General features: G+C 70.8%; 53 protein-coding genes, 7 tRNA genes and 1 pseudogene (2 of these 61 only partly in view). 45 read left to right on the forward strand and 16 right to left on the reverse strand.

Annotation, left to right across the window (positions count from 1 at the left end; genetic code table 11):
- Positions 1-375 carry the 3' portion of a sigma-70 family RNA polymerase sigma factor gene (locus ACFYO2_RS22075; RefSeq protein WP_388351554.1) on the forward strand. 132 nt of this gene lie to the left of the window's left edge, so 375 of the gene's 507 nt are visible here — the last part of the coding sequence; its start codon lies off the left edge, out of view; it ends in the stop codon at positions 373-375.
- Positions 376-420: 45 nt separating this feature from the next.
- Complete coding sequence (locus tag ACFYO2_RS22080; RefSeq protein ID WP_388351557.1) at positions 421-918, forward strand: GNAT family N-acetyltransferase; 498 nt, start codon at positions 421-423, stop codon at positions 916-918.
- A 68-nt stretch (positions 919-986) separates the two neighbouring features.
- Here the strand turns inward: ACFYO2_RS22080 and ACFYO2_RS22085 are convergent, their stop codons facing one another.
- Entirely contained in the window at positions 987-1,436 is a 450-nt protein-coding gene (locus ACFYO2_RS22085; protein ID WP_388351560.1) for a hypothetical protein, read from the reverse strand.
- Positions 1,417-1,776: a hypothetical protein gene (locus ACFYO2_RS22090; RefSeq protein WP_388351563.1), complete on the reverse strand. Its 360-nt coding sequence runs from the start codon at positions 1,774-1,776 to the stop codon at positions 1,417-1,419. The genes ACFYO2_RS22085 and ACFYO2_RS22090 overlap by 20 nt, the downstream gene beginning before the upstream one ends.
- Before the next feature lie 69 nt (positions 1,777-1,845).
- Between ACFYO2_RS22090 and ACFYO2_RS22095 the strand changes: the two genes are divergently transcribed.
- From ACFYO2_RS22095 to ACFYO2_RS22135, 9 genes are all read left to right on the forward strand, one after another.
- Positions 1,846-2,496 carry an HAD family hydrolase gene (locus tag ACFYO2_RS22095; RefSeq protein ID WP_388351566.1) on the forward strand — a complete coding sequence of 217 codons (651 nt, stop codon included), beginning with the start codon at positions 1,846-1,848 and terminating at the stop codon, positions 2,494-2,496.
- A gap of 313 nt (positions 2,497-2,809) precedes the next feature.
- Positions 2,810-3,910 carry a methionine ABC transporter ATP-binding protein gene (locus ACFYO2_RS22100; RefSeq protein WP_388351569.1) on the forward strand — a complete coding sequence of 367 codons (1,101 nt, stop codon included), beginning with the start codon at positions 2,810-2,812 and terminating at the stop codon, positions 3,908-3,910.
- Positions 3,907-4,653: a methionine ABC transporter permease gene (locus tag ACFYO2_RS22105; RefSeq protein WP_388351572.1), complete on the forward strand. Its 747-nt coding sequence runs from the start codon at positions 3,907-3,909 to the stop codon at positions 4,651-4,653. Before ACFYO2_RS22100 ends, ACFYO2_RS22105 begins: the two co-directional genes overlap by 4 nt.
- A gap of 87 nt (positions 4,654-4,740) precedes the next feature.
- Entirely contained in the window at positions 4,741-5,568 is an 828-nt protein-coding gene (locus ACFYO2_RS22110) for a MetQ/NlpA family ABC transporter substrate-binding protein (RefSeq protein ID WP_388351575.1), read from the forward strand.
- 156 nt (positions 5,569-5,724) lie between these two features.
- Positions 5,725-6,363: a GNAT family N-acetyltransferase gene (locus tag ACFYO2_RS22115; RefSeq protein WP_388351578.1), complete on the forward strand. Its 639-nt coding sequence runs from the start codon at positions 5,725-5,727 to the stop codon at positions 6,361-6,363.
- Between the two features lie 103 nt (positions 6,364-6,466).
- The gene (gene cbiE / locus ACFYO2_RS22120) at positions 6,467-7,687 is read left to right on the forward strand and encodes a precorrin-6y C5,15-methyltransferase (decarboxylating) subunit CbiE (protein WP_388351581.1); all 1,221 of its coding nucleotides are present in this window, start codon (positions 6,467-6,469) and stop codon (positions 7,685-7,687) included.
- A 379-nt stretch (positions 7,688-8,066) separates the two neighbouring features.
- Positions 8,067-12,158, forward strand: a complete 4,092-nt coding sequence (gene cobT, locus ACFYO2_RS22125; RefSeq protein ID WP_388351584.1) for a nicotinate-nucleotide--dimethylbenzimidazole phosphoribosyltransferase — start codon at positions 8,067-8,069, stop codon at positions 12,156-12,158.
- A 242-nt stretch (positions 12,159-12,400) separates the two neighbouring features.
- Positions 12,401-13,633: a uroporphyrinogen-III C-methyltransferase gene (cobA, locus tag ACFYO2_RS22130; protein WP_388351586.1), complete on the forward strand. Its 1,233-nt coding sequence runs from the start codon at positions 12,401-12,403 to the stop codon at positions 13,631-13,633.
- Between the two features lie 63 nt (positions 13,634-13,696).
- Positions 13,697-14,515 (forward strand): TrmH family RNA methyltransferase, encoded by an 819-nt coding sequence (locus ACFYO2_RS22135; RefSeq protein WP_388351589.1) that lies wholly within the window; start codon positions 13,697-13,699, stop codon positions 14,513-14,515.
- A 28-nt stretch (positions 14,516-14,543) separates the two neighbouring features.
- Here ACFYO2_RS22135 and ACFYO2_RS22140 read toward each other — a convergent pair whose 3' ends face one another.
- Positions 14,544-15,959, reverse strand: coding sequence for a serine/threonine-protein kinase (locus ACFYO2_RS22140; protein WP_388352005.1), 1,416 nt, complete (start codon positions 15,957-15,959; stop codon positions 14,544-14,546).
- A gap of 196 nt (positions 15,960-16,155) precedes the next feature.
- On the opposite strand from ACFYO2_RS22140, the gene ACFYO2_RS22145 reads away from it, so the two are divergent.
- The 4 genes from ACFYO2_RS22145 to ACFYO2_RS22160 all read left to right on the forward strand — a co-directional run bounded on the left by ACFYO2_RS22145 (position 16,156) and on the right by ACFYO2_RS22160 (position 18,977).
- Positions 16,156-16,431, forward strand: coding sequence for a hypothetical protein (locus ACFYO2_RS22145; protein WP_388351592.1), 276 nt, complete (start codon positions 16,156-16,158; stop codon positions 16,429-16,431).
- Positions 16,432-16,628: 197 nt separating this feature from the next.
- Positions 16,629-16,826 carry a hypothetical protein gene (locus ACFYO2_RS22150; RefSeq protein ID WP_053748661.1) on the forward strand — a complete coding sequence of 66 codons (198 nt, stop codon included), beginning with the start codon at positions 16,629-16,631 and terminating at the stop codon, positions 16,824-16,826.
- 781 nt (positions 16,827-17,607) lie between these two features.
- A complete protein-coding gene (locus ACFYO2_RS22155; RefSeq protein WP_388351595.1) occupies positions 17,608-18,567 on the forward strand; it encodes a phosphotransferase in 960 nt (319 codons plus the stop codon).
- 95 nt (positions 18,568-18,662) lie between these two features.
- On the forward strand, positions 18,663-18,977 hold the full coding sequence (locus ACFYO2_RS22160; protein WP_388351596.1) for a zf-TFIIB domain-containing protein: 315 nt from the start codon (positions 18,663-18,665) through the stop codon (positions 18,975-18,977).
- Positions 18,978-19,032: 55 nt separating this feature from the next.
- Here the strand turns inward: ACFYO2_RS22160 and ACFYO2_RS22165 are convergent.
- The 5 genes from ACFYO2_RS22165 to ACFYO2_RS22185 form a co-directional block, all read right to left on the reverse strand.
- Positions 19,033-19,104: transfer RNA gene (locus tag ACFYO2_RS22165), tRNA-Val, on the reverse strand.
- A 34-nt stretch (positions 19,105-19,138) separates the two neighbouring features.
- Positions 19,139-19,210, reverse strand: a tRNA-Val gene (locus ACFYO2_RS22170).
- Between the two features lie 35 nt (positions 19,211-19,245).
- Positions 19,246-19,317 (reverse strand) — tRNA-Val (locus ACFYO2_RS22175).
- 1 nt (position 19,318) lies between these two features.
- Positions 19,319-19,392 (reverse strand) — tRNA-Cys (locus tag ACFYO2_RS22180).
- Positions 19,393-19,429: 37 nt separating this feature from the next.
- A tRNA-Gly gene (locus tag ACFYO2_RS22185) sits at positions 19,430-19,502 on the reverse strand.
- A gap of 177 nt (positions 19,503-19,679) precedes the next feature.
- Here ACFYO2_RS22185 and ACFYO2_RS22190 point away from each other — a divergent pair.
- From ACFYO2_RS22190 to ACFYO2_RS22200, 3 genes and pseudogenes are all read left to right on the forward strand, one after another.
- A pseudogene (locus tag ACFYO2_RS22190) lies at positions 19,680-20,720 on the forward strand (chorismate-binding protein); the annotation flags it as partial.
- Positions 20,721-20,876: 156 nt separating this feature from the next.
- On the forward strand, positions 20,877-21,623 hold the full coding sequence (locus ACFYO2_RS22195; protein ID WP_388352008.1) for an aminotransferase class IV: 747 nt from the start codon (positions 20,877-20,879) through the stop codon (positions 21,621-21,623).
- A gap of 53 nt (positions 21,624-21,676) precedes the next feature.
- Positions 21,677-22,501: a GNAT family N-acetyltransferase gene (locus ACFYO2_RS22200; protein ID WP_388351597.1), complete on the forward strand. Its 825-nt coding sequence runs from the start codon at positions 21,677-21,679 to the stop codon at positions 22,499-22,501.
- A gap of 45 nt (positions 22,502-22,546) precedes the next feature.
- Here ACFYO2_RS22200 and ACFYO2_RS22205 read toward each other — a convergent pair whose 3' ends face one another.
- Positions 22,547-23,068: a DsbA family protein gene (locus ACFYO2_RS22205; RefSeq protein WP_388351600.1), complete on the reverse strand. Its 522-nt coding sequence runs from the start codon at positions 23,066-23,068 to the stop codon at positions 22,547-22,549.
- 462 nt (positions 23,069-23,530) lie between these two features.
- On the opposite strand from ACFYO2_RS22205, the gene ACFYO2_RS22210 reads away from it, so the two are divergent.
- Together ACFYO2_RS22210 and ACFYO2_RS22215 are read left to right on the forward strand one after the other, a co-directional pair.
- The gene (locus ACFYO2_RS22210) at positions 23,531-23,980 is read left to right on the forward strand and encodes a hypothetical protein (RefSeq protein WP_388351602.1); all 450 of its coding nucleotides are present in this window, start codon (positions 23,531-23,533) and stop codon (positions 23,978-23,980) included.
- Between the two features lie 154 nt (positions 23,981-24,134).
- Positions 24,135-24,287 carry a hypothetical protein gene (locus ACFYO2_RS22215; RefSeq protein WP_020138043.1) on the forward strand — a complete coding sequence of 51 codons (153 nt, stop codon included), beginning with the start codon at positions 24,135-24,137 and terminating at the stop codon, positions 24,285-24,287.
- A 105-nt stretch (positions 24,288-24,392) separates the two neighbouring features.
- On the opposite strand, the gene ACFYO2_RS22220 is transcribed toward ACFYO2_RS22215, so the two are convergent.
- Positions 24,393-24,953, reverse strand: a complete 561-nt coding sequence (locus tag ACFYO2_RS22220) for a CGNR zinc finger domain-containing protein (RefSeq protein WP_388351603.1) — start codon at positions 24,951-24,953, stop codon at positions 24,393-24,395.
- Between the two features lie 218 nt (positions 24,954-25,171).
- Entirely contained in the window at positions 25,172-25,585 is a 414-nt protein-coding gene (locus ACFYO2_RS22225) for an SsgA family sporulation/cell division regulator (RefSeq protein ID WP_004002642.1), read from the reverse strand.
- Positions 25,586-25,776: 191 nt separating this feature from the next.
- On the opposite strand from ACFYO2_RS22225, the gene ACFYO2_RS22230 reads away from it, so the two are divergent.
- The 7 genes from ACFYO2_RS22230 to ACFYO2_RS22260 all read left to right on the forward strand — a co-directional run bounded on the left by ACFYO2_RS22230 (position 25,777) and on the right by ACFYO2_RS22260 (position 33,328).
- Positions 25,777-26,229, forward strand: a complete 453-nt coding sequence (locus ACFYO2_RS22230; protein ID WP_388351606.1) for a TIGR02611 family protein — start codon at positions 25,777-25,779, stop codon at positions 26,227-26,229.
- Positions 26,230-26,307: 78 nt separating this feature from the next.
- Positions 26,308-26,379 (forward strand) — tRNA-Val (locus ACFYO2_RS22235).
- A gap of 361 nt (positions 26,380-26,740) precedes the next feature.
- A complete protein-coding gene (locus tag ACFYO2_RS22240; protein ID WP_388351609.1) occupies positions 26,741-28,030 on the forward strand; it encodes an extracellular solute-binding protein in 1,290 nt (429 codons plus the stop codon).
- A 14-nt stretch (positions 28,031-28,044) separates the two neighbouring features.
- Entirely contained in the window at positions 28,045-29,001 is a 957-nt protein-coding gene (locus ACFYO2_RS22245; protein WP_388351612.1) for a carbohydrate ABC transporter permease, read from the forward strand.
- Complete coding sequence (locus tag ACFYO2_RS22250) at positions 28,998-29,870, forward strand: carbohydrate ABC transporter permease (protein ID WP_388351614.1); 873 nt, start codon at positions 28,998-29,000, stop codon at positions 29,868-29,870. Before ACFYO2_RS22245 ends, ACFYO2_RS22250 begins: the two co-directional genes overlap by 4 nt.
- A 24-nt stretch (positions 29,871-29,894) precedes the next feature.
- Positions 29,895-30,494 (forward strand): hypothetical protein, encoded by a 600-nt coding sequence (locus ACFYO2_RS22255; RefSeq protein ID WP_388351617.1) that lies wholly within the window; start codon positions 29,895-29,897, stop codon positions 30,492-30,494.
- Between the two features lie 98 nt (positions 30,495-30,592).
- Positions 30,593-33,328: a Tat pathway signal sequence domain protein gene (locus ACFYO2_RS22260; RefSeq protein ID WP_388351620.1), complete on the forward strand. Its 2,736-nt coding sequence runs from the start codon at positions 30,593-30,595 to the stop codon at positions 33,326-33,328.
- 7 nt (positions 33,329-33,335) lie between these two features.
- On the opposite strand, the gene ACFYO2_RS22265 is transcribed toward ACFYO2_RS22260, so the two are convergent.
- Positions 33,336-35,735 carry an SCO7613 C-terminal domain-containing membrane protein gene (locus ACFYO2_RS22265; RefSeq protein WP_388351623.1) on the reverse strand — a complete coding sequence of 800 codons (2,400 nt, stop codon included), beginning with the start codon at positions 35,733-35,735 and terminating at the stop codon, positions 33,336-33,338.
- A 102-nt stretch (positions 35,736-35,837) separates the two neighbouring features.
- Between ACFYO2_RS22265 and ACFYO2_RS22270 the strand changes: the two genes are divergently transcribed.
- Positions 35,838-36,284 (forward strand): SRPBCC family protein, encoded by a 447-nt coding sequence (locus ACFYO2_RS22270; protein ID WP_388351626.1) that lies wholly within the window; start codon positions 35,838-35,840, stop codon positions 36,282-36,284.
- Between the two features lie 39 nt (positions 36,285-36,323).
- Positions 36,324-36,395 (forward strand) — tRNA-Val (locus ACFYO2_RS22275).
- Between the two features lie 47 nt (positions 36,396-36,442).
- Here ACFYO2_RS22275 and ACFYO2_RS22280 read toward each other — a convergent pair.
- A complete protein-coding gene (locus ACFYO2_RS22280; protein ID WP_388351628.1) occupies positions 36,443-37,171 on the reverse strand; it encodes a 3'-5' exonuclease in 729 nt (242 codons plus the stop codon).
- Between the two features lie 193 nt (positions 37,172-37,364).
- Between ACFYO2_RS22280 and ACFYO2_RS22285 the strand changes: the two genes are divergently transcribed.
- The 3 genes from ACFYO2_RS22285 (at position 37,365) to thrS (ending at position 41,232) form a co-directional block, all read left to right on the forward strand.
- Positions 37,365-37,931 carry a DUF4365 domain-containing protein gene (locus tag ACFYO2_RS22285; protein WP_388351631.1) on the forward strand — a complete coding sequence of 189 codons (567 nt, stop codon included), beginning with the start codon at positions 37,365-37,367 and terminating at the stop codon, positions 37,929-37,931.
- The gene (locus tag ACFYO2_RS22290) at positions 37,928-39,163 is read left to right on the forward strand and encodes a hypothetical protein (RefSeq protein WP_388351633.1); all 1,236 of its coding nucleotides are present in this window, start codon (positions 37,928-37,930) and stop codon (positions 39,161-39,163) included. The genes ACFYO2_RS22285 and ACFYO2_RS22290 overlap by 4 nt, the downstream gene beginning before the upstream one ends.
- Positions 39,164-39,255: 92 nt before the next feature.
- Positions 39,256-41,232, forward strand: a complete 1,977-nt coding sequence (thrS, locus tag ACFYO2_RS22295; RefSeq protein WP_388351636.1) for a threonine--tRNA ligase — start codon at positions 39,256-39,258, stop codon at positions 41,230-41,232.
- Between the two features lie 31 nt (positions 41,233-41,263).
- Here thrS and ACFYO2_RS22300 read toward each other — a convergent pair whose 3' ends face one another.
- The gene (locus ACFYO2_RS22300; RefSeq protein ID WP_388351639.1) at positions 41,264-41,920 is read right to left on the reverse strand and encodes a potassium channel family protein; all 657 of its coding nucleotides are present in this window, start codon (positions 41,918-41,920) and stop codon (positions 41,264-41,266) included.
- A 66-nt stretch (positions 41,921-41,986) separates the two neighbouring features.
- Here ACFYO2_RS22300 and ACFYO2_RS22305 point away from each other — a divergent pair, with 66 nt between their 5' ends.
- Positions 41,987-42,565 carry an HIT family protein gene (locus ACFYO2_RS22305; RefSeq protein ID WP_388351642.1) on the forward strand — a complete coding sequence of 193 codons (579 nt, stop codon included), beginning with the start codon at positions 41,987-41,989 and terminating at the stop codon, positions 42,563-42,565.
- Between the two features lie 108 nt (positions 42,566-42,673).
- Here the strand turns inward: ACFYO2_RS22305 and ACFYO2_RS22310 are convergent, their stop codons facing one another.
- Entirely contained in the window at positions 42,674-44,335 is a 1,662-nt protein-coding gene (locus ACFYO2_RS22310; protein WP_388351645.1) for a hypothetical protein, read from the reverse strand.
- Between the two features lie 212 nt (positions 44,336-44,547).
- Complete coding sequence (locus ACFYO2_RS22315; protein WP_388351648.1) at positions 44,548-46,746, reverse strand: elongation factor G-like protein EF-G2; 2,199 nt, start codon at positions 46,744-46,746, stop codon at positions 44,548-44,550.
- 285 nt (positions 46,747-47,031) lie between these two features.
- Here ACFYO2_RS22315 and pgsA point away from each other — a divergent pair, with 285 nt between their 5' ends.
- The 12 genes from pgsA to secD all read left to right on the forward strand — a co-directional run.
- Complete coding sequence (pgsA, locus tag ACFYO2_RS22320; RefSeq protein WP_388352010.1) at positions 47,032-47,763, forward strand: phosphatidylinositol phosphate synthase; 732 nt, start codon at positions 47,032-47,034, stop codon at positions 47,761-47,763.
- Positions 47,760-48,680: a phosphatidylinositol mannoside acyltransferase gene (locus ACFYO2_RS22325; protein WP_388351651.1), complete on the forward strand. Its 921-nt coding sequence runs from the start codon at positions 47,760-47,762 to the stop codon at positions 48,678-48,680. The genes pgsA and ACFYO2_RS22325 overlap by 4 nt, the downstream gene beginning before the upstream one ends.
- Entirely contained in the window at positions 48,677-49,846 is a 1,170-nt protein-coding gene (locus tag ACFYO2_RS22330) for a glycosyltransferase family 4 protein (RefSeq protein WP_388351654.1), read from the forward strand. Before ACFYO2_RS22325 ends, ACFYO2_RS22330 begins: the two co-directional genes overlap by 4 nt.
- 180 nt (positions 49,847-50,026) lie before the next feature.
- Complete coding sequence (locus ACFYO2_RS22335) at positions 50,027-50,569, forward strand: hypothetical protein (RefSeq protein WP_388351657.1); 543 nt, start codon at positions 50,027-50,029, stop codon at positions 50,567-50,569.
- Positions 50,570-50,703: 134 nt separating this feature from the next.
- Positions 50,704-51,615, forward strand: a complete 912-nt coding sequence (pdxS, locus tag ACFYO2_RS22340) for a pyridoxal 5'-phosphate synthase lyase subunit PdxS (protein WP_388351660.1) — start codon at positions 50,704-50,706, stop codon at positions 51,613-51,615.
- Between the two features lie 25 nt (positions 51,616-51,640).
- Positions 51,641-52,249 carry a pyridoxal 5'-phosphate synthase glutaminase subunit PdxT gene (pdxT, locus tag ACFYO2_RS22345; protein ID WP_388351663.1) on the forward strand — a complete coding sequence of 203 codons (609 nt, stop codon included), beginning with the start codon at positions 51,641-51,643 and terminating at the stop codon, positions 52,247-52,249.
- 48 nt (positions 52,250-52,297) lie between these two features.
- The gene (locus ACFYO2_RS22350) at positions 52,298-53,050 is read left to right on the forward strand and encodes a YebC/PmpR family DNA-binding transcriptional regulator (protein ID WP_388351666.1); all 753 of its coding nucleotides are present in this window, start codon (positions 52,298-52,300) and stop codon (positions 53,048-53,050) included.
- A gap of 125 nt (positions 53,051-53,175) precedes the next feature.
- Positions 53,176-53,706 carry a crossover junction endodeoxyribonuclease RuvC gene (gene ruvC, locus ACFYO2_RS22355; protein WP_388351669.1) on the forward strand — a complete coding sequence of 177 codons (531 nt, stop codon included), beginning with the start codon at positions 53,176-53,178 and terminating at the stop codon, positions 53,704-53,706.
- A complete protein-coding gene (gene ruvA / locus ACFYO2_RS22360; protein ID WP_388351671.1) occupies positions 53,703-54,308 on the forward strand; it encodes a Holliday junction branch migration protein RuvA in 606 nt (201 codons plus the stop codon). The genes ruvC and ruvA overlap by 4 nt, the downstream gene beginning before the upstream one ends.
- A 32-nt stretch (positions 54,309-54,340) precedes the next feature.
- On the forward strand, positions 54,341-55,411 hold the full coding sequence (ruvB, locus tag ACFYO2_RS22365; RefSeq protein ID WP_388351674.1) for a Holliday junction branch migration DNA helicase RuvB: 1,071 nt from the start codon (positions 54,341-54,343) through the stop codon (positions 55,409-55,411).
- Between the two features lie 164 nt (positions 55,412-55,575).
- Positions 55,576-56,100 carry a preprotein translocase subunit YajC gene (gene yajC, locus ACFYO2_RS22370; RefSeq protein ID WP_388351676.1) on the forward strand — a complete coding sequence of 175 codons (525 nt, stop codon included), beginning with the start codon at positions 55,576-55,578 and terminating at the stop codon, positions 56,098-56,100.
- 132 nt (positions 56,101-56,232) lie between these two features.
- A protein-coding gene (gene secD / locus ACFYO2_RS22375; protein WP_388351678.1) for a protein translocase subunit SecD crosses the window boundary here: on the forward strand, positions 56,233-56,315 show its beginning. The gene runs 1,690 nt beyond the window's last position; 83 of the gene's 1,773 nt are visible here — the first part of the coding sequence; the start codon lies at positions 56,233-56,235; its stop codon lies off the right edge, out of view.

Genomic DNA, 56,315 nt, shown 5'->3' on the forward strand with positions numbered 1-56,315 from the left:
ACCCAGGGCCCGCCCCTCGACCCGCATGGCTGGCTCCGCCGGGCCGTCCGTGCCGAGTCCCGCCGTACCCGCCGTACGACCCGACTCGAACGGCCGTACGGCGTCGAACCGGCCGACGACGCCGACCACACCCCCGAACACCTCGCCCTCGCCTCGGCCCGCCGCCGCGCCCTGCGCGACGCCGTACGCCGCCTGCCCGGCCGCTGCCCCCGCCTGATGGAGGCCCTGCTGTCGCCCAGGGACCTCACATACCGGGAAATCGCGGGGGAGTTGGGTATGTCACAGGGCAGTCTTGGACCGGAACGTTCCAGATGTCTGGGATGTCTGCGCCGATTGCTCACGCCGGAGGTTGCGGCCCGCGGAGCGCGGGGATAGGAGTGAGGGACAACAGGCGATCAGGTGAGCGGGAGGCGTGCGCACATGGGCATGAGCGTGACCATCTCTGCGGCGACCGAGCAGGACGCGGAGCAGATCTTCAGGCTGCAGTACCTGTGCTTCCAGAGGGAGGCCGCTCTGTACGGCAACTACCGCATCGACCCGCTCGTCCAGAGCCTGGACTCCGTTCGCGAGGAGGTCGTCTCCGACTGTGTCTTCGTGGCCCGGCTGGGCGAGGAGGTCGTCGGCTCGGTGCGCGGCGCGGTGACCGAGGACGGCTCTGCCGCCATCGGCAAGCTCTGCGTCCACCCCCGCCTCCAGGGCCACGGAATCGGCGCGAGGCTGTTGCGCGCGGCCGAGTCGGCGCTGGCCGAGGAACGCGGCGCCAAGAAGTTCCGCCTCCACACGGGCCACCGCAGCGAGGGCAACCTGCGCCTGTACCGTCGGGTGGGATACGAGACGGTGGGCACGTCGAGGGGCGCGGACGGGGTAGAGATGATCGTCTTGGAGAAGCTGGCGGGAACTTATGCAGCCACGGCGTGATCAGGGCTTTTAAGGGATGCGGGGAACTGCGCGACAAGCCACAAGGGGCCTGCGGCCGCCTGAATACCTCAGGCGGCATCCCTGTGTCGCGCAGCCTTGCGCAACCAGTACATCGCGGACAACGGCAACAGCACCGGGATGAACAAGTACCCCATCCCGAAGTCCGACCACACCGTCGCGTCGGGAAACGCGGACGGCTCGACCAGCGTCCACGTGCCGACGCCCAACACACCCACCAGCTCGGCGCCACAACACACCAACGCCGCCTTACGGGCCGTCTCCCCGCCCCGCACCAGCGAGTACGTGATGAACCCGTAGACGAGCCCCGCCACGGCGGACAGCGAATACGCGAGCGGCGCCCGGTCGAAATCGGTGGAGATCTGCACGACCGAGCGCGACACCGCCCCGACGACCATCACGCCGTACAGCCAGACCAGCAGCATGCCCGGCCCGCTGATCAACCGCTGTCGCGTGGGCTTCTCCTCCGTCACGGCCACCTCAGCCTCCCCAGATGTCATAGAGACGCACTTCGAGCACCGCCAGCACCACACCGCCGGCGGCGACCGTCACCGAGCCCCACCGCGTCCGCTCGGCCAGCGACATGAATCCCGCCGCCGGGATGCACGCGAACGCACCCAGCAGATACGCCACGAAGATCGTCGTTCCCTGGTCCGGCTTCTCGCCCCGCGTCAACTGCACGATCCCGACCACCAGCTGGATCAGGGCCAGCACGGACACCACGGCCATCCCCATGAAGTGCCAGTCCTTGGTCGGCTGATCGCGGTACGCGGCCCAGCCGCACCACGCGGCGAGCAGAAGTGCGGCGACGCCGGTCACGAGCGTCAGGGCATCAAGCATGCCGCGACCCTATTACGGGCCAAAAGGCCCGATGCGGCCGACCCCGGAGTGCACCGTAGGGTCGAAGGCATGAAGATCCACGCACAAGCCCTCCTGTTCGACAACGACGGCACCCTCGTATCCTCCCTCGCCTCGGTGGACCGCTGCTGGACGCAGTGGGCCGTGGAGTACGGGATCACCGTCGAGGAGTTCGCGCGGGTCGAACTGCACGGCCGGCCGGCCGCCGAGATAGCCGCCGACCTGCTGCCCGCGCACCTGGTCCCCGAGGCCGTCGCGCGGATCGAGAAGCTGGAGGTGGAGGACGTGCCCAACGGTGGCGTCAAGCTGCTGCCCGGCACCCGGGCCTTCCTAGACGCGCTGCCGGCCGACCGCTGGGCCGTCGTCACCTCCGCCACCCGGCGCCTGGCCGAGGCCCGCCTCGACGCCGTCGGCATCCTGCCCAAGACGCTGATCGCCGCGGATGACATCACACGCGGCAAGCCCGACCCCGAGCCCTATCTGCTCGCCGCCCGCGAACTGGGCGTCGACCCGGCCCACTGCGTCGTCTTCGAGGACGCCCCGGCAGGTCTCCAGGCCGGCCGCGCCGCCGGAATGACCACCGTGGCATTGACCACAACCCACCAGGTCCACGAGCTGGTCGCCGACCTCGTGGTGACGGACCTGTCGGCCTTGTCCGCGCTGGTCACCGACCGGGGAGTCGAGATCTCGGCACGCGGCTGACGGGCGTCCGCCGCTGTCCAGCATCCGGACAGCGGTGCTTTGTCAGGACCGTGGGTCTGGTTTACTGATCACATGACCACGACGAGCTGCCGCACCCTTGCGACCGAGGCGACCCTGACGCCCGGTGCTCGTTGTATGTGTCGAATGTGCGCCTTCTAGAGGGCCCCTGCACCACCCTGAGTCTCGCGCCCCGAAGCGAGCCGCTGTGGCATGTCCGTACGCCGTAGGCCGTACGTGACAACAGCCCCCCGCGCACATGTTCTCCCTGGTTCCCCATGCCACCGCACGAGAACCGTGCCGCGTTCCCAACCGAATGCACCCCGCGCCAGGGCACACCCACGCCCTGCGCACGACAGTGACGGAAACCCACGTGATCACCACATCGGGCCTCACCAAGGTCTACCGATCCCGCGGCCGCGAGATCACCGCCCTGGACGGCGTCGATCTCCACGTCCGCGAAGGCGAGGTGTACGGCGTCATCGGCCAGTCCGGCGCCGGAAAGTCCTCGCTCATCCGCTGCGTCAACCTGCTGGAGCGCCCCACCGCCGGGACGGTCACCGTCGCCGGGCAGGACCTCACCGCCCTCGCCGGCCGCGGACCCCGGGCCGGCCGGGAGCTGCGCCGGGCGCGCAGCCGTATCGGCATGGTCTTCCAGCACTTCAACCTGCTGTCGACACGGACCGTGCAGGACAACGTCGAGCTGCCGCTCGAAATCCTCGGCACGTCGGGCAAGGAGCGCTCCCGCAAGGCCCTGGAGCTGCTCGACCTCGTCGGCCTCGCCGACAAGGCGAAGGCATACCCGGCCCAGCTCTCCGGCGGCCAGAAGCAGCGCGTCGGCATCGCCCGCGCCCTGGCCGGCGACCCCAAGGTCCTGCTGTCCGACGAGGCGACCAGCGCCCTCGACCCGGAGACCACCCGCTCCATCCTCCAGCTGCTGCGTGACCTCAACCGGCAGCTGGGGCTGACCGTCCTGCTCATCACCCACGAGATGGACGTCGTGAAGTCGATCTGCGACTCGGCCGCCCTGATGGACAAGGGCCGCATCGTCGAGTCCGGCACCGTCAGCGAACTGCTCGCGACCCCGGGCTCCGAGCTGGCCTCCGCACTGTTCCCGGTGGCCGGCGAGGCGTCCGGCGACGACCGCACCGTCGTCGACGTCACCTTCCAGGGCGAGGCCGCCACCCAGCCGGTCATCTCCCAGCTATCGCGCACCTACAACATCGACATATCGATCCTTGGCGCCGCCATCGACACCGTCGGCGGACTCCAGCTCGGCCGGATGCGCATCGAACTGCCCGGCCGCTACGAGGACAACGTCGTGCCGATCGGGTTCCTGCGCGAACGGGGTCTGCAGATCGACGTGGTCGGTGAAGAGGGCCAGGAGCCCCTGCTGGTGAAGGAAGGTGCCAAGTGACCTGGTCTGAATTTTCGGCGAGGCAGCCCCTGCTGGAGCAGGCGTGTTGGGACACCCTCTACATGGTCGGCTGGTCCACGCTGATCGCCGTCGCCGGAGGCCTCCCGCTCGGCGTGCTGCTCGTCCTCACCGACCGGGGCGGACTCCTCCAGAACGTCGTCGCGAACAAGGTCATCGGGCAGGTCGTGAACATCGCCCGCTCGATGCCGTTCATCATCCTCATGGTCGCGCTGATGAACTTCACCCGCTCGATCACCGGGACGACGATCGGCCGTGAGGCCGCCATCGTGCCGCTCGCCATCGGCGCCATCCCGTTCTTCGCGCGCCTGGTCGAGACGGCCGTCCGGGAAGTGGACGGCGGACTCGTCGAGGCCGTGCAGTCGATGGGCGGCAACACCTGGACGGTCGTACGGAAGGTCCTCGTACCCGAGTCCCTGCCGTCCCTGATCTCCAGCACCACGACCACGGTCGTCGCCCTCATCGGCTACTCCGCGATGGCCGGCACGGTCGGCGCCGGCGGCCTCGGTGACATCGCCATCCGCTACGGCTACCAGCGCTTCGAGACCGAACTGATGTGGATCACCGTGGCGATCCTCGCCGTGGTGATCTCGGTCATCCAGTTCGCCGGCGACTACGCGGCCCGCTCCCTGCACCGACGCGGCGGCTCGTCCGGTCCCGCGCCGCGGCTGCGCCTGTTGAAGGCGAAGGAACCGGCGACGGCCGACATCAGCAAGGTCGCCTGAACCTCGCGAGCCCTGACCGCCCCCACCCGCAGATTTCCCCGCACACCCATCGCGGGGTCGCTCCACCCATAAGGAAAGGCACTTTTCGTGCGTAACACCACCAAAATCACCACCGCCGTCCTCGCCGCCGGAACCCTCACCCTCGGGCTCACCGCATGCGGTTCGGACAAGGACTCCGCCTCCGACACCAGCGGACCGCTGGTCGTCGCCGCGAGCCCGACCCCGCACGGCGAGATCCTCACCTTCGTCAAGGACCACCTGGCGAAGAAGGCGGGCCTCGACCTCGAGGTCAAGGAGTTCACCGACTACACGACGCAGAACCCCGCGACCGAAGACGGCTCGGTGGACGCCAACTACTTCCAGAACAAGCCGTACCTCGACGACTACAACAAGAAGAACGGCACCGACATCGTGCCCGTCGTCACGGTCCACCTGGAGCCGCTCGGCCTCTACTCCCACAAGGTCAAGAGCGTCGACGCCCTGAAGAGCGGTGCCACCGTCGCCGTCCCGAACGACACGGTCAACGAGGCCCGGGCGCTCAAGCTGCTCGACGCCAACGGCATCATCACGCTGAAGGCCGGCGCGGGCAATGAGGCGACCCCCTCGGACATCGTCAAGAACCCGAAGAACCTCACGTTCAAGGAGCTGGAGGCGGCCCAGACCCCGCGCTCCCTGGACGACGTGGACGCGGCCGTCATCAACGGCAACTACGCCATCGAGGCCGACCTCAAGCCCGCGAAGCACGCCCTCGTCCTGGAGTCCGCGAAGAACAACCCGTACGGCAACTTCCTTGCCGTGAAGAAGGGCAACGAGGACGACCCGCGTGTCAAGAAGCTCGCGTCGCTCCTCACCTCCACCGAGGTCAAGAAGTTCATCGAGGACGAGTACGCCGGGTCCGTGCTCCCGTCGTTCTGAGCGGTTGACGTCCTGACGGGGCGTATACGGCGTATCGCCACGGACGGGGTCCGCTCCTTCACAAGGAGTGGACCCCGTCGTGCGGTTCGGTGCTCACATGCTGCATGCTGGGCAGCTCAGCAGGCTGAAGGTTTCCCGACGGTTACGGAGCGGCGCATGAGTGGCACCTTCCCCAACATCTCCATCAGCACGGAGCGGTTGGTGCTGCGTCCCCTCGACGAGGACGACGTGCCTGCCCTGGCCGAGATGATGAACGACGAGCAGGTCGCCGCCTGGACCGACGTACCCCAGCCCTACACCGAGGAGCGGGCCCGCACCTGGATCACCGAGTACGCGCCCGCCGAACGCGAGTCGGGCCGCGGACTCGACCTCGCCGTCACCGAGTTCCTCACCCAGCGACTGGTCGGCATCGTCCAGCTCGCCAAGACGAACTGGCACATCAGGTCCACCGAGCTGTCGTACGTCATCGCTCCCTGGGCCCGCGGCGAGGGCTACGCCTCGGAGGCTGCCCTCGCCACCGCCCAGTGGCTCCTGCGCGACCAGAAACTCGAGCGCATCGAGCTGCGCACGGCCGCCGACAACACCGCCTCCCAGCAGGTCGCCCAGAAGATCGGCTGCATCAGCGAGGGCGTCCTGCGCAACGCCTGCATAGCGCACGTCCGCACCGAGGACGGCACCTGGGCCGATGTCCGCACCGACTTCATCGTGTGGAGCCTCCTCCCGGAGGACCTCGATGGGGCGGGCGAAGAGCTGGCCGACTCCGATGGTTTCACGTCGTTCTCGGACTGGAACTGAAGCAGGGGGCCACCGGCTCGGTCGCCTCCACCAGGTACTCTCACGGAGCCCGGCATCCGGGCCCCTGACAACCTGCGCAACCCCCCCTGGAGACTGAGAGACGATGGCCGACCGGGTCACGGTGATCGGCTGGGACGGCTCGCCGCTGACCGCCGCGGCACGCGCCGCCCTCGGCGCCGCCACGCTCGTGGCAGGGGCCGCCCACCACCTGGCGCTCCCCGAGGTGCCGCCCGGCGCCGAGCGCATCCGCCTCGGCAGCGTCGCCCTCGCCGCCCGCCGTATCGCCGGTCACCGCGGCTCCGCGGTCGTGCTCGCCGACGGCGACCCCGGCTTCTTCGGAGTCGTACGGACCCTGCGCGCCCCCGAGTTCGGCCTGGAGGTGGAGGTCGTCCCCGGCGTCTCCTCCGTCGCCACCGCCTTCGCCCGCGCCGGCATGCCCTGGGACGACGCACAGGTGGTCGTCGCCCACCGCCGCACCCTGCGCCGCGCGGTGAACGTGTGCCGCGCCCACACCAAGGTCGCCGTCCTCACCTCGCCGGGCGCCGGCCCCGCCGAACTCGGACTCCTCCTCGATGGCGTCCACCGCACCTTCGTGATCTGCGAGGAACTCGGCACCGATCGCGAGCAGGTCACCGTCGTCACCTCCGACAAGGCCGCCGACCACACCTGGCGCGACCCGAACCTGGTCATCGTCATCGGTGGAACCGTCGGCCCCGGCGTCGCGGCGGAGGACGGCGGCTGGATCGCCGGACGCGCCCCGGACATCGCACCGCGCGGCTGGGCGCTGCCCGCCGAGGCGTACGGCGGTGACCTGGGCGAAGGCGAGGGGGAACTGCTCCGCGCCGCCCAACTCGCCCGGCTCGGACCGCGCGTCGGCGACCTCGTGTGGGACATCGGCTGCGGCAGCGGCGCCTTCGCCACCGAGGCGGCACGGGCCGGAGCCGCCGTCATCGCCGTCGACCGGGACCTGGAGGCGTGCGCCCGCACCGAGGCCGCCGCACGCGGCTTCGGGGTGCAGCTGCAGATCGTGCGCGGCACCGCCCCGCACGTCCTGGAGAACCTGCCCGAACCGGACGTCGTCCGCGTCGGCGGCGGGGGAGCGGCCGTGGTCTCGGCCGTGGCCGACCGCCGCCCCCAGCGCATCGTGACGCACGCGGCGACCCGTGACGCGGCCGAACTCGTCGGCCGCGACCTGACCGAGCACGGCTACCGAGTCGAGTGCGCCCTCGTTCAGTCCGTCGAACTCGACACCCGGGCCTGGACGGAGACCGAGCGGAGCGTCGCGTTCCTGCTCAGCGGCCTGCTGCCGGACCGTACGGCCTGATTCCCGTTCCGTCCCGGATCCTGTCCCCGTGATCCTGTTGTCGTACTGCGCGCGGTAGGCTGGCCGATCGTTGTACCGCACTCGGATGCCCGGCGCTTCGTTCGTCAATGTCCGGAAAACACGCCCCTTTTGGGGTGGGTGTGGTACGGCAGAACCGGAGGACGCGCAACGTGGCGCAGTCCACAGCGGGCCGTCGCGGATCAAGCTGTCGCGACGGAGCAACGGCCGCGACAATGCCAGTTAATGGCTTTGTCGTCTTTCGGCGACGGGTCGTTCGTGCCGCTGGGCACGCACGCTCGTTCTTCACTGCGGGGCGGTCGGTGCGCCGTTCCGGGTGAGCCGGCCGAAGAAGCACTAACCGATGGGCGAGGGGTTACGCATGACCGACACCGGCCAGGTCCCGGGCGAGGGGCTGCCGGAGAGCGCAGGCATGGTGGAGCAGCCGAGCGCCCCGGCGCACGGTGCGTACACCTACCTCTCCGAGACCACCGCCGAGGACGAAGACCTGTTGCTGCTGCCGGGCGCCCGGGGCGCGTGGGGCAACGAGGTCGCCCCACCCGCGCCCGAGCCGGTCGTCGAGACCGTGCACGAGCCCGGCCCGCACGAGATGTCCGGCCGCGACAGCGGCTCGGTCGACCTCAACGGCTTTCGCCTCCCCAACCCCGTCCCGCAGTCGATGTCGGCTCAGCCCCGCCGCCCCCTTCACCTCGGCCCGCCCATCCCGGACACCTCCGCGAGCCCGGTCCGCTCCCTCGCCGACCGCGGCGCCGTCGGAGCGCCGGTACGGCAGTCCGGCCCGCTCACGACCGGCCCCGAGTACCTCGACGTCCCCCAGCAGCCCCGTGAGATGACCTCCCAGGGCGCGACGCCCTGGAGCGCGGCCTCCGCCCACGGCGCGGTCCGGACACCGGTGAGCCCCGAGGCCCCGGCTGCCGAAACGGTTGTCCCGACGCCGGTCCAGGAAGCCGAGCCTGCGGGCGCGGCCCAGGCCGCGGTGACCCGCCTCGCCACGGAGGCCGGCACGACGACGGCTCCGCAGGCGGCGGATGTCGCGCAGGCACCGCAGCTCGCGGAGGCCGGTGCGGAGGCGGAGGCGCCGGGCTACGGGGTCGACGCGGCGGCTGTCGAGGCGCCGGGCGATGGGATCGACGCGGCGGCTGCGGAGACGCAGGGTGGCGGGGTCGCTCAGGCCGAGGAGACTCAGGGCGGCGCGGTCGCGCAGGGGCCGGAGGGTCAGGGCGGTGGGTTCGTGCAGCCCCCGGAGGATCGGAGCGGTGGGTACGCCCAGTCTTCGGAGGCTCAGGGAGACGCGATGGCACAGGCTCCAGACGGCCAGGACGGGGGATTCGCACCCTCGGTCCAGGATGCCGGTGGGCTTGGCGCGCCGACTGCGGAGGTCCAAGAGGGCCAGTACGCCGCGGAGGCTCCGCACGGTGGCGCTGTCGCGCCCGGTGGCGAGGCCGCGTTGGACGGTGACCTCCCGCAGGTCGCCGGAGAGACGCATGCTCCCGATGCGGGGCAGATGCCGGAGGTCCTGGCGTTCTCGGCTGCCGGGCAGATGCCGGAGGCCGAACCGTCCCCGGCCACCGCGCAGATGCCGGAGGCCGTCCAGGCCCCGGACGCGGTGCAGGTCCCGGTGACCGCGCCCGCTTCGGACGAGGGCCAGGTGCTGGGCGCCGTACAGGACGAGGCCGCTGCCACGGTGGAGGCCGAACAGGCGGCAACGCTCGCCGCTGATGACGCTGCTGCCGATGCCGACCATGAGCCGGGCACCGAGTTGGGCCAGGAACAGGTCACCGACGCCGGGCAGGTACCGGCGGCCAACCCCGCCGCGGACGCCGAGCCGGTCCTGGAAGCCGCTCCCGCTCCGGACTCCGTAGAGGGGCCGGAGGCAGAGCCCCTCCCCGAGGCCGACCCCGCGTCCGTGACCGCACAGCTGTCCGAGACCGACGCCCCTGACTTCGCGCCGGGCTTCGAGGCGGCCACCGGGCAGCCCGCGACCGCCGGGGTCGACGTCCCCCTGGACGCCGCGCAGATTCCGGCCCCCGATTCCTCCGTGAACGCGGCACAGCTTCCGGAAGCCGCCGCCCAGGGCGCCGTACAGCCGCAGTCCTCCGAGACCACGGTCGCCGAGCACGCGCAGACCGCCGCCGAAGCCGTACCCGCTGCGGACGCCACGCAGGCCCCGCAGCTCGCCGACGGCTCCGCGGACCCCGGCGAAGAGGTCCCCGCAGCCGTGATCCCCGAGCCGTCTCCCCAGTACGCGGCAGCCGACCAGTCCGTGCCGGAGCCGAGCCAGGCACTCCTCGCGGACGCGCAGGGCCCTCAACTCATCCCGGACGCGTCCCTCGCCGCCCCTCGGCCACAGGCAGCCGAAGTCCCCGAGGCCCAGCCTCAGTTCGCGGCCCGCGACAGCACCGTCCCGGCGCCCCGCGCCGACCAGCCCCTGGGTCGGTTCGTCCAGGTCGACGGCTCGGTGCCGACCACTCCGCACCTCGCGCCGACACCCCCGCACGCCATGGCCCTCCCCCCGGAGGTCCCGCAGGCCCCGGAAGCCGTCACGGCGGTACCCGCCCCCCGTGAGGGCGCCCCGGAACTCGTACAGCACGCGGAGGACCTGGACACCAGGGCCGCCGACCAGGAAGACCGGCAGGACCGGCAGGACCAGCAAAACCGGCAGGACCAGGAAGAAATGAGCACGGCGCCAGTGGAAGTGGAAGACGTACGACAGTCCACCGGCCCGGCCGCGCCCGCCTACGAGGACGCCGAACGCGAGGCCGTCCTCAAGGTCATGCGTGAGCGCCGCGACATCCGCAATGGCTTCCGCAGCGACCCCATCCCGCACGAGGTGCTGCTCCGCGTCCTGGAGGCGGCCCACACCGCCCCCTCCGTGGGCCACTCGCAGCCCTGGGACTTCGTCGTCATCCGCTCGGCGGAGACCCGGAGCAGCATGCATGAACTGGCCATGCGCCAGCGTGACGCCTACGCGAAGTCCCTCCCCAAGGGCCGGGCGAAACAGTTCAAGGAACTGAAGATCGAGGCGATCCTCGACACCCCGGTGAACATCGTCGTCACCGCCGACCCGACCCGCGGCGGCCGCCACACCCTCGGCCGGCACACCCAGCCGCAGATGGCCCCGTACTCCGCCGCGCTCGCCGTCGAGAACCTGTGGCTCGCCGCCCGCGCCGAGGGCCTCGGCGTCGGCTGGGTCAGCTTCTTCGACGAGCGTGAGATGGTCCGCGCCCTGGGCCTGCCCGATCACCTAGAGGTCATCGCGTATCTCTGCGTGGGCTACGTCGACGAGTTCCCGGACGAGCCCGAACTGATGCAGGCCGGCTGGTCCAAGCGCCGCCCGCTGTCGTGGGTCGTCCACGAGGAGACGTACGGGCGTCGCGCGCTGCCCGGCGAGGAACCGCACGACCTGCTCGGTGAGACCGTCGCTCAGATCCGCCCGCTGGACGCCAAGGCGCTCGGCGAGGCGTGGGAGCGGCAGAAGCGCATGACGAAGCCGCCCGGCTCGCTCGGCATGCTGGAGATCATCTCCGCGCAGCTGTCCGGACTGTCCCGGCAGTGTCCGCCACCGATCCCGGAGCCCGCGGCCGTCGCGATCTTCGCCGGCGACCATGGTGTGCACGCCCAGGGCGTCACCCCCTGGCCGCAGGAGGTCACCGCCCAGATGGTGGCCAACTTCCTCGGCGGCGGCGCGGTCTGCAACGCCTTCGCGGCCCAGGTCGGCGCCGAGGTCTGCGTCGTCGACGTGGGCGTGGCGGCCGACCTCCCCGCGACCCCCGGTCTGCTGCCCCGCAAGGTCCGCGCGGGCACCTCCGACATGACCGCCGGCCCCGCGATGACCCGCGAGGAGGCCAAGCAGGCCATCGAGGTGGGCATCGAGACGGCCCGCGACTTGGTGGCAGCGGGCAACAAGGCCCTGCTCACCGGTGAGATGGGCATCGCCAACACCACCGCGTCCGCCGCCCTGATCTCGGTCTACACGGACACGGACCCGGCCGAGGTGACCGGCCGCGGCACCGGCATCAACGACGAGACCCTGGCCCGCAAGACCGAGGTCGTCCGCCGCGCCATCGAACTCCACCAGCCGGACCCGGCCGACCCCATCGGCGTCCTCGCCGCGATCGGCGGCTTCGAACACGCCGCCATCGTCGGTCTCCTCCTCGGCGGCGCCTCCCTGCGTACGCCGGTGATCCTGGACGGCGTCAGCGCCGGCGCCGCCGCCCTGGTCGCCCGGGCGATCGCCCCCGAGGTCCTCGCGGCCTGCATCGCCGGCCACCGCAGCGCCGAGCCCGGCCACGTGGCCGCCCTCAACAAGCTCGGCCTGCGCCCCCTGGTCGACCTGGACCTCCGTCTGGGCGAGGGCACGGGCGCACTCCTGGCACTCCCGCTCGTGCAGAGCACGGCGAGAGCGATGCACGAGGTGGCGACGTTCGACTCGGCGGGGGTAACCGAGAAGTAGCGGTTGCCGGGAGGTGGGAAGGGTTCCGTGGCGAAAGTCCCGGTCCCTTGTTGACGCGCCGCGCGGTTGTGGGCAGGCGTTCCGCACCGCGGAACGGGTGCGGGGCCGTGGGCGCAACCGCCCACGGCCCCGCACCCGGCAACGCTCGTATCAGTGGACCGCCTGAGCCGCCCGATCCCACAGCCCCGTAAAATCCGCACGTCAGGACTACCGCACTGCCAGCACCGAGGAGCCGCACCCTCATGGCCGAACACCCCGCCTACCCCGTAGGCCTCCGCCTCACCGGCCGCCGAGTGGTCGTCCTGGGCGGCGGCCAGGTCGCCCAGCGCCGCCTCCCGGCGCTGATCGCGGCAGGCGCGGACATTCTCCTCGTATCCCCCGAAGCGACCCCCTCGGTAGAGGCGATGGCGGACGCGGGCGAGATCGCCTGGGAGCGACGCCCGTACGCCGACGGCGACCTCGCCGCCGCCTGGTACGCCCTGATCGCCACCAGTGACCCGGAGGCCAACGCCCGAGCCTCCGCCGAGGCGGAGACGCACCGCGTGTGGTGCGTCCGCTCCGACGACGCCGAGGCGGCGACCGCCTGGACCCCGGCCACCGGCACCAGCGAGGGCGTCACGGTGGCCGTCCTCACCACCAGTGCGCGCGGCCGCGACCCCCGCCACACCGCCGCCATCCGCGACGCGGTCGTCGAGGGCCTGCGCGACGGCACGCTCGTCGCCCCCCACCACCGCACGCGCACGACCGGCGTCGCCCTGGTCGGCGGCGGCCCCGGCGACCCGGACCTGATCACGGTCCGCGGCCGCCGCCTGCTCGCCGAGGCCGACGTCGTCATCGCCGACCGCCTCGGCCCTCGCGACCTCCTCGCCGAACTCCCGCCGCACGTCGAGGTCATCGACGCGGCAAAGATCCCCTACGGCCGTTTCATGGCCCAGGAGGCCATCAACAACGCCCTGATCGAACACGCCAAGCAGGGGAAGTCGGTCGTACGGCTGAAGGGCGGCGACCCGTACGTCTTCGGTCGCGGCATGGAGGAGCTCCAGGCGCTCGCCGAGGCCGGCATCCCCTGCACCGTCGTCCCGGGCATCTCCAGCTCGATCTCCGTCCCGGGCGCGGCCGGCATCCCGGTCACCCACCGTGGGGTCGCGCACGAGTTCACGGTGGTCAGCGGCCATGTGGCCCCCGACGACGAGCGCTCGCTGGTCGACTGGCCATCGCTGGCCAAGCTGACCGGCACGCTGGTGATCCTCATGGGTGTCGACAAGATCGGCAGGATCGCCGAGACCCTGGTCGCCCACGGCAAGTCCCCGGACACTCCGGTCGCCCTCGTCCAGGAGGGCACGACGGCCGCGCAACGCCGCGTCGACGCGACCCTCGCGACGGTCGCCGAGACGGTCCGCACGCAGGAGGTCAAGCCTCCGGCGGTCATCGTCGTCGGCGAGGTCGTGGGCGTAGGCCCGCGAACCCCCGCGTAACCCCGGGTAACCCACCCGTCCCAAGCCGTTGGCACCGCACCCAGGACAAGGCAGTATCACCCTGTGGCCGATCTCATCACCGTCGAGGACCCCGACGACCCGCGCCTGCACGACTACACGGGCCTGACCGACGTCGAGCTGCGCCGCAAGCGCGAGCCGGCCGAGGGCCTGTTCATCGCCGAGGGCGAGAAGGTGATCAGACGGGCCAAGGACACCGGCTACGAGATGCGTTCGATGCTGCTGTCCGCCAAGTGGGTCGACGTCATGCGCGACGTCATCGACGAACTCCCGGCCCCCGTCTATGCGGTCAGCCCGGAGCTCGCCGAGCAGGTCACCGGCTACCACGTGCACCGCGGCGCGCTCGCCTCCATGCAGCGCAAGCCGCTGCCCACGGCGGCCGACCTGCTCCACTCCACCCGCCGGGTCGTCGTCATGGAGTCGGTCAACGACCACACCAACATCGGCGCGATCTTCCGTTCGGCCGCTGCCCTCGGCATGGACGCGGTCCTGCTCTCCCCGGACTGCGCCGACCCCCTCTACCGCCGCAGCGTCAAGGTCTCCATGGGCGCGGTCTTCTCCGTGCCGTACGCCCGCCTCGACACCTGGCCCAAGGGCCTGGAGTCGGTCCGTGAGGCGGGCTTCACCCTCCTTGCCCTCACCCCGGACCCCAAGGCCAGGACCCTCGACGAAGCCGCCCCCCACAAGATGGACCGGGTGGCCCTGATGCTCGGCGCCGAGGGCGACGGCCTCTCCACCCAGGCCCTGGTGGCCGCCGACGAATGGGTCCGCATCCCCATGGCCCACGGAGTCGACTCCCTCAACGTGGGCGCGGCCGCAGCGGTCGCCTTCTACGCCGTGGCGACGGGCCGACCCGCGCCCTAGACGGCCGCCGCCGATCCGCGGGACGCGCCTAGTCCGATGCCGTGAGCGTCGACTCGTACCGCTCGGACATCAGCGGCGCGTCCAACGGCTCGTAGCCCGGCTGCCCATGCCGCACCGACTGCTCCCGCTGATTCCCTACGACGTCACCCTCGCCGCCGAGACCTCGCGGGGGCCCCTGACAGCCCTGCGCCGCGGCGATGCCGAGCGCCACCAGCAGCGTGACCACGACGAACACGAACAGCCGCTGGCGCAGAAGCCGCGGATTGGCGGGCCGCCGCCCGGTACCCGTACCCCTCGGCGTCGGCCGCCCGGCACCACCGCGCGACGCCGGACGACTCCCGCCGCCGGACCGCGTCGTGTTCCGCGCCGACCCCGACCGCGACGACGAACCGCCGCTGCGCGAGGTACTGCCACCCCGCGAAGGGGTCCCGCCCCGCACCGGAGCGGGGCCGCGCGCGCCACCTCGCGGCGGGGGAGTTCCCTGCGGACCCGGGGTGCCCTGCTGCCCCTGCGGCCGCCGCTGCGGCGCCCGCTCCGGATAAGTGTCGGCGAGCCGCCCGGTGGGCCGGTCCGCCTCACCGCCGCGCGGCGCGGGCGGCCGTACGTCCGCGAGGCCCTGCGTCTCCCGGGCCGCGATCTCCTTCAGCCGCAGCGACAGCTGGAGCGTGCTGGGCCGCTCCCCGGGGTCCTTCGCCAGACAGGCCCGGACCAGCGGGGCCAGTGCGTCCGGCACGCCGTGCAACTGCGCCTCCTCGTGCACCACGCGATACAGCATCACCTCGGAACTGCCGTGCCCGAAGGGCGAGTCGCCCATCGACGCGTACGCCAGGGTGGCGCCGAGTGAGAACACGTCCGTGGCCGGCGTCACCGCGGCGCCGCGCACCTGCTCGGGGGCGAGGAAACCGGGGGAGCCGACGGCCGTACCGACGTGCGTGAGCGTCGAAGCACCCGTCGCCCAGGCGATGCCGAAGTCGATGATCCGCGGTCCCTTGGGGGACAGCAGGATGTTGGACGGCTTGAGGTCCCGGTGCACCACACCGGCCTCGTGCACCGCCACGAGCCCCTCCGACAGGGCGGCCCCGACGGCGGCCACGTCGGCGGCGCCCAGGGGCCCCTCGTCGGCGACCTTGTCGTGCAGGGAGGGACCGGGCACGTACTGCGTGGCGAACCACGGCCGGTCGGCGTCGAGGTCGGCGGCGACGAGCCGTGCCGTGCACCCGCCGCGGATCCGCCGTGCCGCCGAGACCTCGCGTGCGAAGCGTGAGCGGAACTCCTGGTCCTCCGCCAGGTCCGGCCGGATCACCTTGAGCGCGACTCGCTGGCCCTTGCGGTCGGAGCCCAGATAGACAACGCCCATCCCGCCCGCGCCGAGCCGTCTGTGAAGCCTGAACGAGCCGACGACGCGCGGGTCCTCGCGCCTCAGGCGCATCATCGCCATGTTCATCCCCGCTGCCCGGTCCGTGTGACGTGCCACAGCTTACGTTTCCACGGGCCGCCGCGCGCAGAGGCCGCGCCCTCTCGGGGCGATGGATTGTCAGTGCTGGATGGGAGACTTGAGAAGTGGTCAGGGAGCTCGCGGGCAGGGCGACTTGGGCTGGTCTGTGATCCCAACCACCCGTCGCAGAAGGGGGATTGAACCCGTGAAGGGTGATCGTGTGGAGATAGTCGTGGACGCCGGGGACACGACGCGTACGTACGAGGTGGTGGCGAGCAGGGCGGGCCGCCGGGTGGAGACAGCGGTACGCCGAGGTGTGGTGGAAGTGAGCGAAGTCACCCGCAACGGCTCCGTCGTCCGCACGGCCCGCTTCATGGCGAACCGGGTGCTGGCGCTGGTCGAGCAGCCGATCCCGCGAGAGGACAACTCGGAGAAATCGGGGCACAGTGGGCGCCCCCTCCGGGAAGACCCCGAGACCTAGGACGCGTTCTCCACCCACGGGAGTACTCCGCAGGTCATGGCTCATCCTCCGGGAGGCCCGGCAATCGGTACGAGGGCATGACGTGCGCCGAGCGCAGGACGCCTAACTTTGAGGTCAAGCGGCGGGTGCAGCACTCGTCCCCCGAGGTCAGACACCCGCCGCTGCCAACCACAACAGAGACGGTCAGGAGAGGGACCATGGCCTACACGGCACCGCGGACACTGGTCCGCACCCAGGAGCGCATCGCGCTCCGCCCCCGCCGCACGGGCCGTCGCCACCCGCTGGTGGCGACACTCATGGCCCTTCCCCTGGCGGCACTGCTCCTCCTCGTCTTCGACGGCTGGGAGACAGTGGCCACACAAGCGTCGTCCGTGGGAGTGATGCTGGGGCGCTGAGCGGCGACCCCAGGCCCGGAAGAGCGGTCCGGGCGGGGACATCCACCCATGAAACCCCGTGGGGACGGGGGTGCGGCGGACGGCAAAAATGCCGGCGCAGCTGGGGAGCTGCGCCGGCATTGCTTTGCCCGGAACCGGTGGCGCGTGCGCGTTGCGCCTTCGGTTCCGTTGGGGGGCGGGGGCGCGTCGGGGGTGTCCGTCCTCGCAACGGCGCGAAATCGGTCCCTCACCAACGCACCGGCGTTGACGCGCCAATCCTGCGGGCGAACACCCCCGACACGCCCCCTTCCCGCCGTACGCGGGTGCCGGAGCCCCTACGCCTCCGACGGTCCCCTCAACCACCGAGTCGGGCGGTGGGCAGCGGCCGTCCCAAATCCACCCACCTGCCACTGGGTTCCAGCCCCCAGGACGAGGCCCGCCTCCCGACCCACCGAGTCGGGCGGTGGGCAGCGGCCGTCCAACCCCCGCCCACCCGCTGGGGCCCCCGGCCTCCGGGGGGGTGAGGCCCGTCTCCAGAGCGGCCGAGTCGGGCCGTGGGCAGCGGCCGTCCCTGACCCGGACCCACCCGCTGGGGGCGCAGCCCCCGGGGCGACGGTTACTCCTCGATCGACCGAGTCGGGTGGTGGGTGGGCATAGGCCGGGGGTCTGGGGGCGGAGCCCCCAGCCGACGCCCGCACCGGCGCCGGGTGACTGGACAGCCGGCGGCACGGCCGACACCTCCGGAGCCGCTGAAAACTTGCGTACCCTCGCGAACGAACCGCCCGCACGCGCCAGGAGCCCAGTGACCCACGCCCTGCTTTCCGACCTCACCACCCGAGCGAGGGCCGAGGCCCACTCGGCGGCAGCCGCCTGCCCCTGCGGAGCGACCGCCACCCTCGCCGACCGCCCCGACGCCACAGTCGTCCGGCACGCCGACACCGTCGCCAAGGCCCACGCCCCCGACACCACCCGCACCGAGCTGACCCCCCGGCTCATCGCCGCCACCCATCTCCCCGGCATCCTGCTTCCCCCACTCAGCCCGACCCCGGCCCACCTGCACGGCAGGCTCGTGACGTTCTGGCCGTACGGCACTCCCGTGGACCCGGAGAATCCAGACGCGGCCCCTTGGGAGGACGCCGCCACCCTCCTCGCCCTGCTCCACCGAACTCCCACCACGGCCCTGCCGGCATCTCCATCCCCGACACCTGCGCCTCTCGCCCTGCCCCCCATGCGCGGCCCCGCCAAAGCCGCCCTCGCGGTCACCCGCCTCCGTACGACAGCCGCACACCACCCCGCCGCCGCTTCCGTCCTGCACGCCTGGTCCACCCTCCCCGCCTGGGCCCGTGCCGAGAGCCCCATGCCGGACACCGCCACGCTCTGCCACGGCGACCTCCACCTCGGCCAACTGGTCCGCCATCCCGCGCCCGACGGCCCGTGGCTGCTCATCGACGTCGACGATCTCGGCGTCGGCGTCCCGGCCTGGGACCTCGCCCGTCCCGCGGCCTGGTACGCCTGTGGACTGCTCTCGCCCGAGGAGTGGACCCGCTTCCTGACCGCCTACCGCACGGCGGGCGGCCCCGCCGTCCCCGCGGACGGCGACCCCTGGCCCGCACTGGACGTGCCGGCCCGCGCCCTCACCGTGCAGACCGCCGCCCGGTCGATCGCCAAGGCCGTCGCGGCGGACCGCCCCCTGGACGACGTGGAGCAGGCACTGGTCGACGCCTGCGACCGGATCGGTTCCGCACTGCCGGAATCCGAGTGAGGTTTCCCCAAGTAGGGTGCAACCGACCGCAGCCGGACAGAGTCTGTCCTGGCGAAACACTAAGCAGGACCGACCGGCGAGGAGTTGAGCCGACCATGCAGTGTCCGAAGTGCCATGCGCCGATGCACACGTACAACCGCAACGGCGTCCAGATCGAGCAGTGCAGCGGCTGCCGCGGCATATTCCTCGACTACGGCGAGCTGGAGGCGCTGACCCGCCTGGAGTCCCAGTGGGGTGCCCCCGCCGTCCCGCCGCCCCCGGCAGCCCCGCAGTACCCGGCCGGTCCCGGCGGGCACGCCGCTCCCGCCGCTCCCGCCTGGGGTGCCCCGCAGGGCGGCCACTACGGCCACCAGGGTCATCACGGTCACCAGCGCAACCGGGGCTTCGGCCACATGCTGTTCTCCAGCTGACAGCCGACCGGCACACGAAGAAGCCCCCGGCCACAGGGCCGGGGGCTTCGATGTGTGGACGATACTGGGATTGAACCAGTGACCTCTTCCGTGTCAGGGAAGCGCTCTCCCGCTGAGCTAATCGTCCTCGGGACCACAGCCCGGAGGCCGTGGGCACTGCGTGCGCGATACTGGGATTGAACCAGTGACCTCTTCCGTGTCAGGGAAGCGCTCTCCCGCTGAGCTAATCGCGCGGGTCCGGATCTTGCCGCAGTGAGGGAAGATCCAGTGGACGATACTGGGATTGAACCAGTGACCTCTTCCGTGTCAGGGAAGCGCTCTCCCGCTGAGCTAATCGTCCTTGGAGGTGGAGACGGGATTTGAACCCGTGTAGACGGCTTTGCAGGCCGTTGCCTCGCCTCTCGGCCACTCCACCAGGAGTGCAGGGGGCCGGGAAGACCCCTGTTCCTTCGAGCGGACGACGAGGCTCGAACTCGCGACCTCAACCTTGGCAAGGTTGCGCTCTACCAACTGAGCTACGTCCGCTTGTCGTTTCGGTCCGCTCGCGCGTCCCGGTGACGTCTGAACTCTAGCGGATTCCCGGGCCAGCACAAAAACGCGTTTGCGCAGCGTGCTGCGCTACGCCTGCTCAGGGACGTGCCCGGGGCTGCCGGACGGACACGGCCAGGTCAATTGCCGGACACCCACCCTAGACTCGACAGCGTGCTCGACCTCCCTCCCCTCGCCCGGTTCGGCGACCGCGTGGCCACTGGTCTCCTCGACGTCACCAGCGATCCCGCGGCGCTCGACTCCACCGGTTTCTGGGCAGTCTGCGCGGACTTCGAGGGCCGTCTGACCTGCGCCCGCTTCGGGGACGTACGGGAGGAGCCGGTGCCCGCCCCGGTGCCGGGGGAGTGGCGCGGGCCGGCCGCCGGTGACTGGACGTCCTCCCTCGACCGCGCCGCGTACACGGCGGGCGTCCGGCGCATCCGTGAGCACATCGCCGCAGGCGAGGTCTACCAGGCCAACCTCTGCCGGGTGCTGTCCGCGCCCGTCGCGCCGGACGCCGACGTGGACGCCCTCACCGCACTGCTGGCGCGCGGCAACCCGGCGCCGTACGCGGGGACGATCCGGCTGCCCGGCCACGGTGTGGAGATCGCGACCGCCTCGCCCGAGCTGTTCCTGCGGCGCGACGGCCGGGTCGTCGAGTCCGGCCCGATCAAAGGCACCGGACGCACCGAGGCGGACCTCCTGGAGAAGGACTACGCCGAGAACGTGATGATCGTCGACCTCGTCCGCAACGACCTCGGGCGCGTCTGCGTCACCGGCAGCGTGACCGTCCCCGACCTGTGCGCCGTCGAGAAGCACCCAGGTCTGGTCCACCTCGTGTCCACCGTGCGTGGCGAGCTGCGCGAGGACGCCGGGTGGCCCGAACTGTTCTCCGCCGCCTTCCCGCCGGGATCGGTCACGGGTGCGCCCAAGTCGAGCGCGCTGCGGATCATCGATGCGCTGGAGAGGGGGGCGAGGGGGCCGTACTGCGGCGGCATCGGCTGGGTGGACGCGGACCGCGGCGTCGGTGAGCTGGCCGTGGGCATCCGCACCTTCTGGATCGACCGTGCGGAGGGTGTACTGCGCTTCGGTACCGGCGCCGGCATCACCTGGGGGTCCGACCCCGGGGCCGAATGGCGGGAGACCGAACTGAAGGCGTCCCGGCTGCTGGCGGTAGCGTCGGGATCGTACGAGGTGACTGGAGGGACCCTGACGTGCTGTGCTGACCCGGGGGGGGCGATCTCCGGAGACCCGGCCGAAACCAGGCGGCCGGCACATTCCAGTGAGGTAGAGACAGTGAAGCTTTGGCTCGACGGCGGGCTGCAGGACATCGAGTCCGCCCGTGTCTCCGTCTTCGACCACGGGCTGACCGTGGGCGACGGCATCTTCGAGACGGTGAAGGCGGTGCACGGCAGGCCGTTCGCGCTCACCCGGCACCTCGACCGGCTGACCCGCTCCGCGCGCGGCCTCGGCCTGCCCGACCCCGACCTCGACGAGGTCCGCCGTGCCTGCGCCGCCGTCGTCGAGGCCAACCCGATGCCGCTCGGCCGGCTGCGCATCACGTACACCGGCGGCTACGGCCCGCTCGGCTCAGACCGCGGCGAGCGTGGCCCGACCCTCGTGGTCGCCCTCGGCGAGACCACCCGCCGCCCCGACTCCACGGCCGTGATCACCGTCCCGTGGACGCGCAACGAACGCGGCGCGCTCACCGGCCTCAAGACCACCTCGTACGCCGAGAACGTCGTCGCCCTCGCCCGCGCCCGCCAAGAGGGCGCGTCCGAGGCGCTGTTCGCCAACACGGTCGGACAGCTCTGCGAAGGCACCGGGTCGAACGTCTTCGTCGTCCTGGACGGCGAGATCCACACCCCGCCGCTCGCCTCCGGCTGCCTCGCCGGCATCACCCGTGCCCTGGCCGTCGAGTGGACGGGCGCCAAGGAGACGGACCTGCCGCTGGACGTCCTGGAACGGGCGGACGAGGTCTTCCTGACCTCCACCCTGCGGGACGTACAGGCCGTGCACCGGGTCGACGACCGCGCACTGCCGGGCGCACCGGGCGCGGTGACCGCCAAGGCCATGCGGATCTTCGACGAGCGGTCGGGCAACGACCTGGACCCCTAAGTCCGGCCGATATTCGGCTGACCGACGGCCCGGCGGAGGGTAGAACTCCCCTGATGACCACGACCCTGCGGCCGAGCGAGCCGCTTCAGCGCAACGCCGACGGGACGCGTTCACGCCACTACCAGGTGTGCGTGAACAGCCGTCCCGTCGGCGCGATACACCTGGGCACGTCTCCGTCCTTCGGCGACTCGGTGGCCCGCGTCCACAAGGTGCGCATCGAGGAGCCCGACCGCCGCCGCGGCCGGGGCACGGTGGCCATGCTCGCCGCGGAGGAGGTGGCGCGCGGCTGGGGCTGCAGGCAGATCGAGATCGGTGTACCCGCGGACGCCGAGGCGGCACTGCGGCTCGTCAAGGCGCTCGGCTACGTGCTGCGCAACCGCGGCATGGAGAAGCGGCTCGCCGACACCCCGCCCGAACTGCCCGCCGGCAGCCTGGCGCGCCCCATGACCGAGGGCGAGTTCGACGCGTGGCAGGAACACGAGTCGGAGGACTACGCGCGCACCTGGATGGCACGGGGTGTGCCGGAGGCCGAGGCGTACGCCAAGTCCCGGCGCGACCACGAAACGCTCCTGCCGCAGGGCCTGGCCACCGAGAACATGCTGTTCAGCATCCTGGAACACGAGGGCACCCGTGTGGGCGTTCTCTGGCTCGCCCTGCGCGGCGAGAAGGCCTACGTCTTCGACGTCGAGGCCGACGAGGCCCACCGCGGCCGGGGACACGGCCGTACGCTCATGCTGCTGGCGGAGACCCAGGCGATCGTCGACGGCAGTCGGATCCTCGGCCTCAACGTGTTCGCGGGCAACACCCCGGCCGAGCGGCTCTACGAGTCACTCGGGTACGAGACGACGCAGTACGCCCTCTACAAGCCGTTGCTGTAGGCCAACCCTGGCTGAGGCCAAGCCTTGCTGTGGGCCGCGGCCGGCTCAGGCGCCCTGCTCGGCCAGCAGTCGGTCCGCGATCTCCTGGATGCGCTCGCGCAGCCCTTCCTGGCTCTTGCCGCCGTCGAGGCGCTCGCCGCCGATGACATAGGTGGGGGTGCCGGTCACGCCGATCGCCTTGCCCTCGGCCTGGTCGGCGTCCACGATCAGGATGTGCCGGCCGTCGATCAGCGCCGTGTCGAACTCCTCGGCGTCCAGCCCGAGTTCGCTGGCGACCTCGACCAGGAAGGGTTCTCCCTTACGGTCCAGCTCTTCCACCCGGCCCAGCACCGCCTCGACGAACGGCCAGCCCTGCCCTTGTTCCACGGCCTCCTCGGCGGCCTGCGCGGCGGCGAAGGCGTGCTTGTGCTTCTCCAGGGGGAAGTGCCGCAACCGCACGTCCAGCCGGTCGCCGTAGCGGGCACGCAGGGCACGGAGGTCGTCCAGGGCGCTGCGGCAGTCCGGGCACTGGAGTTCGCACCAGACGTCGAGAACGGGGGCGGCAGGCGCGGGGGAGGAGTCGCTCATGCCCCCAGTCTCCCAGCCCGGGCCCGGACGCCCCAATCGGACCTCGTCCCCGGCAGCGGCCGCCACCTGGGACGGCGACCTCGGCGGGCGCCTGCGACGGCGACTCTGACCGGCACCTGCGATCGGCGCCTGCGATCCCCGGCGGCGCCTGCGGTGAACGCCCCGGCCGCGTCGGCGGAGGTACCGGACATGACGGCGGCACCCGCAGGGGTTGGGAACTGCTGAGGGGGACCAGCCTGCCCAACACCGTTCGGGGCAGCGCCACCGAGCAGCAGTCCTGGCAACAGGACTCGCTCCCGCTCAGTGTTTAGGAACGGTACGGTCCCGACCGGCACCTGCGGAGGAGTCGACCCGGAGATGTCCCTGATGTCCGGTCGGAGGATGGCCCGGCAGGGTGGTGGGGGTGCAGGATGGAAGGGACGAAGTGCCCCTGCCCGACCGAGCCCTGCCCTGGAGGACCGGATGATTGCCGAGACCGTCTGTTCCGCCGTCGCCGCGGCCGGCCTGGGCATCGCGGCTGTCACGGCGTACCGGAAGCGTTTCCTCTCCGCCGTTCGCATCGCCGCCTACTCCCTCGTTCCCCTCGGCCTGGTCATGACCGGTGTCGTCGAGTGGCTCGCGGACACCGCGTTCAGCCCGACGGCCTGGGCGGGCTTCGTGGTGCTCGGCGTCTCCTGGCTGCTGTTCGCGAGTACACGTGCGGTGGAGCGCCGCCGAGGAGGCACCCGCAAGGAGCGCAAGGCGGCGGCCAAGGATGCCGCCCGGCGTGAGGCCGTCGCACCGGCGGCCTCGGTGCCCTCCCTGGGCCCGGGCGCCCGCCCGACCGCCAAACCCGCCGGCCGGCCCCGCAACGAGACGGCCACGGATGACTTCAGCGACATCGAGGCCATCCTCAAGAAGCACGGCATATGACTTCCGCATGAGGCACTGAAACGACACAGCGCGTCGCTGCGCGTGCGGAAATGATCACGACCCGAACCGGAGATCACGGAATTCGGCGAACTCCCGCTCACTGCGGGCGTGTTGATCGCGTCCCGAGTCCCGTCTGCGTCATCATCGCCGCGAGATGCTGGACACGACACAGAGCGACGCCGCGCCACCTCAGGACGAGCCGCGCGGATGCCTCTTCGCCCTTTCCCAGCCACCGCTGATGATCTTCCTTGCGGTGATCGGGTGTCTGCTGCTCATGGCTGCGCTGCACGACCTGCTGTTGCTGTGAGCCATACTCGTGGTCCCCGGCGTCACCCGCCGGGGACCACGAAGACACCGGCGTCCGGTCCAGGTCTCGTCTCGGCCGATACGCCCGGGCCCTCAGTTCCGGGCCTCAGCCCGCCGCCTCTTTGCGCCGCGCCCGATAGGCGGCCACGTGCAGCCGGTTGCCGCAGGTCCGACTGTCGCAGTACCGGCGCGAGCGGTTGCGGGAGAGGTCCACGAAGGCGCGCCGGCAGTCGGGCGCCTCGCAGCGGCGCAGCCGCTCCTCCTCGCCGGCCACCACGAAGAACGCCAGCGCCATCCCGCAGTCGGCGGCCAGATGATCGGCGACCGAGGCGCCGGGTGCGAAGTAGTGCACGTGCCAGTCGTAGCCGTCGTGGTCCGTGAGCCGCGGTGTGGTGCCCGCGGCGGCGACCAGCTCGTTGATCAGTCCGGCGGTGGCCCGGGCGTCCGGAGCGGCGAAGACCGCGGCGAACCGCCCGCGGATCGTGCGCACCGCCGAGAGGTCGAACTCCGAGAGCACTCCGACATCGCTGATTTCGTGGTTTCGTACGAAATCCTCGAGGGCGGCGAGATCCGGCAGCGCATCCTGGGCCGTGTCGTCCTCCGGTGCGGTGTTCACCAGATCCACCACGGTGTCGAGGGCGCACCGGGTGTCGTGGGTGATCAGCACGTTTCGCTCCCTGGCCTGGGGGTCGGGCGGACGCCCGCCGATGCTGGCCGATGGTAATGGGTCGCGGGCCCTCGAGGTCGGCGCCGTCCCCTCACGGGACAACGCACACGGCGCCGCCCCCGTGAGGGGACGGCGCCGATGCATGCCGTATGCGGTTGTCTGGGCCCGAGCCGTCTCCCCGAGTGGACGGCGCCGGGCGGCTCTGTACAGCCTCGCCCCTAGCTTTCCGCCAGGATGTGCGAGAGCTCCTGATCGAGATCGAAGTGCCGATGCTCCGTGCCGGGAGGCACAGCCGCATCCGTTCGCTTCAGGAAGGACTCCAGGGCCCTCGCAGGGGCCTCCAACAGCGCCTCGCCCTCCGGAGAACTCAGGGCGATGCAGACGACGCCCTGACCATGACTGCGGGACGGCCAGACGCGGACGTCGCCTGTGCCGGTGGGCCGGTGGAGGCCCTCCGCGAGAAGGTCGCGGGCGAACACCCACTCGACGGTTTCCTCGGCTCCGGTGTGGAAGGTGGCGTGCACGGCGTAGGGGTCGGCCGTGTCGTACCGCAGGCCTGCGGGGACAGGCAGGGAGGACTCGCTCGACACAACGAGGCGCAGGTGCAGCTCGCAGCTGACCGTGGTGTTCATAAGCGCCAGGGCCTTTCGCTCAGTGTGCGCTCGGGGATTCGCACGTCGGCGAAATCGACATGCCACCTACGGTGCCGTTGTAAACCCCTCTGAGTGTTTTGCGTGCCTTTACGTAACTCTTCCGGCCGAGAGTGCGTTCGCACGGTACGACCATTCCGGTGACCGGTTTCCGTCCGGTAGGGTTTGGCCCTATGAATACGGGGAGTGACCAGCCGGGCGAGGTGGCCGCGGCGGTGGAAAAGACGCGCACCGACGGGGCGCAGGGCGAGCAGGGGCTCGGTTCCAAGGCGCCCGCATTCGTCCAGGCACGCCGCATGCTGCACCTGAGCTGGCAGGTCGGGATCTTCGTCATCGGGCTCGCGGTCGTGGCCCTGGGCATCGTCATGCTGCCGCTGCCCGGACCGGGCTGGGTCGTGATCTTCGGTGGCATGGCGATCTGGGCGACCGAGTTCGTCTGGGCCCAGCTGGTGCTCCGCTGGACCAAGCGCAAGGTCACCGAGGCGGCCCAGCGTGCCCTCGACCCCAGGGTCCGGCGGCGCAACATCATCCTGACGTCGGTCGGCCTCGTGATCGTGGGCGTCATCGTCGGGATCTACCTGTGGAAGTTCGGCATCGTGATGCCCTGGAAGATCAAGGATCAGTGAGCCGCGACGGGGGTGCGCAGGCCGGCCTGCGCCGGTCACGCCCATCCCCTGACATGGGGTAATGTTCTTCCTGCATCCGGGCGATTAGCTCAGTGGGAGAGCGCTTCGTTCACACCGAAGAGGTCACTGGTTCGAACCCAGTATCGCCCACCGGATTCGGCGGCCCGTCTGCGACAGCGCAGACGGGCCGCCGTCGGCTTGCGCGCGGTTGCGCGCCCTTCGGTCGCCGTGGGACGGAGGCCGCGCCCGCAGGCGAATTTCCGCCGACCCGCCTCCGTGCGCTGAAGGCGGGTTCACGTTCGGCCTGTCGACCACAGCCGCCTCACCTGCGGTGTCACCTCCCCGGCGGCGAGACCAGGACCCGACGCACCGTCAACTCCCTTTGCCGGCCCACAAGAAATTCCTGTCCGAATCATTGACGCACCCCGAGCCCCTCCGTAACTTGTGCCAGCAAGCGCTTACTTGAAACGATTCATGCAGGCGGCAACGACGCTGCGGGGAGGGTCCGACTGTGGGAACCAGCAGGAGTGTTGAGAGGCGTACGATCCTGAAGGCCGCGGGAGCGACGGCGGCCACACTGGGCCTGGCCGCGACTACGGGGTGCGGGGGAGACGGCGGTACCTCCTCGGACGGGACGGTGACGCTCCGTTATGCGTGGTGGGGCGGCGAGCCGCGCACCATCGCCATCAAGAAGACGATCGCGCTCTTCGAGAAGAAGTACCCGAAGATCAAGATCAAGCCTGAATTCACCGACTACGCGGCGTTCTGGGAGAAGTTCCAGACACAGGCCTCCGGCGGGAATCCGCCGGACGTATTCCAGAATGCGGTCGGTTTCCTGCGGAAGTACGACAAGCGCGGTGTCCTGCTCGATCTCAAGACGCAGGCGGACGCCGGGAATCTGAGCCTGGACAACTTCCGCAACGGCGTTCTGGCGAACGGTCAGGTCGACGGCAAGCAGCTCGGCATCCCCGTCGGCGCCAACACCATGGCGCTCGTCATCGACCTCAAGGCCTTCAAGAAGGCCGGCGTCGAGGCGAAGATGGGTTGGACCTGGGACGAGTACTTCGACACGCTCCAGACGATCCAGGACAAGCTGAAGATCGCCGGCGACACCAGCTACTTCAGCATCATGTACCTGTACGACCTGTACCTGCGTCAGAACGGCAAGGCCTTCTTCACCGACTCCGATCTCGGCTTCACCGAGGACGACCTCACGCAGTGGTGGACGGACGGCTACAAGCGCGTGAAGTCCGGGCTCGTCGCCGACCCCAAGAAGATCGAGCAGGTCTATCCCAAGTCCGGTCTGTCGGCCGGGCTCGCTGCGTCCGAGTTCACCTGGGACAACTTCTCCATCCGCTACGAGGGTGAGGGCGAGTCGGACTACGGGCTCGCGCCGATCCCCACCACGGACGGCAAGCAGACCGGCCAGTACCTCGGCTCGCTGATGCTCAGTGCCTTCTCCGGGACCAAGCACCCCAAGGAAGTCGCCCAGTTCATCTCCTTCATGGTCCACGACCCCGAGGTCGGCAAGATCATGGGCTACGACCGCGGCATCCTCGCCACGACCGAGCAGTACGACGCGTTCACGCCCACCGACGCCCAGAACAAGGGTGTCAAGGCGTACGAGGAAGAGGTGGCCAAGGCCGGCGTGCTCGGGAAGATCACGCCGCACCCGTCGGGCGCCGATGTCATCGAGGCGGCGTTCCTGCGGATCGGTGGCGAGGTCGCCCAGGGCAAGACCAAGCCGGCCGACGCCGCCAAGGCGCTGTTCAGCGAGGCCAAGGCCGCGTTCGCGGGCTGAGGGGACGTACCACCATGACGCTCGTCAAGGAAGCGCCCGCGCGCCCGGTGAAGAAGCGGTCCGCCGCTCCTGCCGCCGGGCGGCGCGGGCGGCGCCGCGAGAACATCGCCGGCTATCTCTTCATGTCGCCGTGGATCGCGGGATTCCTGGTGCTCACGGCGGGGCCGATGATCGCGTCGCTGTACTACGCGTTCACCCGCTACAACCTCTTCACTCCGCCTCAGTGGGTGGGCTTCGACAACTTCACGACCATGTTCCAGGACCCGCGCTGGCAGAAGTCCGTCGAGGTCACGCTGAAGTACGTCGTCGTGGCCACGCCGCTGAAGCTGCTGCTCGCGCTCGGTGTCGCGCTGCTGCTCGCGCAGAAGCGGCGTGGGCAGGGGCTGTACAGGGCCGCGTTCTACATGCCCTCGCTCATCGGCGCCAGCGTCTCCGTCGGCTTCGTGTGGCGGGCGCTGTTCTCGGACGACGCGGTCGTGGATCGCACACAGAAGGTCTTCGGGCTGGACGTGGGCGGCTGGATCGGCAACCCGGACTACGTCATCTACGCGCTGGTGGCGCTGAGTATCTGGCAGTTCGGCGCGCCGATGGTCATCTTCCTGGCCGGTCTCAAGCAGGTTCCGCGGGAGCTGTACGAGGCTGCCGAGATGGACGGGGCCGGTCCCCTCCGGCGGTTCTGGAACATCACGCTGCCGATGATCTCCCCGGTGCTGTTCTTCAACGTGCTGCTGGAGTCCATCCACGCGTTCCAGGTGTTCGGGTCCGCGTATGTGGTCTCCAACACCCAGTGCGGGCCGGCCGACGCCACCCTCGTCTACACCTGTTACCTGTACCAGAAGGGCTTCAAGGAGGCCCAGATGGGCTTCGCCTCCGCGATGGCCTGGACACTGGTGGTCGCGGTGGCGCTCGTGACGGCGGTCCTGTTCTGGTCGCAGAAGAAGTGGGTGCACTACGAGGAGGCCGCCAAGTGACCACTGTCAGCACCCCTGCCGTGCGCACGGCCAACGAGCGGCGGCGCACCGGTTCGATCGCCTGGCATGTGGGCGCGCTCGTCGTCCTCGCGGTCGTCCTCTACCCGGTGATCTGGGTACTCGGTGCCTCGTTCAAGCCGAGCAAGGACATCATCGCCAGCATCGACCTGCTGCCCACCAAGCCGGTCTCGGAGAACTTCTCCGGGCTCGCCGACGGCATCTCCGGCATCTCCATCAGCACGTTCTTCACGAACTCGCTGATGTACGCGGGTCTCGCCGTGGTCGGTGTCGTGCTGTCCAGCTCGCTGACGGCGTACGCCTTCGCCAAGATCCGGTTCGCCGGGCGGAACCTGTTGTTCACGCTGATGATCGGCACGCTGCTGCTGCCCTATCACGTCCTGCTCATCCCGCAGTACGTGATGTTCCGCAAGCTTGAGCTCACGGACACCCTGGTCCCGCTCGTAGCGGGCAAGTTCCTGGCCACGGAGGCGTTCTTCGTCTTCCTGATGGTGCAGTTCATGCGCGGGCTGCCGCGCGAGCTGGACGAGGCAGCCAAGCTCGACGGCTGCGGGCACTTCAGGACCTACTGGTCCGTCGTGCTGCCGCTGTGCCGCCCCGCCCTCATCACCAGCGCGATCTTCACCTTCATCAACGCGTGGAACGACTTCATGGGACCGTTGATCTACCTCAACACCCCTGACAAGTACACCGTCTCGCTCGGCCTGATGATGTTCCGCGACCAGGAGGGCATCTCCAACTACGGCAGCATGATCGCGATGTCGCTGGTGGCGCTGGTGCCGGTCATCGCCTTCTTCATGGCGTTCCAGCGGTACCTCATCGACGGTATGGCGACGTCCGGACTGAAGTGAGCAGAAAGGGCTGAGGCGGTCACCATGGCGGAAGCACGTGTGAAGGCTCGTTCCCGGCGCAGGGAGTCCGTCTTCGGCGAACGGTTCGCGGTCTTCGCCGAGTGCCTGCTCACCGGTGTGTGGATCGCCGTGGCCTGTCTCGGGGTCGTCACCTACCCCGCGGCCTTCGCCGCCGGCGCACGGCATCTGCGGCGTCGTACGACCCACGAGGCCGGTGGCTGGCGGGAGTTCGTCGCGGACTTCCGTACGGCCGAGCGCGCCGGGTGGATCGTCGGGCTCGTCGGCTGGGTGGCGGCCGCCGCGATCCGGGTGGACGTCCTGGCCGCACGGGCCGGGATTCCCGGCGGGCCGTTCGTCGGGGCGGTCGGCATTTTCGCGCTGGTCGGACTCGCCGTGGCGCTGCTGCGGGCCGCCGCCGTCTGGACGCCGGGTGCCACCTGGCGGGCGCTGCTCGCGGACGCCGGGCGGCGGACCGTGCTCGATCCCGCCGGGTCCTTCCTGATCGTCTGCGGGCTGGGTGTCGTCACCCTGTCCGGCATGTTCATCGCACCGCTGGCGGTCCCCGTCCTGGGGGCCGTCGCGGCGGCGGCCGTCGCCGTCGAGGAGCGGTACCGGCACCGCTGACACGCGGTGCCCTCGCACAAGGTCGGCGCCCTGGGCGTCGTACCTCTCTCTGTCATGCCCCTGACCACCCTCTGCATCCCGCACGGAAAGGAAAGGCCATGTCCCCCATTCCCCGCAGGTCCCTTCTCAAGGCGGCCGCGGTCGCCGGAGCCGCCGCGCAGTTCAGCTGGGCGCTAGGAGCCAAGGACGTACAGGCGGCGCCGAGAGCCGCCGAAGCCGACGCCGATCCGGTGACCCTGGACTGGCTGGAGGACGGCGGCCTGGGCGCCGCCCCCGGCTCCACCCTCGGCGTCCCCTGGCCGAAGGGCACCTACCAGAAGGACCAGAAGTTCGCGATCACGGACGCGGACGGCAAGGCCGTGCCCGTGCAGTCGTGGCCGATCGCCTACTGGCCCGACGGCTCGCTCAAGTGGACCGCGCACGCGGTGAGTTCGGGCAACGGCAAGCTCACTCTGACCGCGGGCGAGACAGCCGCCCCCGCCAAGAAGGTCACCGTCGACAAGAGCGGCGCCACCATCGACGTCTCGACCGGCGTCATCACCGCGAAGATCGGCACGTCCGGTGCCACGCTGATCAAGTCGGTCACCCGCGGCTCGACAGAGATCGCCAAGAACGGTCGGCTCGTGCTGATCCGCCAGCCCGAGATCGAGGACGAGGACCAGGGCGCGGTCAGGACCGAGCGCTTCGAGGGTGCCATCTCGAAGGTCGAGGTCGAGCAGGAGGGCCCGGTCCGCGCGGTCGTCCGCATCGACGGCAAGCACCGCAAGGGCAGCCGGAGTTGGCTGCCGTTCTCCATCCGGCTGTACTTCTACGCGGGCGCCGACTCCTTCCGGATGGTGCACACCATCACCTTCGACGGCACCCAGGAGCCCGGCAAGGCAAGCGGCGACTTCATCCGCGGCCTCGGCGTGCGCTTCACCGTGCCGATGCGCGACCAGTCGTACGACCGCCACATCCGCATCGGCGGCGACGGCGCCGGTCTGCTGCGCGAGGCCGTCAAGGGCATCACCGGACTGCGCCGCGACCCGGGCGCGGCCGTGCAGGCGGCGCAGTACGAGGGGAAGAAGCTGCCTGACCCCTCCACCTGGGACCAGCGGGTCACCACCCGGCTCCAGTACATCCCCGAGTGGGGCGACTACACCCTCTCCCAGCTCTCCGCCGACGGCTTCGGCCTGCGCAAGCGCACCAAGAAGGGCCACGGCTGGATCGGCGCCGGCGGCGGCAAGCGCGCCTCCGGGTTCGGGTACGTCGGCGGGGCGAGCGGCGGGTTCTCCTTCGGGCTCAGGGACTTCTGGGAGAAGTTCCCGGCCCAGCTCGACATCCGCGACGCCCAGACCGACGAGGCCGAGGTCACCCTCTGGCTCTGGTCGCCCGAGGCGCAGCCCATGGACCTGCGCTTCTACCACGACGGCATGGGCCAGGACACCTTCGCCGAACAGCTCGAAGGCCTCAACATCACCTACGAGGACTACGAGCCCGAGTTCGGTACCCCCTACGGCATCGCCCGCACCTCCGAACTCCTCTTCTGGGCCAACGAGTCGACGCCGAGCGCCGAGACGCTCGCCGAACAGGTCGAGGCCGTACGGGTGCTGCCGCAGCTGGCCGCCCCGCCCAAGCAGCTCATCAAGGCCGGCGTCTTCGGCCCGGGTCTGTACTCCGAGCCGGACCGTTCCACGCCCGCCAAGGCCAAGATCGAGGACCACCTCGACTTCCTCTTCACCTACTACAAGGACCAGGTGGAGCAGCGCCGTTGGTACGGCTTCTGGGACTACGGCGACATCATGCACACGTACGACACGGTCCGGCACCAGTGGCGCTACGACATCGGCGGATACGCCTGGGACAACTCCGAGCTGTCGCCGGACCTGTGGCTGTGGTTCGCGTATCTGCGCTCGGGCCGGGCGGACATCTTCCGCTTCGCCGAGGCGATGACCCGGCACACCGGTGAGGTCGACGTCTACCACCTGGGCAAGTGGGCCGGCCTCGGCACCCGGCACGGTGTGCAGCACTACGCCGACAGCGCCAAGCAGCAGCGCATCGCCAACACGACGTACCGCCGCTACTACTACTTCCTCACCGCCGACGAACGCGTCGGCGATCTCATGCACGCCAACGTCGACTCCGACGAGACCTTCCTCGTCCTGGACCCGCTCCGGAAGGTCCGCACCGACCCGTACACCCCCGACCGGCACGCCCTGTCGGTCGGCTTCGGTACCGACTGGAGCGGGCTGGTGTCGGCCTGGCTGACCGAGTGGGAGCGCAAGGGCCCCAAGTGGGAGAAGGCCAAGGCGCGAGTGCTGTCGACGATGGAGGGCATCGCCGCCCAGCCCAACGGCTTCGTCCAGGGCAGCGGGCTGTACGACCTCGACACGGGCAAGTTCGCGATCGCCTCGGCGCCCGTGGTCGGGGTCTCGCACCTGTCCGCCGTCTTCGGCCTCAACGAGCTGTGCGCCGAGCTCATCGACCTCGTCGACATGCCGAAGTTCAACGAGGCCTACTTCGACTACTGCCGCTACTTCAACGCGACGAAGGCCGAGCAGGCGGCACGCTACGGCTCCAACTTCGGCTCGCTGCTGCTGTTCCAGGGCCACTCGCGCCTCGACGCGTACGCCGCCGTCCAGACCGGCGACGAGAAGCTCGCCAAGCGGGCGTGGGACAAGTTCTACAACTCCGACGGGTACAAGGAGTCGGCGCCGTGGAAGACCGAGAAGCTGAGCGGCCCGGCCGCGCTGGTCCCGGGCAGCGAGGCCACCTGGGTGGCCACGAACGACACCGCGCTCTACGGCCTCGCCGCCATCGAGAACCTGGCCCTGCTGGGGGACAAGATGCCGTAGCCGTCGGCTAGTTCATCTTCCCCAGGACCTCCCGCACCCGCCGGACATCACGCAGTCGCTGCTCGTACGTCGCCCCGAGTGCGAGCAGCAGCAGTCCGGCGAGGGCGGGAGGCACCCAGCGGGGGAGGGCGTCGGTGACCTGGACGAGATAGGGCGCGAGTTCGTGCAGCGCGTCCAGGGTCAGTACCCAGCCGCCGAGCAGGAGCGGCGCCTGGAGGTGGTGCCGGGCGCCCAGCAGGGTGACCAGCAGGGCCGCGACGCCCAGCAGCAGGGGGCGCGTCCAGTGGGCGTCACCCCAGGCCGCGACCAGGCTCGGCACGAGGGTGGCGGCGAGGCCGGGGCCGTACGCCGTCCAGGAGGACGCCTGCGGGTCGCGGCGCCGGCGCAGGGCGCCGACCAGCAGCGCCGGCACGGTGACCGGGAGCGTGTACGCCTCGGGCGTCTCGACCTCCCAGGCCGCCAGGCGCACCCAGGTGGCCAGAACGAACAGGGCGGCGGCCGCATAGCCGACGGGGCGGCGGTCCGGGCGGATCGCCGTACCCGCGGCGATCACTCCGCCGAGGGCCAGCACCACGGCCAGCAGGGGAGGGTCGGTGACGGCGAGTCCCATGGCGAGCAGTCCGGCAACGGCTCCCGTGATCTCGACCGGCACCGTGGCCGGGGCGCCGCCCAGCCGTGCGGCCAGGGCGGCCGCGGCCACGGGGACGGCCAGGACGAGCAGCGCGGTGTGCGACGGCTGCCAGTCCATGGCGGCGCCGGTCGCGCAGGCCAGTGCGGCGGCGTACGCGAGTGCGGCCGGGGCTGTGGCCGGGGCGAGGCGCGACTGCCACGAGGCCGTCGCGAACAGCACGGTGAGGATGGAGAGCACGGTGAGGGTCGCGGCCTGCGAGGCGAGGGCGAGGAAGGTGAGGCTGAGGGAGGTGACCAGGGCGAGGACGAGGGCGGTGAGCCGAGTGGGAACCAGCGGACGGGACGGCGTTCCGGTCGGCACGGCCGCGCCTCGGCGTACGTGTACCGCACCCCCGAGCGCCCCGGCCGCCACGGTGCCCTGAGCCAGTAGGCCCATCGCATAGGGGAGTTCGAGCACCGACGGAAGCACGATGACTGTCGCCCACGTCAGGCCCGACGCGCCACACAGCGCCCGAGGGCGCCACACCGCGTCACGGACCGCGAGGACGAGCACGGCCGCGACGGCCGCCAGGACGACCGGAACCGTCTCCGCGTGCTGCGGCCACGGCGCGTCGAGCGTCACCGCGGCGCGGGCGTCCGACGGTGTGCCGGCCCACGCCCGCTCCGCCCAGCCGACCGGCCCCAGCACCGCCAGAGTGACGACGGGCAGTGTCCACAGCAGGGCCAGCGCCTGTACGGCGCCCGAGGCCCAGGCGAAGCCGTGCCGCACCGCCTCCGGCAGCCGCCCGGCCCGCATCGCCGCCAACAGGGCGATCCCGCAGGCCAGATGGACCGGAACCGTCCACGCCTCCGGCAGCACAGGGCGTGCCGCCCCGCCGAACGCGGCGACCGTGAGCAGCCCCGCGGTGACGGCGAGAGGGACGGCTCGCTGCTCGCCCTGGCTCCGCCACGCCGCGCCCAGCGCGATCGCCGCTCCGAGGAGAAGGAGCGCCGCCGCACGGGCGGCGGCGCTCGTGCCGGTGGCCGTCCAGGACAGCCAGCCGGCGGCCAGTACGCCCCAGGCGCCTGTGCCGTACGCGCCGACGGTGGCAGCGATCCGTACGGACCGGGCAGTCGCCCGGAGTGCCACACCCGTGTCGAACGCGGCCGTCACCAGGAGCGCGGCCGTGACCCCGTAGGGAACGGCGTCGGCGGCCAGCGACCAGAGCAGCAGCGGGAGTTGGGCCGAGGCCAGGGCGGCGGGCAGGGGCAGACGCAGGTCGGACGTCGTCGGCAGCAGGCCGTACCCGGCCCACAGCACCGCGAGTGCGGCCGACGCGAGCGCCGCGTACCCCGTGCCGTCCACCTCCGGAAGGGCCACCTCGTGCAGCGCGTACGCGTCGAGCACCGTCAGCGCGAGCCCGAGGCCCGCCACCGACTCGGCCGTCGAGCGCAGGCCCCGCTTCAGCAGGGGCACCGGCGCCGCGAGCGCGGCCAGCGTGACCGCGCCGAGCACCACGGCCCGCCCGGCGATGCCCAGATGACCCCAGCTGACCAGTGTGAACACCATCGCGGCGATGGTGAGCAGGACGCCGCCGAGCAGGAGCAGCACGTTCTGGACGCGCGGTGCGGGAGCCTCGGGGCGGGGCGGCGCGACAGGCGCGGGCGGCGGTGCCTGGTGCAGGGCCGCGATCAGCCAGGCACGGCGGGTCAGCAGCTGGGCCCGGCGGGCGTCCAAATGCCACAGCTCGGCATCGAGGAGCCGCAACTCCTCGGCCGGGGGCGGAATGTGCGTCATGCCGTCGAGTGTGGTCGGCGTCACGTCGTACGCCATGAGTGCGCGTACTCAGGGCGTACTCAAATACGCCTCACCGCGCCTGCCTGCGGGCAGACTCCGTCCATGGACTGGACCCATTACCGCTTCCTCAGCCGGTGGAATCTGCCCGTCCCGCCCGCCGCCGTGTACGAGGCGCTGGAACGGGCCGATGACTATCCGCGCTGGTGGCGGCAGGTGCGCGAGGTGAACCGGATCGACGACACGACCGGAGTGGTCAGGGTCCGCTCCCTCCTGCCGTACGACGTGACCTTCACCGCCCGTGAGGTGCGGCGCGATCCGGCGGCCGGGGTCCTGGAGATCGCCATGTCCGGCGACCTCGACGGCTGGGCGCGCTGGACGATCACCGCGGACGGTACGGGCAGCCTGGCCCGCTACGAGCAGGTAGTCGACGTGCGGAAGCCGCTGCTGCGGCGGTTCGCCGTGCCCGGACGGCCGGTGTTCCGCGCCAACCACTGGCTGATGATGCGGGCCGGGCGGCGCGGTCTCGCCGGGCACTTGGAAGCGGTTTGAAGGAAGGCCGCGGGGACCTGTATTGTTCAGGGCGTTCCCGGGCGATTAGCTCAGTGGGAGAGCGCTTCGTTCACACCGAAGAGGTCACTGGTTCGAACCCAGTATCGCCCACCGGGAAAGGCCGGTCCGTCCCAGACGGACCGGCTTTTTTGTTGCCCTCACGCGGCCGCCGCCGGCAGATCCGGGCGCAGCGGCCACGCCGGGTCCACCTCTTCCTCCGTGCCGCTGCGCGCGAACCATGCCTGCAGGCCGCGCGCCTGCGCCGCGTGCCACACCGCCTGCAGGGTGTGCAGTTCGGCGGGGCTCAGGCGCTCCAGCCGGGCCGCGAACCGGCGGCCCACCGCCCGTACGACGTCCATCGCGGCCAACGCGTCGGCGCCCGCGTCGTGCGCGCCCTCCAGCGAGACGCCGTAGTGCTCACACAGGTCGGTGAGGGTGCGGCGGCCCTTGCGGTAGCGGTCCAGGTACTTGTCCAGGACCCGTGGGTCGAGCACCAGCAGTGGCGAGGGCTCGAACCAGCGGTCCAGGGACGAGGCGCGATGGCGGCGCAACTCCCGGTCCAGGATCGTCAGATCGAACGGCGCGTTCATCACCACCAACGGGCGGCCCACCCTGGCCTGTTCGGCCAGCGACTCCGCTATCTCGTACATCACCGGAGCCGGCCATCGGCCGTTGCGCTGCAGATGCTCCTGAGTCAGTCCGTGCACCTCCGTCGCCCCGGCCGGCACCGGCACGCCCGGGTTGACCAACCACCGGGTCACCCGCGGCCGGGTGCCCGGTGCGTCCTGGACGACGACGGCGGCCGACACGATCCGGTCGGTCTCGACGTCGACACCCGTTGTTTCCGTGTCGAAAGCGGCCAGGGGCCCTTCGTACCAACACGTCATACCTACACAACCCCTCGTTCACCCACGGCAGCTGACGCCCCGTCGTCTGCCCCGTTTGGTGATACCCGGGCTGTTTGCGCCGTACGCCGGAAGGACACAACAGGAGTACGGGTCTTTGCAGTTCAGTGGCCCGAACGCGGGATTCACTCGGCCCTGGTGTGGGCAATTCACTTGGCTTGGAAGGCTGTTCGTCATGGCGATAGCCCAGCCCGAGCGGGGCGGGCTGCTGCCCGAACGCGCGGGCCCCCAGCGCGGCACACTCGCCACCACGGCCTGCATGGAGACCTTGCAGGTGGGCTATCTGCATGCCGTCGCCGCTGCGGCCGGCTGCTCGCTGTCGCAACCCTTTCCGGACAACGGCATCGACTGGCACGTCAGTCACGGCTCACCCGGGCACACCGTCGATGACGAGGTCACCATCAAGGTGCAGCTGAAATGCACCTACCAGGTCCCGCCGAATCCCCCCGGCCGCACCTTCTCCTTCACGCTCGACAACGACCACCTGCGCAAGCTCGCCCGCACACCGGTCTCGGTCCACAAGATCCTGGTCGTGATGCTCGTCCCACGGTCACAGGATCAATGGCTGCGGGCCGGCCACGACCGGCTCGACCTCAGACACTGCTGCTACTGGGTCAACCTCGCCGGTCACGCCATCACCGGCCGGAACCGGACCACCGTGCGGATACCGACCTCGCGCATCTTCGACGACCGGGCGCTCTGCGAGATCATGACGCGCGTCGGGACGGGAGGCAGACCATGACGCACCGCCCGCTGGAAGGGCCACTACGGCCCGTACGACCGCACCCCGTCGACCAGGCCGCCCTCGCCTGGAACCGTTCCCCCGACCCCGCCGAGGTCGACCCCGCCGTGCTCGGCGCCCTGCTGCACCGGCACGGCTGGGAGCGACGCGGGGGAGCGGCCGGGCGGTACGGCCGATGGACCCCGCCGGGACCGGGCGGCGGCGGCACGAGTCTGCTGGTGCCCGAGAGCCGGGCCTTCCCCGACAGCGAGGACCTGCTCGGCGAGGCGCTCCTCGCGCTGTCCCGCAGTGGGACGCCCTCCGCGCGTGAGGTGCTGCTCTCCCTCGCCGTGCCCAGCGACGAGATCCGCTGGTGGCGCGACGTCCCGACCGGTCCGGCCGGAACCGTCCCCTGGACGGTCGAGGAACACTTGCGTTCGGCCGCCCGCCAGACGCTGCTCGCCGGAGCACTCGCCACACGCGCGCGGGCGGGCTATTACGGCGCCCGCTACCGCCGCTCAGCCGCCGCGGTCCTGGAGAACGTCCTCGTCGGCTCCGCGGCAGGCGGCCGCCGTCTGACCGCCTTCGTGCCCGTCGGCACCGGCCGCCCGCTCGCCGTACGCCTGCACCAGGCCCTGTACGCCGCCCGCGAGGCCATCGACTACCAGCGGGCCACCGGCGGCATGGACGCCTTCGACGGCGCCGTCGCGGCGGGCGTCAGCCGCGAGCTCACCGAGGCTCTGATCGCCCTCGTGCGCGGTACGGAGGGGGCGTGCATCGGCGTGGAGTGGGCACCGGCCGCCGGTGTTCCCGAAGGATGCGCGGCGCCCGCCGAGGCCGTCGAGTTCTCGCCCGGCGACCTGCCCGTGCTGCGCGAGGCCGGCGCCCGCTATCTGCGCGAGGAGCCCTCCGTGCCGGTGCGGATCACGGGTGCGGTGGTCAGGATGCGCAGGTCGGGGCCGCGCGGGGAGGGATCGGTACGGCTGCGGGTGATCGCGGGCGCCGAGATCCCGCACATACGACTGACGCTGGACGAGGAGTCGTACCGGATAGCCGGGCACGCGCACCTCGTCGGACTGCCGGTGCGGGTGTACGGGCGGCTCGAGAGCAGGGGCGGCTTCCGGCGCCTCATGGACGCCTCCGGGGTCGAACCGGTGCAGGTGGACGAGGCCGAGCGGGACCGGCTGATGAAGTCGCTGCAGGAGACCGCCGAGATCACGGCCTTCTTCGAGGAGGCCTGCGGCGGGGACTGATTTCGCGGAGGGCGGCCCTGGGTCGGTACGATCGCCTATTGCGCACGCAATAGGTTATGGGTTGCGCATCCACCTTCAGTCAGGAGAGACCGGTGTCAGACGTCCGTGTGATCATCCAACGCGATTCCGAGCGGGAAGAGCGCACGGTGACGACGGGCACTACGGCCGCCGAGCTCTTCGCCGGCGAGCGCTCGATCATCGCCGCGCGCGTGGGCGGCGAGCTCAAGGACCTCGCGTACGCACCCGGCGAGGACGAGGTCGTGGAGCCGGTGGAGATCTCCTCCGAGGACGGCCTGAACATCCTGCGCCACTCCACCGCGCATGTCATGGCGCAGGCCGTGCAGGAGCTCTTCCCCGAGGCCAAGCTGGGCATCGGCCCGCCGGTCAAGGACGGCTTCTACTACGACTTCGACGTCGAGAAGCCGTTCACGCCCGAGGATCTCAAGGCCATCGAGAAGAAGATGCAGGAGATCCAGAAGCGGGGGCAGAGGTTCTCCCGCCGTGTGGTGTCCGACGAGGCGGCTCGCGAGGAGCTGGCGTCCGAGCCGTACAAGCTGGAGCTGATCGGCATCAAGGGCTCCGCCTCCACGGACGACGGCGCGGCCGTCGAGGTCGGCGCCGGTGAGCTGACGATCTACGACAACCTGGACGCCAAGACCGGCGACCTGTGCTGGAAGGACCTCTGCCGCGGTCCCCACCTGCCCACCACCCGGAACATCCCGGCGTTCAAGCTGATGCGCAACGCGGCCGCCTACTGGCGCGGCAGCGAGAAGAACCCGATGCTCCAGCGCATCTACGGCACCGCCTGGCCGACCAAGGACGAGCTGAAGGCGCACCTCGACTTCCTCGCCGAGGCGGAGAAGCGCGACCACCGCAAGCTCGGCTCCGAGCTCGACCTGTTCTCGATCCCCGAGCAGATCGGCTCCGGCCTCGCCGTCTTCCACCCCAAGGGCGGCATCGTCCGTCGGGTCATGGAGGACTACTCGCGCCGCCGCCACGAGGAGGAGGGCTACGAGTTCGTCTACACCCCGCACGCGACGAAGGGGAAGCTCTTCGAGACCTCGGGCCACCTGGACTGGTACGCCGACGGCATGTACCCGCCCATGCAGCTCGACGAGGGCGTGGACTACTACCTCAAGCCCATGAACTGCCCGATGCACAACCTGATCTTCGACGCGCGCGGCCGCTCCTACCGTGAACTGCCGCTGCGCCTCTTCGAGTTCGGGACCGTGTACCGGTACGAGAAGTCGGGCGTCGTGCACGGCCTGACCCGCGCCCGTGGCTTCACCCAGGACGACGCGCACATCTACTGCACGCGTGAGCAGATGTCGGAGGAGCTCGACAAGACGCTCACCTTCGTCCTCGGCCTGCTGCGGGACTACGGTCTGACCGACTTCTACCTGGAGCTGTCGACCAAGGACCCGGAGAAGTTCGTCGGTTCCGACGAGGTCTGGGAAGAAGCCACCGAGACCCTCCGTGAGGTCGCCGAGAAGCAGGGCCTGCCCCTGGTCCCGGACCCGGGCGGCGCGGCCTTCTACGGCCCGAAGATCTCCGTTCAGACGAAGGACGCCATCGGCCGTACCTGGCAGATGTCGACGATCCAGCTCGACTTCAACCTGCCGGAGCGCTTCGAGCTGGAGTACACGTCGCCCGACGGCTCCAAGCAGCGTCCGGTCATGATCCACCGCGCGCTGTTCGGCTCGATCGAGCGGTTCTTCGCGGTGCTGCTCGAGCACTACGCGGGCGCCTTCCCGGCGTGGCTGGCTCCGGTGCAGGCGGTCGGCATCCCGATCGGGGACGCGCACGTGGACTATCTGGAGAAGTTCGCCGCCGCGGCCAAGCAGAAGGGGCTGCGGGTCGAGGTCGACTCGTCCTCCGACCGGATGCAGAAGAAGATCCGCAACGCCCAGAAGCAGAAGGTGCCCTTCATGGTCATCGCGGGCGACGAGGACATGTCGGCCGGCTCGGTGTCCTTCCGCTACCGCGACGGCTCACAGGAGAACGGCATCCCGTTCGACGAGGCCATCGCGAAGATCGCGAAGGTCGTGGCGGAGCGGGCGCAGGTCTGATCCGGCGCTTCCGCCAAGGCCCTCGGGGAGGTCAGCTTCCCGGGGGCCTTGCGTCGTCCTCGCGGGCGAAGACCTGGAGCAGCCAGGACGAGAAGGACCCGGTGACCGCGCCGAGCAGCGCCAGCCCGCAGGCCATGATGCCCGCCGCGATCAGGCGCCCGAGCGGCGTCACGGGGGCGATGTCGCCGTAGCCGACGGTCGCGAGCGTCGCGCAGGTCCACCACACGGCGTCCCCGAAGGTCCGCATGGTCGCGTGCGGCGCCGCACGCTCCTGCTGGTAGACGGCGAGGGCTCCGGTGAAGCCGAGTAGCGCGGTGCTCAGACCGGCGTAGACGATGACCCGCGCCTGCAGGGACAGCCGGGGCCGGCCGCCCCGCCGCCGCACGGCCTCGTGCACCTTGACGACCCGCAGCGGCCGCAGCAAGGGGAGGACCAGTACCACGGTGTCCAGCCAGTGCGTCGCCAGGAAGCGCAGCCGCTGCCCGCTCAGCCGCCAGCGCACCGCGTAGTCGACGGCGAACATGGCCCACACGGTCAGCGTCACCGCCAGGCACAGGTCCCGCCAGCCGTCCGGCAGACCGTGGGCGAGCACACGGACCGCGTACGAGGCGAGAAAGACCAGGGACGCCACGGCGAGGGGGATCTCAGTGCGCTGTTCCAAGCTGTCCTTGCGGCTGTCGTCGTCCACCGGCCCAGCTTGGCCCGGGACGCTTTTCCCACAACCCGGCGACACGGCGCGAACGGGCGAAGTCATATGCTGCACTGCATGACGAGTGAGCCGGAGCAGCAGTGGGGCGTGGGGACCCAGGACGCGTTCCAGCGTCTGTGGACGCCCCATCGGATGGCCTACATCCAGGGCGAGAACAAGCCGACCGGCCCGGGTGCCGACGACGGCTGCCCCTTCTGCTCGCTACCGGCGAAGTCCGACGAGGACGGTCTGATCGTCCGGCGCGGTGAGCAGGTCTACGCGGTGCTCAATCTGTACCCGTACAACGGCGGCCACCTGATGGTGGTGCCCTTCCGGCACGTGGCCGACTACACGGATCTCACGGACGCGGAGACGGTCGAGCTCGCCGCGCTGACCAAGCAGGCGATGACGGCCCTGCGCACGGCGTCCGGCGCCCACGGCTTCAACATCGGCATGAACCAGGGATCGGTTGCGGGTGCGGGTATCGCGGCCCACCTCCACCAGCACATCGTCCCGCGCTGGGGCGGCGACACGAACTTCATGCCGGTGGTCGGGCACACGCGGGTGCTGCCCCAGCTGCTGGCGGACACCCGGAAGATGCTGGCGGAGGCCTGGCCGGCAGAACCCGGACCGTCCGGCGTGTGAGGACGAGGCCCGTTCAGGGCTGAAGGGGGTCTGGGGGCGCAGCCCCCAGGGACGGCCGCCCAGACCCACCCCAGCCGCACGCTGCCCGTAGGCCCCACCGCCGGAGGCCTACGCGTCGTACACGTCCGCCTTGCGCGGTGCCACGTCCTGCACCGCCGTGCTGAGGAACGCCGACCGGGTGCCGAACTTCTCCGTGTCCGCTCCGTTCTCCTCCAGGACCCGGATCGCCGCCGCGTGCACGACCCGCAGCACCGGCGTGGCCGCGCGCAGCGCGTCGTCGGCCATGAAGCGGTGCCGCCACGGCTTGTCCGCCCAGGCGTGCCGCAGCCCGAAGGGCTCGGGGAGGGTCAGCGTGCCGCCCAGCCAGTTCAGCAGCGGCGGATACCAGGTCAGGGGCGCCCGGGCGGCCAGGCGGACCACCTCGTCCGCGTCGACCAGCGGGAGCTTCACCTTCCGCGTCTCCCAGAACTTGAGCTGCTTGGCGACTTCCTTCTCCTTGGCCTCCGGCTTTGAGGTGAACAGCGAGTGCACCGGGCCCAGCGCATGCCCGGTCACCTCGATGCGCAGCGTCTCGTGCAGCACGGTCACCGTGATCAGCATGGTGATGACCAGTTGTCCGTCCCACAGCGTCCACTGCACGCCCAGGTAGTGCCGGTCGCCCGCGCCGAACTGCTGCTTGTTGCAGATGTCCTGTATGGCGTGCGACTTGACCTGGTACGCGTCCACGTCCGTGCCCTCGGGACGGGACACCGCATTGGCGTTCTCCCCGACCGGGGTGACGATCCAGTGCCGTACGGACGCCTTCGGGAAGCCGCCGGTGTTCAGCGTGTTCCGCTCCAGCATGCGCAACCGGTCGTGGATGGACCGTATGACGTCCCAGCTGCGGAAGGGGTGGATCTCCCGGTCCGGATGGCGTGAGACCAGGTCCTCGGCGAGCTGCCAGCTGCCCCAGCGGGTGCCCATGCCGAGTATGCCCTTGGGCCCGGCGTAGAACACCGAGTTGGACTGTTGCTCGGCGCTCAACTTGGCCAGCGACTGGCGCAGTTGCTCGGCCGCGGTCTCGCGGGGGCTGCTCGGCACCGCCTCGGGGACCTTGGCCCCGACGCTGCTTCCGGACAGCAGGCTGTTCCAGCGCTCCCGGAGGTCCGTCGCCGTGCGCTCGCAGATCTGCTTGGCCCAGAACCAGCCGACCACCGGCATGACGATCGCCGCTCGCGCGTACCACGCCCAGAAGCCGCCGAACGGCGTGCGCACGAGGAAGATCACGGCGAGGGCGCCGACGCCCACGAGCAGGGCGGTGGCGAGGGCCCCGGCCTGCTTGTTCTCGGTCTTGGCCACGGTGGTGCGGATCTGGAAGACCAGCAGCCAGATGAGGAGCCCGGGCAGGAACAGCAGACCGCACAGGACCATGACGATGGTCAGCAGGTTGTCGCGGTCCCTGCGGATGTTGTTCGCCGCGAGGCAGTGCTCGACCACGACCTGCGGCTCGGCGCCGAAGGACTGGATGAGCGGCTTGCGGCCGGCGCCCAGCATGCGGGCGATCACGGCCCCGGAGAAGGCCTCGCCCAGGTTGGGCCGGAAGATCCGCGCCCATTTACGACCGTCCTTGACGATCGTCTCGTGCCACTCGCTGTTGGCAGCGAGGATGTCCTTGACGGGATTGTCGCGATAGGCCGCGGAGGCCAGCGCGAACGTCGCCGTCTGTTCTCCGTCGCCCGTGCGCGGCACCTGCGGACCGAAGATGTCCGCGTAGCCGCTGTCAACGGTCATTCCCGCCCCCCGATCGCCGCCGGCACCCTGCTCATGCGGCCTTCCCGACTTCCGTGCTTCGCACACCTGTTGATCAGGTCATCAGCGTATCCGCAGGCACGGACATCCGTCGGCGGACGTAGAACATCCCGTCGGTCCGACGCCCAACATTCCGCCGGCGGACGGCCGAAGCCGTCCGCCGACGCGGAGGGGAGCGTTCCGCAGACGTCCAACTACGAGGCGCTTCCCACCTCTTCACGGATCCTTTCCGCGATCTGCGGCGGCATCGGCTCGTGCCGGGCGTACGCGCGGCTGAAGCGGGCCGTGCCGTGGGACAGGGAGCGCAGGTCGACGGCGTACCGGTCGATCTCGATCTCGGGCACCTCCGCGCGCACCAGCGTCCGGCCGCCGCTGATCTGTTCCGTGCCGAGCACCCGGCCGCGCCGCCCGGACAGGTCGCTCATCACCGCGCCCACGTAGTCGTCGCCGACCAGGATGGTCACCTCGGCCACCGGCTCCAGCAGATGGATCTTCGCGTCGGCCGCCGCCTCCCGCAGCGCCAGCGCGCCGGCCGTCTGGAACGCGGCGTCGGAGGAGTCCACGGAGTGCGCCTTGCCGTCCAGCAGGGTGATCCGGATGTCCTGGAGTGGATGGCCGACCGCAACTCCCCTGGCCGCCTGGGCCCTTACGCCCTTCTCGACGGACGGGATGAACTGGCGCGGCACGGCCCCGCCGACGACCTTGTCCACGAACTCGATGCCCGAGCCGCCCGGCAGCGGCTCCACCTCGATCTCGCAGATGGCGTACTGCCCGTGGCCGCCGGACTGCTTCACATGGCGGCCGCGGCCCGCCGACTTGGCCGCGAACGTCTCCCGTAGGGAGACCCTGTGCGGTACGACGTCGACCTGGACGCCGTACCGGTTGCGCAGCCGCTCCAGGGCGACATCGGCGTGTGCCTCGCCCAGGCACCACAGCACCACTTGGTGGGTGTCCTGGTTCTGCTCGAGCCGCATGGTCGGATCCTCGGCGACCAGCCGGGACAGGCCCTGCGAGAGCTTGTCCTCGTCCGCCTTGCTGTGCGCCTGGATGGCGAGCGGCAGCAGCGGGTCGGGCATCTCCCACGGCTCCATGAGCAGCGGGTCGTTCCTGGCCGAGAGGGTGTCCCCGGTCTCCGCGCGGCCGAGTTTCGCCACGCACGCGAGATCGCCGGCGATGCAGTGGGTGAGCACCCGCTGCTGCTTTCCGAACGGTGCGGACAGCGCGCCGATGCGCTCGTCGACGTCGTGGTCCTCGTGCCCCCGGTCGGCGAGACCGTGTCCGGAGACGTGCACGGTCTGGTCCGGGCGCAGGGTGCCCGAGAAGACCCGCACCAGCGAGACCCGGCCCACATACGGGTCGGACGACGTCTTCACGACCTCCGCGACCAGCGGGCCGTCCGGGTCGCACAGCTTCAGCTCACGCGGTTTGCCGTCGACCGTGGTGACCCTCGGTGCCGCGCGCTCCAGCGGGGTCGGGAAGCCGCGGGTGACCAGTTCGAGGAGCTCGGCGGTGCCGAGCCCGTGCCGGGCGCCCTCGGCCGCCGGAGCGGCTGCCAGGACCGGGAAGAAGACGCCGCGTGCGACGGCCCGCTCCAGGTCCTCGATGAGCGTCTTGACGTCGACCTCCTCGCCGCCGAGGTAGCGGTCCATGAGGGTCTCGTCCTCGCTCTCGGAGATGATCCCCTCGATCAGCCGGTTGCGGGCCTCCTCGATGAGCGGCAGCTGGTCCTCGCCCGGTTCGGACTCCTTGCGCTCCCCGGTCGAGTAGTCGAACAGCTTCTGCGACAGCAGCCCGATCAGCCCGGTGACGGGCGCGTGCCCGTCCGGTGCCTGGGGGCCGCGCAGCGGCAGGTACAGCGGCAGCACGGCGTCGGGGTCGTCGCCGCCGAAGGCCTCCGCGCAGGTCCGCGTCATGTCCTCGAAGTCCGCCCGGGCGGACTCCAGGTGCGTGATGACGATCGCGCGCGGCATGCCGACGGCCGCGCACTCCTCCCACACCATGCGCGTCGAGCCGTCCACCCCGTCGGAGGCCGAGACGACGAAAAGGGCCGCGTCCGCCGCTCGCAGACCGGCCCTGAGCTCTCCGACGAAGTCGGCGTATCCGGGAGTGTCGAGAAGGTTGATCTTGTACCCGTCCCATTCGACGGGGACCAGGGAGAGTTGCACCGAGCGCTGCTGCCGGTGCTCGATCTCGTCGTAGTCGGAGACGGTGCCGCCGTCCTCCACACGGCCCGCCCTGTTCACCGCTCCCGTCGTGAGTGCGAGAGCCTCCACCAATGTGGTCTTGCCCGATCCGGAGTGGCCGACCAGCACCACATTCCGTACGGACGCGGGTTGGTCGGCCGCTGTTGCCCTGCCGGCGGCTCCGGGGTGTGCGTTCGCCTTGTCGCCCATGGCCTTGCCTCCCGTGCACGGTGAGGTCACTGTGGGCGCGGACGTGCGGACCCGCGTGCGGTGGCGGCTCCGGTGACGCCCGCGGTGTTCTTCGAGCTTTCCACTCCCGTCACGGTGCGTCCATACGGCGGACGAGATCCTGCCGCCCGGCCCGGAGCGGGCCGCCGGATCGCCCGCCGCTCGGCCCCGTACGAGTCGCGAGACCCCGCCGTGACCGGGATGCCGTCGGGCCGTGACACGGGCCTGACGGTGCCCGGCCGTCGCCCACGCGCGCGCGTGGCTACGATGGGCCAGCCGGTGGCCAGCAGGGGCCGCACGGCCACACCGACCCTCGGGAAGGCCATGCTGAACAAGTACGCGCGTGCATTCTTCACGCGTGTCCTCACACCGTTCGCCGCGTTTCTCATCCGGCGGGGCGTCAGCCCCGACACGGTGACCCTCCTCGGCACCGCCGGTGTGGTCGCGGGCGCGCTGGTCTTCTACCCCAGGGGCGAGTTCTTCTGGGGCACGATCGTGATCACACTGTTCGTGTTCTCCGACCTCGTCGACGGAAACATGGCCCGCCAGCTCGGCCGCACCAGCCGCTGGGGCGCCTTCCTGGACTCGACACTGGACCGGGTCGCCGACGGCGCGATCTTCGGCGGCTTCGCGCTCTGGTACGCGGGCAACGGCGACGACAACGTCCTGTGCGCCGTCTCGATCTTCTGCCTGGCAAGCGGCCAGGTGGTGTCGTACACCAAGGCCCGTGGTGAGTCGATCGGACTGCCGGTCGCCGTCAACGGACTCGTCGAGCGCGCCGAGCGCCTGGTGATCGCCCTGACCCTGGCGGGCCTCGCGGGCCTGCACAAGTTCGGGGTACCCGGTATCCAGTACCTGCTGCCGATCGCGCTGTGGATCGTGGCCGTAGGCAGTCTGGTCACGCTGATCCAGCGGGTCGTCACGGTCCGACGGGAGTCCGCCGAGGCGGAGGCGGCCGCCGCGCAGCAGGAGTCGCAGGGGAGTGAGGCGGCGAAGTGAGCGCCCAGGAGCGGGTCATCGACGCGCTGTACGGCCTCGGCTGGGGGGTCGTGAAGAAGCTCCCCGAGCCGGTCGCCGTGCGCCTCGGCCGGAGCATCGCCGACCTCGCCTGGAAGCAGCGCGGCAAGGGCGTCCGGCGGCTGGAGAGCAACTACGCGCGCGTGGTGCCCGACGCGAGTCCCGAGCGCCTGGCCGAGCTCTCGCGCGCGGGCATGCGGTCGTACCTGCGCTACTGGATGGAGTCCTTCCGGCTCCCCGCCTGGAGCGCCGAGCGCGTCAGGAGCGGCTTCGAGGCCAAGGATCTGCATTACCTCACCGACGGCCTCGCGGCCGGCAAGGGCGTCATCCTCGCGCTGCCGCACATGGCCAACTGGGACCTCGCCGGCGCCTGGGTCACCACCAAGCTCGACACGCCCTTCACCACGGTCGCCGAGCGCCTCAAGCCGGAGACGCTGTACGACCGTTTCGTCGCCTACCGTGAGGGCCTCGGCATGGAGGTCCTGCCGCACAGCGGCGGCACCGCGTTCGGCACGCTGGCCCGGCGGCTGCGCGACGGCGGCCTGGTCTGCCTGGTCGCCGAACGGGATCTGTCCTCCTCCGGCGTCGAGGTCCAGTTCTTCGGAGAGGCCACCCGGATCCCGGCCGGCCCGGCGCTGCTCGCCCAGCAGACCGGCGCGCTGCTGCTGCCGGTGACACTCTGGTACGACGACTCACCCGTCATGCGGGGCCGGGTGCATCCCCCGGTCGAGGTCCCCGAGTCAGGCACGCGGGCCGAGAAGACGTCTGTCATGGCACAGGCGCTGGCCGATGCCTTCGCCACAGGGATCGCCGAACATCCGGAGGACTGGCACATGCTGCAGCGCTTGTGGCTCAAGGACCTTGATCCCGCGCGTTCTCCCGCCGGAGGGACCGCGTGAGGATCGGCATCGTCTGCCCGTACTCCTGGGACGTACCGGGTGGCGTCCAGTTCCACATCCGCGATCTCGCCGAGTACTTCATCCGCCTCGGCCACCAGGTCTCCGTCCTCGCCCCGGCCGACGACGACACCCCGCTGCCGCCGTACGTCGTCTCGGCCGGCCGCGCGGTGCCGGTGCCGTACAACGGCTCGGTGGCCCGCCTGAACTTCGGCTTCCTGTCGGCGGCCCGGGTGCGGCGCTGGCTGCACGACGGCGAGTTCGACGTCATCCACATCCACGAGCCGGCCTCGCCGTCCCTGGGCCTGCTGGCGTGCTGGGCCGCGCAGGGGCCCATCGTCGCCACCTTCCACACCTCCAACCCGCGCTCCCGGGCCATGCTCGCCGCGTACTCGATCCTGCAGGCCGCCCTGGAGAAGATCAGCGCGCGGATCGCCGTCAGCGAGTACGCCCGCCGCACGCTCGTCGAACACCTCGGCGGCGACGCCGTGGTCATCCCCAACGGCGTCGACGTCGACTTCTTCGCCCGGGCCGAGCCCAAGACCGAGTGGCAGGGCGACACGATCGGCTTCATGGGGCGCATCGACGAGCCCCGCAAGGGCCTGCCGGTGCTGATGAAGGCCCTGCCGAAGATCCTCGCCGAGCGCCCGCAGACCCGGCTGCTGGTCGCCGGGCGCGGCGACGAGGAGGAGGCGGTCGAGTCGCTGCCCGCCGAACTGCGGCCGCGCGTCGAGTTCCTCGGCATGATCAGCGACGAGGACAAGGCCCGTTTCCTGCGCAGCGTCGACCTGTACGTCGCTCCCAACACCGGCGGCGAGAGCTTCGGGATCATCCTGGTCGAGGCGATGTCGGCGGGCGCCCCGGTGCTCGCCTCGGACCTGGACGCCTTCGCCCAGGTTCTCGACCGGGGCGCCGCGGGCGAACTGTTCGCCAACGAGGACGCCGACGCGCTCGCCGTGGCCGCCGTACGGCTGCTCGGGGACCCGGCGCGGCTGGCCGAGCTGCGAAAGCGCGGCAGGGCGCACGTACGGCGGTTCGACTGGTCTACGGTCGGCGCGGACATCCTGTCCGTGTACGAGACGGTGACGTCCGGCGCGGCAGCGGTCGCCGCGGCGGAGGAGGAGCGGGCGACGGGCCTGCGGGCACGGCTGGGGCTGGCGCGGGACTGAGCTGGAGGGGGCGGCATACTTTTTCAGCGCCGGTCCGCTTCACCCAGCCCGTCCGGCGTTTGAGGACGGGGCCCGTTCAGGGCCGAAGCGGGGGTACGGGGGCGGCGGCCCGCGTCCACACCGACGCCCCGCACGACACCCCGCCAAGCCCAGCGGAGCGCCCCGGTAGCCTTGCCGCCCGTGACCGCAACCCTCATCTGGATCCTCGTCGCGTTCGTCGCGATCGGCCTGTACCTCAGCTGGACGGCCGGGCGGCTCGACCGGCTGCACGCCCGCATCGACGCCTCGCGCGCCGGCCTTGACGCCCAACTGCTGCGCCGCGCCTCGGTGGCGCAGGAACTGGCCACCTCCGGTGTGCTCGACCCGGCCGCCTCAATCGTCCTGTACGAGGCCGCGCACGCCGCCCGGCAGGCCGAGGAGGAGCAGCGGGAGGTCGCCGAGAGCGAGCTGAGCCAGGCACTGCGGGCCGTGTTCGCCGACGCGCAGCAGGTGGAGGCGGTACGAGCGGCGCCCGGGGGAGAGGAGGCCGCCCGGGAACTCACCGAGGCGGTGCGCCGGGTGCCGATGGCCCGGCGCTTCCACAACGACTCCGTACGGGCGGCCCGGGCGCTGCGTCGGCACCGCAAGGTGCGCTGGTTCCGGCTGGCGGGACACGCGCCGTTCCCGTTGGCGTTCGAGATGGACGACGAGCCGCCGGCGGCACTGGCCGATCGCCCGACCTAGTCCAGCCTGGGCCACTCGCACCCGCCCGCGGCCGAAAAACGATCCACCGCCTTTCCATTGGCCCTTGCTGTGGACTGCTCCCCTCGCGTTTCCTCGGTGCTGCAGATCCCTCTTTCACTTCAGCGAGGTCACCCGTGTCCAGCACGCTCTCCGACAACCAGACCCCCGAGACCGGCACCGCGCGCGTGAAGCGCGGCATGGCCGAGCAGCTCAAGGGCGGTGTGATCATGGACGTGGTCAACGCCGAGCAGGCGAAGATCGCCGAGGACGCGGGCGCCGTCGCCGTCATGGCGCTGGAGCGGGTCCCGGCCGACATCCGCAAGGACGGCGGCGTGGCCCGGATGTCCGACCCGACCATGATCGAAGAGATCATCGAGGCCGTCTCCATCCCGGTCATGGCCAAGTCCCGGATCGGCCACTTCGTCGAGGCCCAGGTCCTGCAGTCCCTCGGCGTCGACTACATCGACGAGTCCGAGGTCCTCACCCCGGCCGACGAGGTCAACCACTCCGACAAGTGGGCGTTCACGACCCCCTTCGTCTGTGGCGCCACCAACCTGGGCGAGGCCCTGCGCCGCATCGCCGAGGGCGCCGCGATGATCCGCTCCAAGGGCGAGGCCGGCACCGGCAACGTCGTCGAGGCCGTCCGCCACCTGCGCCAGATCAAGAACGAGATCGCCCGCCTGCGCGGCTACGACAACAACGAGCTGTACGCCGCCGCCAAGGAGCTGCGCGCCCCGTACGAGCTCGTACGCGAGGTCGCCGAGCTCGGCAAGCTCCCGGTCGTGCTGTTCTCCGCCGGTGGCGTCGCCACCCCCGCCGACGCCGCGCTGATGCGCCAGCTCGGCGCCGAGGGCGTCTTCGTCGGCTCCGGCATCTTCAAGTCCGGCGACCCGGCCAAGCGTGCCGCCGCCATCGTCAAGGCGACCACCTTCTACGACGACCCGAAGATCATCGCGGACGCGTCCCGCAACCTCGGCGAGGCCATGGTCGGCATCAACTGCGACACCCTCCCCGAGACCGAGCGCTACGCCAACCGCGGCTGGTAAGTCACCCCCTTAGGACTGCACTTACATGACTGACGCACCTGTCATAGGCGTCCTGGCCCTCCAGGGCGACGTACGGGAGCACCTCATCGCCCTGGCCGCGGCCGACGCCGTGGCCAGGCCGGTGCGGCGCCCCGAAGAGCTCGCCGAGGTGGACGGCCTGGTCATCCCTGGCGGCGAGTCCACCACCATCTCCAAGCTGGCCGTCCTGTTCGGCGTGATGGAGCCGCTGCGCGCGCGCGTGCGGGACGGCATGCCCGTCTACGGCACCTGCGCGGGCATGATCATGCTCGCCGACAAGATCCTCGACCCGCGCTCGGGCCAGGAGACGATCGGCGGCATCGACATGATCGTGCGCCGTAACGCCTTCGGGCGCCAGAACGAGTCCTTCGAGGCTTCGCTCGACGTGTTGGGCATCGCGGGCGATCCTGTGGAGGGCGTGTTCATCCGCGCTCCCTGGGTCGAGTCCGTCGGCGCCGAGACCGAAGTGCTCGCCGAGCACGAGGGCCACATCGTCGCGGTCCGGCAGGGTAACGCGCTCGCCACGTCGTTCCACCCGGAACTGACCGGCGACCACCGCGTGCACGCCCTGTTCGTCGACATGGTGCGCGCGAACCGGACGGCGGAGTCCTTGTAGGATCTCTGGGGTTCGTACGGAGTTGGGTTACGCGAAGGAGACAGGCAGATGTCCGGCCACTCTAAATGGGCTACGACGAAGCACAAGAAGGCCGTGATCGACGCCAAACGCGGCAAGCTCTTCGCGAAGCTGATCAAGAACATCGAGGTCGCGGCCCGGATGGGCGGCGTCGACATCGAGGGCAACCCGACTCTCTACGACGCCATCCAGAAGGCGAAGAAGTCGTCGGTCCCGAACAAGAACATCGACTCCGCGGTCAAGCGCGGCGGCGGTCTCGAGGCCGGCGGCGCCGACTACGAGACGATCATGTATGAGGGCTACGGCCCGAACGGTGTCGCGGTGCTCATCGAGTGCCTCACCGACAACCGCAACCGCGCCGCCTCCGACGTCCGCGTCGCCATGACCCGCAACGGCGGCTCGATGGCCGACCCGGGCTCGGTGTCGTACCTCTTCAACCGCAAGGGCGTCGTCATCGTCCCCAAGGGCGAGCTGGGCGAGGACGACGTGCTCGGCGCCGTCCTGGACGCGGGCGCCGAGGAGGTCAACGACCTCGGTGAGTCCTTCGAGGTCATCAGCGAGGCCACCGACCTGGTCGCGGTCCGCACCGCCCTCCAGGAGGCCGGCATCGACTACGACTCCGCCGACGCCAACTTCGTCCCGACCATGCAGGTCGAGCTGGACGAGGAGGGCGCGAAGAAGATCTTCAAGCTGATCGACGCGCTCGAGGACAGCGACGACGTGCAGAACGTCTTCGCCAACTTCGACGTCAGCGACGAGGTCATGGAGAAGGTCGACGCGTAAGGCTGCCGCGGGCTGAACGGTCTCAACGGGCCGACGGGACACGCCCCGTCGGCCCGTCGACATGTCGGCCGCTGTCAGTGGCACCCGATAGCCTGCACAAACAGGCGATCGAAGGGAGGGGCGCGGTGCGCGTACTCGGGGTGGACCCCGGACTCACGCGATGCGGTGTCGGTGTGGTCGAAGGGGTCGCGGGACGGCCGCTCACCATGCTCGGCGTCGGTGTCGTACGCACTCCGGCGGACGCCGAGTTGGGGGAGCGCCTCGTCGCCATCGAGCAGGGCATCGAGCGGTGGCTGGACGAGCACCGGCCCGAATGCGTGGCCGTGGAGCGGGTGTTCAGCCAGCACAACGTCCGCACCGTGATGGGCACCGCCCAGGCCAGCGCCGTCGCCATGCTGTGCGCCGCCCGCCGCGGCATCCCCGTCGCCCTGCACACCCCGAGCGAGGTCAAAGCTGCCGTCACCGGCAGCGGACGTGCCGACAAGGCCCAGGTCGGTGCCATGATCACCCGCCTGCTGCGGCTCGAGGCACCCCCGAAGCCGGCGGACGCCGCCGACGCCCTCGCGCTCGCCATCTGCCACATCTGGCGCGCCCCCGCCCAGAACCGACTCCAGCAGGCCGTCGCCCTGCACGCATCGAAAGGCCGTACGGCATGATCGCCTTCGTCAGCGGTCCGGTCGCCGCCCTCGCCCCCGACTCCGCGGTGGTCGAGGTGGGCGGGATCGGCATCGCCGTCCAGTGCACGCCGAACACGCTCTCAGGGCTTCGCATGGGCCAGCAGGCCAAGCTGGCCACGTCGCTCGTCGTCCGCGAGGACTCGCTGACCCTGTACGGCTTCGCCGACGACGACGAGCGGCAGACCTTCGAACTGCTGCAGACCGCGAGCGGCGTCGGGCCGAGGCTCGCCCAGGCGATGCTCGCCGTGCACTCGCCGGACGCCCTGCGCCGGGCCGTCTCCACCGGCGACGAGAAAGCGCTCGTCGCCGTCCCCGGCATCGGCAAGAAGGGCGCCCAGAAGCTGCTTCTGGAGCTGAAGGACCGCCTCGGCGAGCCGATCGGCGCGCCCGCCATCGGTACGGCGGTCACCGCCGGCTGGCGCGACCAGTTGCACGCCGCCCTGATCGGCCTCGGTTATGCGACTCGGGAGGCCGAAGAGGCCGTGTCCGCGGTGGCGCCCCAGGCCGAGGCCGCCGAGGGCGCACCCCAGGTCGGTCAACTCCTCAGGGCGGCCCTGCAGACTCTGAACCGCGCCCGCTGACCCACCTGCGCCACCCCAGCTAGGAGATCTCAGTGAACTGGGACGACACGACCGACACCCCCGCCGCAGAGCGGCTGGTGGACTCTGTCGCCGGCGGCGAGGACCAGGCCGTGGAGGCCGCCCTGCGTCCCAAGGACCTGGGCGAGTTCATCGGCCAGGAAAAGGTCCGCGAGCAGCTGGACCTCGTCCTGCGCGCCGCACGCGCGCGGGGAGCCACGGCCGACCACGTGCTGCTCTCCGGCGCCCCGGGCCTCGGCAAGACCACCCTGTCGATGATCATCGCGGCCGAGATGAACGCCCCGATCCGTATCACCAGCGGCCCCGCGATCCAGCACGCCGGCGACCTCGCCGCGATCCTCTCCTCCCTCCAGGAGGGCGAGGTCCTCTTCCTCGACGAGATCCACCGCATGTCCCGGCCCGCCGAGGAGATGCTCTACATGGCGATGGAGGACTACCGCGTCGACGTCATCGTCGGAAAGGGCCCCGGCGCCACCGCCATCCCCCTGGAACTGCCCCCCTTCACCCTGGTCGGCGCCACCACGCGCGCAGGCCTATTGCCGCCGCCGCTGCGCGACCGCTTCGGCTTCACCGCGCACATGGAGTTCTACGAGCCCGCCGAGCTGGAGCGCGTCATCCACCGCTCGGCGAACCTGCTCGACGTGGAGATCGAGGCCGACGGCGCAGCCGAGATCGCCGGCCGTTCCCGCGGCACGCCCCGTATCGCCAACCGTCTGCTGCGGCGCGTGCGCGACTACGCCCAGGTCAAGGCCGACGGCCTGATCACGCGGGACATCGCCAAGTCGGCCCTCGCCGTGTACGAGGTCGACGCCCGCGGCCTGGACCGTCTCGACCGCGCGGTTCTGGAGGCCCTGCTCAAGCTGTTCGGCGGCGGCCCGGTCGGCCTGTCGACGCTCGCCGTCGCGGTGGGGGAGGAGCGCGAGACCGTGGAGGAGGTCGCCGAACCCTTCCTCGTCCGGGAGGGCCTGCTCGCCCGGACCCCGCGCGGACGGGTCGGCACGCCTGCCGCCTGGGCGCATCTCGGCCTCACCCCGCCCCGCTCCACGGCCACAGGAAACGGACAACAGGACCTGTTCGGGGCGTGACGGCGAGGGCGGTGGCCGGGTCAGGAACCCTGGTGCCATGCTGAGCGTTGTTCCATGCGCGCGGACTCGCTTAGACTCCGCCGATGCCGCCTTTGTCGGCGGTGTACATACCCCCAACCATCAGGCCGCTCACCATCGCGGTCACGTGAAGGAAGTACCGACCCGTGAGTCTCGTGACCCTCCTCCCGTTCATCGTGCTCATCGGGGCCATGTTCCTGATGACCCGCTCGGCCAAGAAGAAGCAGCAGGCGGCCGCGAACATGCGGAACGACATGCAGCCCGGCAGTGGCATCCGCACCATCGGGGGCATGTACGCGACGGTCAAGGAAGTCAATGAGGACACGGTCCTCGTCGATGCCGGTCCGGGCGTCGACCTTCTCTTCGCGAAGAACGCGATCGGTGCCGTCCTGTCGGACGACGAGTACAACCGCATCGTCCACGGCGTCGAGCACGACCTGAAGTCCGACTCCGACGTCGTCCCGGACGACGCCTCCTCCCTCACCGAGACCGACGAGCCCGCCGCCGACGCTGCCGCCGCTTCCGACGACAAGCCCGTCGACCTCGGCAAGAAGGACACGGCCGAGGACAAGGCCGAGGAGCCTGCCGAGACCCCGGCCGACACCGAGGCCGCCGAGGCGAAGACGGACGAGGAGCCGAAGAAGACCGACGGCGACACCGAGGCGAAGTAGCCGCACTCCCGGGCGCGCGGGCCGACTCCGCGCGCCGAGGGACGTGCACGGCTCGCACGGGATCCCGACACCATGTCATGGCCGCCCGCCCGCCGATCCGGCGCGAGGCGGCCCGAGAGGGAGTACGAGAAGGTGGCAGCACCTAAGAAGGGCCGGAGCGCGAGCGCCCAGAGCAAACCATGGCGCTCGCTGGCCCTGATCCTGATCGCCATCGT

The organism is Streptomyces sp. NPDC006602 (assembly GCF_042870385.1).
Classification (GTDB): Bacteria; Actinomycetota; Actinomycetes; order Streptomycetales; family Streptomycetaceae; genus Streptomyces.

Bases quoted from the DNA above. Each gene is read 5' to 3' on its own strand.
- ACFYO2_RS22350 (WP_388351666.1), top strand. From the start codon at position 52,298: ATGTCCGGCCACTCTAAATGGGCTACGACGAAGCACAAGAAGGCCGTG.
- pdxT (WP_388351663.1), top strand. From the start codon at position 51,641: ATGACTGACGCACCTGTCATAGGCGTCCTGGCCCTCCAGGGCGACGTA.
- ACFYO2_RS22095 (WP_388351566.1), top strand. From the start codon at position 1,846: ATGAAGATCCACGCACAAGCCCTCCTGTTCGACAACGACGGCACCCTC.
- ACFYO2_RS22090 (WP_388351563.1), bottom strand. From the start codon at position 1,776: ATGCTTGATGCCCTGACGCTCGTGACCGGCGTCGCCGCACTTCTGCTC.
- ACFYO2_RS22245 (WP_388351612.1), top strand. From the start codon at position 28,045: ATGACGCTCGTCAAGGAAGCGCCCGCGCGCCCGGTGAAGAAGCGGTCC.
- ACFYO2_RS22210 (WP_388351602.1), top strand. From the start codon at position 23,531: ATGATTGCCGAGACCGTCTGTTCCGCCGTCGCCGCGGCCGGCCTGGGC.
- cbiE (WP_388351581.1), top strand. From the start codon at position 6,467: ATGGCCGACCGGGTCACGGTGATCGGCTGGGACGGCTCGCCGCTGACC.
- ACFYO2_RS22290 (WP_388351633.1), top strand. From the start codon at position 37,928: ATGACGCACCGCCCGCTGGAAGGGCCACTACGGCCCGTACGACCGCAC.
- ACFYO2_RS22315 (WP_388351648.1), bottom strand. From the start codon at position 46,746: ATGGGCGACAAGGCGAACGCACACCCCGGAGCCGCCGGCAGGGCAACA.
- ACFYO2_RS22305 (WP_388351642.1), top strand. From the start codon at position 41,987: ATGCTGCACTGCATGACGAGTGAGCCGGAGCAGCAGTGGGGCGTGGGG.
- ACFYO2_RS22160 (WP_388351596.1), top strand. From the start codon at position 18,663: ATGCAGTGTCCGAAGTGCCATGCGCCGATGCACACGTACAACCGCAAC.
- ACFYO2_RS22115 (WP_388351578.1), top strand. From the start codon at position 5,725: ATGAGTGGCACCTTCCCCAACATCTCCATCAGCACGGAGCGGTTGGTG.
- ACFYO2_RS22270 (WP_388351626.1), top strand. From the start codon at position 35,838: ATGGACTGGACCCATTACCGCTTCCTCAGCCGGTGGAATCTGCCCGTC.
- ACFYO2_RS22225 (WP_004002642.1), bottom strand. From the start codon at position 25,585: ATGAACACCACGGTCAGCTGCGAGCTGCACCTGCGCCTCGTTGTGTCG.
- ACFYO2_RS22285 (WP_388351631.1), top strand. From the start codon at position 37,365: ATGGCGATAGCCCAGCCCGAGCGGGGCGGGCTGCTGCCCGAACGCGCG.
- cobT (WP_388351584.1), top strand. From the start codon at position 8,067: ATGACCGACACCGGCCAGGTCCCGGGCGAGGGGCTGCCGGAGAGCGCA.
- ACFYO2_RS22205 (WP_388351600.1), bottom strand. From the start codon at position 23,068: ATGAGCGACTCCTCCCCCGCGCCTGCCGCCCCCGTTCTCGACGTCTGG.
- ACFYO2_RS22100 (WP_388351569.1), top strand. From the start codon at position 2,810: ATGCACCCCGCGCCAGGGCACACCCACGCCCTGCGCACGACAGTGACG.
- ACFYO2_RS22200 (WP_388351597.1), top strand. From the start codon at position 21,677: ATGACCACGACCCTGCGGCCGAGCGAGCCGCTTCAGCGCAACGCCGAC.
- cobA (WP_388351586.1), top strand. From the start codon at position 12,401: ATGGCCGAACACCCCGCCTACCCCGTAGGCCTCCGCCTCACCGGCCGC.
- ACFYO2_RS22140 (WP_388352005.1), bottom strand. From the start codon at position 15,959: ATGAACATGGCGATGATGCGCCTGAGGCGCGAGGACCCGCGCGTCGTC.
- ACFYO2_RS22230 (WP_388351606.1), top strand. From the start codon at position 25,777: ATGAATACGGGGAGTGACCAGCCGGGCGAGGTGGCCGCGGCGGTGGAA.
- ACFYO2_RS22310 (WP_388351645.1), bottom strand. From the start codon at position 44,335: ATGACCGTTGACAGCGGCTACGCGGACATCTTCGGTCCGCAGGTGCCG.
- ACFYO2_RS22085 (WP_388351560.1), bottom strand. From the start codon at position 1,436: ATGACATCTGGGGAGGCTGAGGTGGCCGTGACGGAGGAGAAGCCCACG.
- ACFYO2_RS22150 (WP_053748661.1), top strand. From the start codon at position 16,629: ATGGCCTACACGGCACCGCGGACACTGGTCCGCACCCAGGAGCGCATC.
- ACFYO2_RS22080 (WP_388351557.1), top strand. From the start codon at position 421: ATGGGCATGAGCGTGACCATCTCTGCGGCGACCGAGCAGGACGCGGAG.
- ACFYO2_RS22260 (WP_388351620.1), top strand. From the start codon at position 30,593: ATGTCCCCCATTCCCCGCAGGTCCCTTCTCAAGGCGGCCGCGGTCGCC.
- pgsA (WP_388352010.1), top strand. From the start codon at position 47,032: ATGGGCCAGCCGGTGGCCAGCAGGGGCCGCACGGCCACACCGACCCTC.
- ACFYO2_RS22215 (WP_020138043.1), top strand. From the start codon at position 24,135: ATGCTGGACACGACACAGAGCGACGCCGCGCCACCTCAGGACGAGCCG.
- ruvA (WP_388351671.1), top strand. From the start codon at position 53,703: ATGATCGCCTTCGTCAGCGGTCCGGTCGCCGCCCTCGCCCCCGACTCC.
- ACFYO2_RS22265 (WP_388351623.1), bottom strand. From the start codon at position 35,735: ATGACGCACATTCCGCCCCCGGCCGAGGAGTTGCGGCTCCTCGATGCC.
- ACFYO2_RS22255 (WP_388351617.1), top strand. From the start codon at position 29,895: ATGGCGGAAGCACGTGTGAAGGCTCGTTCCCGGCGCAGGGAGTCCGTC.
- ACFYO2_RS22280 (WP_388351628.1), bottom strand. From the start codon at position 37,171: ATGACGTGTTGGTACGAAGGGCCCCTGGCCGCTTTCGACACGGAAACA.